General features: G+C 70.8%; 48 protein-coding genes, 1 tRNA gene and 1 pseudogene. 29 read left to right on the plus strand and 21 right to left on the minus strand.

What is annotated here, in order from left to right:
* The first annotated feature begins 10 nt into the window (after window positions 1-10).
* Window positions 11-1,552, plus strand: coding sequence for an IS200/IS605 family accessory protein TnpB-related protein (locus tag ADK57_RS37575; RefSeq protein ID WP_063786072.1), 1,542 nt, complete (start codon window positions 11-13; stop codon window positions 1,550-1,552).
* Window positions 1,553-1,667: 115 nt separating this feature from the next.
* Here the strand turns inward: ADK57_RS37575 and ADK57_RS37580 are convergent, their stop codons facing one another.
* Complete coding sequence (locus ADK57_RS37580) at window positions 1,668-3,410, minus strand: dolichyl-phosphate-mannose--protein mannosyltransferase (RefSeq protein WP_053754173.1); 1,743 nt, start codon at window positions 3,408-3,410, stop codon at window positions 1,668-1,670.
* Window positions 3,411-3,507: 97 nt separating this feature from the next.
* On the opposite strand from ADK57_RS37580, the gene rsmI reads away from it, so the two are divergent.
* The 8 genes from rsmI (at window position 3,508) to ADK57_RS37620 (ending at window position 12,486) form a co-directional block, all read left to right on the plus strand.
* Window positions 3,508-4,380: a 16S rRNA (cytidine(1402)-2'-O)-methyltransferase gene (rsmI, locus tag ADK57_RS37585; protein ID WP_234390531.1), complete on the plus strand. Its 873-nt coding sequence runs from the start codon at window positions 3,508-3,510 to the stop codon at window positions 4,378-4,380.
* Between the two features lie 244 nt (window positions 4,381-4,624).
* Window positions 4,625-5,005, plus strand: a complete 381-nt coding sequence (locus tag ADK57_RS37590; RefSeq protein WP_053754175.1) for a hypothetical protein — start codon at window positions 4,625-4,627, stop codon at window positions 5,003-5,005.
* A 46-nt stretch (window positions 5,006-5,051) separates the two neighbouring features.
* Window positions 5,052-5,933: a TatD family hydrolase gene (locus ADK57_RS37595; RefSeq protein ID WP_053754176.1), complete on the plus strand. Its 882-nt coding sequence runs from the start codon at window positions 5,052-5,054 to the stop codon at window positions 5,931-5,933.
* A gap of 140 nt (window positions 5,934-6,073) precedes the next feature.
* A complete protein-coding gene (locus ADK57_RS37600; RefSeq protein WP_053754177.1) occupies window positions 6,074-7,408 on the plus strand; it encodes a resuscitation-promoting factor in 1,335 nt (444 codons plus the stop codon).
* 186 nt (window positions 7,409-7,594) lie between these two features.
* The gene (gene rsmA, locus ADK57_RS37605) at window positions 7,595-8,482 is read left to right on the plus strand and encodes a 16S rRNA (adenine(1518)-N(6)/adenine(1519)-N(6))-dimethyltransferase RsmA (RefSeq protein WP_053754178.1); all 888 of its coding nucleotides are present in this window, start codon (window positions 7,595-7,597) and stop codon (window positions 8,480-8,482) included.
* On the plus strand, window positions 8,479-9,381 hold the full coding sequence (locus ADK57_RS37610; RefSeq protein ID WP_053754179.1) for a 4-(cytidine 5'-diphospho)-2-C-methyl-D-erythritol kinase: 903 nt from the start codon (window positions 8,479-8,481) through the stop codon (window positions 9,379-9,381). The genes rsmA and ADK57_RS37610 overlap by 4 nt, the downstream gene beginning before the upstream one ends.
* A gap of 213 nt (window positions 9,382-9,594) precedes the next feature.
* A complete protein-coding gene (locus ADK57_RS37615) occupies window positions 9,595-10,374 on the plus strand; it encodes an MHYT domain-containing protein (protein ID WP_053754180.1) in 780 nt (259 codons plus the stop codon).
* A 141-nt stretch (window positions 10,375-10,515) separates the two neighbouring features.
* A complete protein-coding gene (locus tag ADK57_RS37620) occupies window positions 10,516-12,486 on the plus strand; it encodes a nitrate- and nitrite sensing domain-containing protein (RefSeq protein WP_053754181.1) in 1,971 nt (656 codons plus the stop codon).
* A 61-nt stretch (window positions 12,487-12,547) separates the two neighbouring features.
* Here the strand turns inward: ADK57_RS37620 and ADK57_RS37625 are convergent, their stop codons facing one another.
* Window positions 12,548-14,167, minus strand: coding sequence for a S8 family peptidase (locus ADK57_RS37625; RefSeq protein ID WP_053754182.1), 1,620 nt, complete (start codon window positions 14,165-14,167; stop codon window positions 12,548-12,550).
* Between the two features lie 208 nt (window positions 14,168-14,375).
* On the opposite strand from ADK57_RS37625, the gene ADK57_RS37630 reads away from it, so the two are divergent.
* The 4 genes from ADK57_RS37630 (at window position 14,376) to ADK57_RS37645 (ending at window position 21,109) form a co-directional block, all read left to right on the plus strand.
* Window positions 14,376-16,184, plus strand: coding sequence for an ABC-F family ATP-binding cassette domain-containing protein (locus ADK57_RS37630; RefSeq protein WP_053754183.1), 1,809 nt, complete (start codon window positions 14,376-14,378; stop codon window positions 16,182-16,184).
* 194 nt (window positions 16,185-16,378) lie between these two features.
* Complete coding sequence (locus tag ADK57_RS37635; protein WP_053754184.1) at window positions 16,379-18,172, plus strand: PQQ-binding-like beta-propeller repeat protein; 1,794 nt, start codon at window positions 16,379-16,381, stop codon at window positions 18,170-18,172.
* 67 nt (window positions 18,173-18,239) lie between these two features.
* Window positions 18,240-20,132, plus strand: a complete 1,893-nt coding sequence (locus tag ADK57_RS37640) for a PQQ-binding-like beta-propeller repeat protein (RefSeq protein WP_053754185.1) — start codon at window positions 18,240-18,242, stop codon at window positions 20,130-20,132.
* Between the two features lie 278 nt (window positions 20,133-20,410).
* Window positions 20,411-21,109 (plus strand): helix-turn-helix transcriptional regulator, encoded by a 699-nt coding sequence (locus ADK57_RS37645; protein ID WP_078973556.1) that lies wholly within the window; start codon window positions 20,411-20,413, stop codon window positions 21,107-21,109.
* A gap of 52 nt (window positions 21,110-21,161) precedes the next feature.
* Here the strand turns inward: ADK57_RS37645 and ADK57_RS37650 are convergent.
* Window positions 21,162-21,498 (minus strand): annotated as a pseudogene (locus ADK57_RS37650) (hypothetical protein); the annotation flags it as partial.
* Window positions 21,499-21,728: 230 nt separating this feature from the next.
* On the opposite strand from ADK57_RS37650, the gene galT reads away from it, so the two are divergent.
* The 3 genes from galT to galK are packed head-to-tail and all read left to right on the plus strand — an operon-like array spanning window position 21,729 to window position 24,993.
* Window positions 21,729-22,814 (plus strand): galactose-1-phosphate uridylyltransferase, encoded by a 1,086-nt coding sequence (gene galT / locus ADK57_RS37655; RefSeq protein WP_053754188.1) that lies wholly within the window; start codon window positions 21,729-21,731, stop codon window positions 22,812-22,814.
* The gene (gene galE, locus ADK57_RS37660) at window positions 22,811-23,773 is read left to right on the plus strand and encodes a UDP-glucose 4-epimerase GalE (RefSeq protein ID WP_053754189.1); all 963 of its coding nucleotides are present in this window, start codon (window positions 22,811-22,813) and stop codon (window positions 23,771-23,773) included. Before galT ends, galE begins: the two co-directional genes overlap by 4 nt.
* Before the next feature lie 56 nt (window positions 23,774-23,829).
* Window positions 23,830-24,993 (plus strand): galactokinase, encoded by a 1,164-nt coding sequence (galK, locus tag ADK57_RS37665; RefSeq protein WP_053754190.1) that lies wholly within the window; start codon window positions 23,830-23,832, stop codon window positions 24,991-24,993.
* On the opposite strand, the gene ADK57_RS37670 is transcribed toward galK, so the two are convergent.
* The gene (locus tag ADK57_RS37670; RefSeq protein WP_053754191.1) at window positions 24,986-25,441 is read right to left on the minus strand and encodes a GNAT family N-acetyltransferase; all 456 of its coding nucleotides are present in this window, start codon (window positions 25,439-25,441) and stop codon (window positions 24,986-24,988) included. The genes galK and ADK57_RS37670 overlap by 8 nt on opposite strands.
* Before the next feature lie 260 nt (window positions 25,442-25,701).
* Between ADK57_RS37670 and ADK57_RS37675 the strand changes: the two genes are divergently transcribed.
* Window positions 25,702-26,469: a LuxR C-terminal-related transcriptional regulator gene (locus tag ADK57_RS37675; protein ID WP_053754192.1), complete on the plus strand. Its 768-nt coding sequence runs from the start codon at window positions 25,702-25,704 to the stop codon at window positions 26,467-26,469.
* On the opposite strand, the gene ADK57_RS37680 is transcribed toward ADK57_RS37675, so the two are convergent.
* Window positions 26,428-26,925 (minus strand): MarR family winged helix-turn-helix transcriptional regulator, encoded by a 498-nt coding sequence (locus ADK57_RS37680; protein ID WP_053754193.1) that lies wholly within the window; start codon window positions 26,923-26,925, stop codon window positions 26,428-26,430. The genes ADK57_RS37675 and ADK57_RS37680 overlap by 42 nt on opposite strands.
* A gap of 120 nt (window positions 26,926-27,045) precedes the next feature.
* Between ADK57_RS37680 and ADK57_RS37685 the strand changes: the two genes are divergently transcribed.
* Entirely contained in the window at window positions 27,046-27,876 is an 831-nt protein-coding gene (locus ADK57_RS37685; protein WP_053754194.1) for a trans-aconitate 2-methyltransferase, read from the plus strand.
* Entirely contained in the window at window positions 27,876-28,259 is a 384-nt protein-coding gene (locus tag ADK57_RS37690; protein WP_053754195.1) for a VOC family protein, read from the plus strand. The genes ADK57_RS37685 and ADK57_RS37690 overlap by 1 nt, the downstream gene beginning before the upstream one ends.
* Here the strand turns inward: ADK57_RS37690 and ADK57_RS37695 are convergent.
* The 4 genes from ADK57_RS37695 to ADK57_RS37710 are packed head-to-tail and all read right to left on the minus strand — an operon-like array spanning window position 28,234 to window position 30,456.
* On the minus strand, window positions 28,234-28,482 hold the full coding sequence (locus ADK57_RS37695) for a type II toxin-antitoxin system RelE family toxin (RefSeq protein WP_053754196.1): 249 nt from the start codon (window positions 28,480-28,482) through the stop codon (window positions 28,234-28,236). The two genes, ADK57_RS37690 and ADK57_RS37695, sit on opposite strands and share 26 nt — an antisense overlap.
* Window positions 28,479-28,730 carry a type II toxin-antitoxin system Phd/YefM family antitoxin gene (locus ADK57_RS37700; protein WP_053754197.1) on the minus strand — a complete coding sequence of 84 codons (252 nt, stop codon included), beginning with the start codon at window positions 28,728-28,730 and terminating at the stop codon, window positions 28,479-28,481. The genes ADK57_RS37695 and ADK57_RS37700 overlap by 4 nt, the downstream gene beginning before the upstream one ends.
* Before the next feature lie 41 nt (window positions 28,731-28,771).
* The gene (locus ADK57_RS37705; protein WP_053754198.1) at window positions 28,772-29,449 is read right to left on the minus strand and encodes a TetR/AcrR family transcriptional regulator; all 678 of its coding nucleotides are present in this window, start codon (window positions 29,447-29,449) and stop codon (window positions 28,772-28,774) included.
* Window positions 29,446-30,456, minus strand: coding sequence for an acyl-CoA desaturase (locus tag ADK57_RS37710; protein WP_053754199.1), 1,011 nt, complete (start codon window positions 30,454-30,456; stop codon window positions 29,446-29,448). The genes ADK57_RS37705 and ADK57_RS37710 overlap by 4 nt, the downstream gene beginning before the upstream one ends.
* Before the next feature lie 289 nt (window positions 30,457-30,745).
* Here ADK57_RS37710 and ppc point away from each other — a divergent pair, with 289 nt between their 5' ends.
* Window positions 30,746-33,487, plus strand: coding sequence for a phosphoenolpyruvate carboxylase (gene ppc / locus ADK57_RS37715; protein ID WP_053754200.1), 2,742 nt, complete (start codon window positions 30,746-30,748; stop codon window positions 33,485-33,487).
* A 67-nt stretch (window positions 33,488-33,554) separates the two neighbouring features.
* Here ppc and ADK57_RS37720 read toward each other — a convergent pair whose 3' ends face one another.
* From ADK57_RS37720 to ADK57_RS37755, 8 genes are all read right to left on the minus strand, one after another.
* On the minus strand, window positions 33,555-34,241 hold the full coding sequence (locus ADK57_RS37720) for an LPXTG cell wall anchor domain-containing protein (protein ID WP_053754201.1): 687 nt from the start codon (window positions 34,239-34,241) through the stop codon (window positions 33,555-33,557).
* 136 nt (window positions 34,242-34,377) lie between these two features.
* On the minus strand, window positions 34,378-34,881 hold the full coding sequence (locus tag ADK57_RS37725; protein ID WP_053754202.1) for a hypothetical protein: 504 nt from the start codon (window positions 34,879-34,881) through the stop codon (window positions 34,378-34,380).
* A gap of 192 nt (window positions 34,882-35,073) precedes the next feature.
* On the minus strand, window positions 35,074-35,676 hold the full coding sequence (pth, locus tag ADK57_RS37730; protein ID WP_053754203.1) for an aminoacyl-tRNA hydrolase: 603 nt from the start codon (window positions 35,674-35,676) through the stop codon (window positions 35,074-35,076).
* A gap of 69 nt (window positions 35,677-35,745) precedes the next feature.
* On the minus strand, window positions 35,746-36,339 hold the full coding sequence (locus tag ADK57_RS37735; protein ID WP_053754204.1) for a 50S ribosomal protein L25/general stress protein Ctc: 594 nt from the start codon (window positions 36,337-36,339) through the stop codon (window positions 35,746-35,748).
* Between the two features lie 221 nt (window positions 36,340-36,560).
* Entirely contained in the window at window positions 36,561-37,541 is a 981-nt protein-coding gene (locus ADK57_RS37740) for a ribose-phosphate diphosphokinase (protein WP_053754205.1), read from the minus strand.
* A 136-nt stretch (window positions 37,542-37,677) separates the two neighbouring features.
* Entirely contained in the window at window positions 37,678-39,126 is a 1,449-nt protein-coding gene (gene glmU, locus ADK57_RS37745; protein WP_078973559.1) for a bifunctional UDP-N-acetylglucosamine diphosphorylase/glucosamine-1-phosphate N-acetyltransferase GlmU, read from the minus strand.
* Window positions 39,127-39,245: 119 nt separating this feature from the next.
* Window positions 39,246-39,316 (minus strand) — tRNA-Gln (locus ADK57_RS37750).
* Between the two features lie 12 nt (window positions 39,317-39,328).
* Entirely contained in the window at window positions 39,329-40,201 is an 873-nt protein-coding gene (locus tag ADK57_RS37755) for a hypothetical protein (protein WP_053754207.1), read from the minus strand.
* 167 nt (window positions 40,202-40,368) lie between these two features.
* Between ADK57_RS37755 and ADK57_RS37760 the strand changes: the two genes are divergently transcribed.
* On the plus strand, window positions 40,369-41,694 hold the full coding sequence (locus ADK57_RS37760) for a sensor histidine kinase (protein ID WP_053754208.1): 1,326 nt from the start codon (window positions 40,369-40,371) through the stop codon (window positions 41,692-41,694).
* 19 nt (window positions 41,695-41,713) lie between these two features.
* Here ADK57_RS37760 and ADK57_RS37765 read toward each other — a convergent pair whose 3' ends face one another.
* Together ADK57_RS37765 and ADK57_RS37770 are read right to left on the minus strand one after the other, a co-directional pair.
* On the minus strand, window positions 41,714-42,208 hold the full coding sequence (locus ADK57_RS37765) for an SUKH-3 domain-containing protein (RefSeq protein WP_053754209.1): 495 nt from the start codon (window positions 42,206-42,208) through the stop codon (window positions 41,714-41,716).
* A gap of 145 nt (window positions 42,209-42,353) precedes the next feature.
* On the minus strand, window positions 42,354-42,950 hold the full coding sequence (locus tag ADK57_RS37770; RefSeq protein ID WP_053754210.1) for a YwqJ-related putative deaminase: 597 nt from the start codon (window positions 42,948-42,950) through the stop codon (window positions 42,354-42,356).
* A gap of 297 nt (window positions 42,951-43,247) precedes the next feature.
* On the opposite strand from ADK57_RS37770, the gene ADK57_RS37775 reads away from it, so the two are divergent.
* From ADK57_RS37775 to ADK57_RS37785, 3 genes are all read left to right on the plus strand, one after another.
* Window positions 43,248-44,237: an SMI1/KNR4 family protein gene (locus ADK57_RS37775; RefSeq protein ID WP_078973557.1), complete on the plus strand. Its 990-nt coding sequence runs from the start codon at window positions 43,248-43,250 to the stop codon at window positions 44,235-44,237.
* 8 nt (window positions 44,238-44,245) lie between these two features.
* On the plus strand, window positions 44,246-47,095 hold the full coding sequence (locus ADK57_RS48320; protein ID WP_078973558.1) for an SUKH-4 family immunity protein: 2,850 nt from the start codon (window positions 44,246-44,248) through the stop codon (window positions 47,093-47,095).
* A gap of 266 nt (window positions 47,096-47,361) precedes the next feature.
* Window positions 47,362-48,249 carry a cellulose-binding protein gene (locus ADK57_RS37785; RefSeq protein WP_053754212.1) on the plus strand — a complete coding sequence of 296 codons (888 nt, stop codon included), beginning with the start codon at window positions 47,362-47,364 and terminating at the stop codon, window positions 48,247-48,249.
* 52 nt (window positions 48,250-48,301) lie between these two features.
* Here ADK57_RS37785 and ADK57_RS37790 read toward each other — a convergent pair whose 3' ends face one another.
* Together ADK57_RS37790 and ADK57_RS37795 are read right to left on the minus strand one after the other, a co-directional pair.
* Window positions 48,302-49,912, minus strand: a complete 1,611-nt coding sequence (locus ADK57_RS37790; protein WP_053754213.1) for a cation acetate symporter — start codon at window positions 49,910-49,912, stop codon at window positions 48,302-48,304.
* A complete protein-coding gene (locus tag ADK57_RS37795; RefSeq protein ID WP_053754214.1) occupies window positions 49,909-50,391 on the minus strand; it encodes a DUF485 domain-containing protein in 483 nt (160 codons plus the stop codon). The genes ADK57_RS37790 and ADK57_RS37795 overlap by 4 nt, the downstream gene beginning before the upstream one ends.
* A gap of 265 nt (window positions 50,392-50,656) precedes the next feature.
* Here ADK57_RS37795 and ADK57_RS37800 point away from each other — a divergent pair, with 265 nt between their 5' ends.
* The 5 genes from ADK57_RS37800 to ADK57_RS37820 form a co-directional block, all read left to right on the plus strand.
* A complete protein-coding gene (locus ADK57_RS37800; protein ID WP_053754215.1) occupies window positions 50,657-51,358 on the plus strand; it encodes an NAD(P)-dependent oxidoreductase in 702 nt (233 codons plus the stop codon).
* 75 nt (window positions 51,359-51,433) lie between these two features.
* Entirely contained in the window at window positions 51,434-52,360 is a 927-nt protein-coding gene (locus tag ADK57_RS37805) for a TIR domain-containing protein (protein ID WP_053754216.1), read from the plus strand.
* A gap of 57 nt (window positions 52,361-52,417) precedes the next feature.
* Complete coding sequence (locus ADK57_RS37810) at window positions 52,418-53,983, plus strand: effector-associated domain 2-containing protein (RefSeq protein WP_053754217.1); 1,566 nt, start codon at window positions 52,418-52,420, stop codon at window positions 53,981-53,983.
* On the plus strand, window positions 53,980-55,029 hold the full coding sequence (locus ADK57_RS37815) for an AAA family ATPase (protein ID WP_053754218.1): 1,050 nt from the start codon (window positions 53,980-53,982) through the stop codon (window positions 55,027-55,029). Before ADK57_RS37810 ends, ADK57_RS37815 begins: the two co-directional genes overlap by 4 nt.
* A gap of 100 nt (window positions 55,030-55,129) precedes the next feature.
* A partial coding sequence (locus ADK57_RS37820; protein WP_053754219.1) for a hypothetical protein occupies window positions 55,130-55,329 on the plus strand: 200 nt, incomplete at its 3' end.

Consider the following 55,329-nt stretch of genomic DNA (forward strand, 5'->3'; position numbering starts at 1 on the left):
GGTTGCGGATGTGGCGGTACTGGCTGAGGTCGGCGGGTTTCTGGGTTCGCTGGCTGCTGGTGATCTCGCGGTGCGTTCGCGCCAGGGGCTGGGGCATGATGCCGGTTCGTGGGCGGTGCGTAAGCGGGAGCTGACCGCATCCTCTTCGGCCCGCTGGGCGGGCAGTATCACCAAGGCCACGCATGACCAGTGGGCGCTGGCCCGGCGCGGGCAGGCCGCCCACCTGGAGCGGCTGCGCAGGCAGATCGCCGCCATCGAGGCCCGGCTGGCGCGCCCGCTGGGGGCGAAGGGGGACCGGCGGGCCGGGCTGGTACGCGGCTACGGGAGCCGGGCGGAGTGGCATGCCAAGTCCCGCCGCCTGCACGCGCTGAAAGCGCGGCTGGTACGGGTGGAGTCGGACTTCGCTGCGGGCCGTGTGCGGGTGGTGCGCGGCGGCAAAGGCCTCGCGCACGCCCGTCACCACCTCGACCAGGCGGGGCTGGAGGAGGCGGGCTGGCGGGAGCGGTGGCGGGCGGCGCGGATGTTCCTGTCCGCGGACGGGGAGTCCGGCAAACGCTTCGGCAACGAGACCATCCGCGTCACCGACACCGGACACGTCTCGGTCAAACTCCCCGCGCCGCTCGCTCATCTGGCCAACGCCCCGCACGGCCGGTACGTCCTCGACGCCACCGTCCAGTTCAAGCACCGGGGTGCGGAGTGGCTGGACCGGGTGGCGGCGAACCGGGCGGTGGCCTACCGCATCCACCACGACGTGGTGCGGGGCCGCTGGTATGTCACCGCGTCCTGGCAGCGGGCCGCCGCCCCGGTGCTGCCGCTGGATGCGGCACGGGTGCGGGGTGTGGTGGGGGTGGACATGAACGATGACCACCTCGCCGCCTGGCACCTCGACCAGCACGGCAACCCGGTCGGCGAACCCCGGCGCTTCTTCTACGAGCTGACCGGCAGCGCAGCGCACCGGGACGCGCAGATCCGCCACGCCCTGACCCGGCTGCTGCACCACACCCGCAACAGCGGCGCGGCGGCGATCGCCATCGAGGATTTGGACTTCACCGACAGCACATGCCGGGAGAAGCACGGCCGCAACAAGCAATTCCGGCGTCTGATCTCCCGCTTCCCCACCGCGAAACTGAAGGCACGGCTGGTGTCGATGGCCGCCGAACACGGCATCGCGATCGTCGAGGTCGACCCCGCCTACACCAGCCGCTGGGGCGCCCAGCACTGGCAAAAACCCCTCACTACTCCCACCCGCACCACCACCCGCCACGACGCGGCCGCCGTGGCGATCGGACGGCGCGCCCTCGGGCACCCGATCCGGCGACGGACGACACCGCCCCCACCGCACCGGAGCGATGCGGTGGGGCATCGGACCGTCCAGGCCCGACCGGACACCCGACGGCGTGAGGAACCCCGCCCCCACCCGCCAGGACCACGCACCAGATGCGTGCCGCCCGGCAGTGGAGCGAACGCGGGCGACCAGCGTGCCCAACACCGTTCGGGACACGCGGCTGAGCATGACTCCTGGCAACAGGACTCACTCCCGCTCAGTCCTTAGGAACGGTACGCCCGCTACCCGGAGGGAGCCCAAGCACGTCGGCGACGAGTGGGACGTCTACTGGGAGACCCACACCGTCGACGAGAACGGCAGGATCACCGAGGTCTCCGGCTGACTAGACCCAGGTGTCCAGCCACATCCGCGAGCGCCACTCGTCTATCGGGATGGCGGTGCCGGTGAAGATGGGCCAGAAATAGACGAAGTTCCAGGCGATCAGCAGGACCAGGACGCCCGCGCCCGTGGCGCCCGCCACCCGGCGGGTGTCGCCGGAGCCGGGCGGGCCGATGATCGCGCCGAGGAGCATGGCGACGGCCAGGCAGAGGAACGGGACGAAGACGATCGTGTAGAAGAAGAAGATCGTGCGGTCCTGGTAGAGGAACCAGGGGAGGTAACCGGCCGCGATGCCGCAGGCGATCGCGCCGGCCCGCCAGTCGCGGCGGAAGAACCAGCGCCACAGGACGTACAGGATCGCGAAGCAGCCCACCCACCACAGCAGCGGGGTGCCGATGGCCAGCACCTCGCGGGCGCACTTCTCGCCGGCGTCGGTGGGGCAGCCGTCCTTGCCGGGTGCGGGGGACTCGTAGAAGTACGAGACCGGGCGGCCGGTGACGATCCAGCTCCACGGGTTGGACTGGTACGTGTGCGGCGAGGAGAGGTTGATGTTGAACTTGTAGACCTCGTGCTCGTAGTGCCACAGGCTGCGCCACCAGTCGGGGAAGAGCCAGGTCCAGCTGCCTCCCTTGCCGTCGGTGGCGGCCCAGTTGCGGTAGTAGCCGCCGGTGCCGTTCGAGGGGGAGAGGATCCAACCGGTCCAGGACAGGATGTACGTGGCGATCGCGACCGGCACGGTGGCCAGGAACGCGAAGCCGAGGTCGTGCCTGAGCACCGCCACGTACGGGCGGCCCGCGCCCGCGACCTTGCGGGAGCCGGCGTCCCACAGCACGGCCAGCACGCAGAAGAAGACGAGGACGTAGAGGCCGTTCCACTTCGTGCCGATCGCCAGGCCCATCATCAGGCCCGCCAGCCAGCGCCAGGGACGCCACCCGAAGCGGGTGGTCTCCGCGATGTGCGCGTCGGGGCGGACCCGGCCGTCTGCGTCGGCCGGGAGCGCGGCGGCGAGTTTCTCGCGGGCCCGGTCGCGGTCGATCAGCAGGCAGCCGAACGCGGCCAGCACGAAGAACATCAGCACGCCGTCGAGCAGCGAGGTGCGGGCCATCACGAACGCCAGGCCGTCCACCGCCATCAGCGCTCCGGCCAGGCAACCCAGGAACGTCGAGCGGAACAGCCGGCGGCCGATCCGGCACAGCATCAGGATCGCCAGGGTGCCGAGCAGGGCGGTCATGAACCGCCAGCCGAAGGGGTTGAACCCGAAGATCAGCTCCCCGAGCCCGATGACGTACTTGCCGACCGGCGGGTGCACCACGTACGCCGCGTCCGTCGGGATGGGGACGTTCCCGTTGTTCGAGAGGATCAGGTCGTTGACGTTCTTGTCCCAGTTGACCTCGTAGCCGTGGTGGACGAGCGCCCACGCGTCCTTGGCGTAGTACGTCTCGTCGAATATCACCGCCTTCGGGCTGCCCAGGTGCCAGAACCGCAGCACGCCCGCGAACAGCGTCACCAGGAGCGGACCGCCCCAGGCGGACCAGCGGGTGATCCTCCCGGCGAACTCCTTGGACACTCCGAGGACCTGCCACAGCCGCGGGCTGGGCTCGACGTACGGCGGCACCAGCCGGTCGCGGACGTCGCTTCTGGGGCCCGCCGCATAACCGAAGCGGCGCAGCCGCTGCTGCCACGACGGCCGCTGGTCCTGGAGGGCCTGCTCCTGCCGGGTGTCCATGGAGGACGCGGTACTGGTCACCGCGCCATCGTAGGGAACCGCGCTGTGTGAGTCCCGTGCTTGGGTGCCAGAGGTGCGGATGCGTTCGGATCCGGTGGCCCCTGGGAGGATGGCATACGTGACATCTACGCCCGGAACCCTGGTCCTTGCCGGTACTCCCATCGGTGACGTCTCCGACGCCCCGCCCCGGCTCGCCGAGGAGCTGGCCGGCGCCGACGTCGTCGCCGCGGAGGACACGCGGCGGCTGCGCCGGCTGACGCAGGCACTCGGCGTGACGCCCAAGGGCAGGATCGTCTCGTACTTCGAGGGCAACGAGGCCGCGCGTACCCCGGAGCTGGTCGAGGAGCTGCTGGGCGGCGCGCGTGTGTTGCTCGTCACGGACGCCGGGATGCCGTCCGTGTCCGACCCCGGCTACCGGCTCGTGGCCGCCGCCGTCGAGAAGGACGTCCGGGTCACCGCCGTACCCGGCCCGTCGGCCGTGCTCACCGCGCTGGCGCTGTCCGGGCTGCCCGTCGACCGCTTCTGCTTCGAGGGGTTCCTGCCCCGGAAGGCGGGCGAACGGCTGTCCCGGCTGCGCGAGGTGGCCGAGGAGCGCCGCACTCTCGTCTACTTCGAGGCCCCGCACCGGCTCGACGACACCCTCGCCGCGATGGCCGAGGTGTTCGGCGCCGACCGGCGGGCCGCCGTCTGCCGGGAGCTGACCAAGACGTACGAGGAGGTCAGGCGCGGCGGGCTGGGCGAGCTGGCCGAGTGGGCGGCGGAGGGGGTACGCGGGGAGATCACCGTCGTCGTGGAGGGGGCGCCGGAGCGCGGTCCCGAGGAGCTCGACGCCGCGGAGCTCGTGCGGCGGGTGCGGGTGCGCGAGGAGGCGGGGGAGCCGCGCAAGGAGGCGATCGCCGCGGTGGCCGCCGAGGCCGGACTGCCCAAGCGGCAGGTGTTCGACGCGGTGGTCGCGGCGAAGAACGCCGCGTCCGGGAAGGGACCTTCATGAGGGGCGCACAAAAGGGCGCACAGGGCTCCTGAGCAGGGCGTATCTCCTCTGAGCGTGCGCCCCATGAGTACGCAAAGAGCCTTCCTGGAAGGCAAAGCCCTGAGCGGGTCAACAGGGCGGTTTGGCAAGGAACGCCCAAATCGGATCCAACACTCGACAGGCTTGATGCGTTCACGCTGGTGGAGGCGTCCACTGGGTTGAGGGGCTGATCCGCCCCTCGATCCAGCGGACTACAGGAGCTGGCATGAGTGAGATCGCCGTCGTCCACGAGTCGTATTCCTTCGCCTGCATGCGCTGCGGACACGGGTGGGAGCAGTCGTACGAGATAGAGCACCACGTGGACGCCGACGGCCGGGAGTTCGTGCTCTACGTGGCGAACGGCCGGGTCGTGCCCTCCCCGCTCTCCAGGCCCACGTGCACGAACTGCGAGAACCACGTCGTACGGATCATGCGGCCGGGCCGGGTCGCGTCGGCCCGCGACGCGGCACACCGGCAGCACCGCACGCCGCCCGCCCATCCGGTGGAGGCACCCGCGGCCGGGGCCGAGGGGGAGGAGGAGCACGGGCAGCACCACCACTGGCACCTGTCCGATCTCCTGCACCCGTTCCAGCGCAAGGCGAGCTGAGCCGATCGCCGGCCGAGGAGGCATGCCCCTTTCGTAGGATCGGGGCATGCCTTCGAACGCCGCCGACAAGAACGCCGCCCCGCCGCTCCCGGAACCCCTCCGGGTGCCGGTCGCCGACTCCCACACCCACCTCGACATGCAGTCGGGGACCGTGGAGGAAGGGCTCGCGAAAGCCGCGTCGGTGGGCGTGACCACGGTCGTGCAGGTCGGCTGCGACGTGGCCGGCTCGCGGTGGGCCGCAGAGACGGCCGAGCGGTACGACGCCGTCCACGCGACCGTCGCGCTGCACCCCAACGAGGCCCCGCGGATCGTCCACGGCGACCCGGACGGCTGGTCCCGGCAGGGCGCGCGCACGCCGGGCGGGGACGGCGGCCTCGACGAGGCGCTCGCCGAGATCGACCGGCTGGCCGCGCTGCCCCAGGTCAAGGGCGTCGGCGAGACGGGCCTCGACTACTTCCGCACCGGCCCCGAGGGCAAGGATGCGCAGGAGCGGTCCTTCCGCGCCCACATCGAGATCGCCAAGCGGCACGGCAAGGCCCTGGTCATCCACGACCGCGACGCCCACGCCGACGTCCTGCGCGTGCTGAAGGAGGAGGGCGCCCCCGAGCGCACCGTCTTCCACTGCTACTCCGGGGACGCCGAGATGGCGGAGATCTGCGCCCGCGCCGGGTACTTCATGTCCTTCGCCGGCAACGTCACCTTCAAGAACGCCCAGGACCTGCGCGACGCCGTGGCCGTGGCCCCCCTGGAGCTGCTCCTGGTGGAGACGGACGCCCCTTTCCTCACACCCGTGCCGTACCGCGGACGGCCCAACGCCCCGTATCTCATTCCGGTCACGGTGCGCGCGATGGCCGCCGTGCGAGGCATCGACGAGGACGCCCTGGCGTCGGCACTCGCCGCCAACACCGCACGCGCGTTCGGCTACTGACCCGCTGCCGATCCGTTACCGATCCGCCCGAACGCAACTCTGGGTAGTCGCGTCGCTTTGGAGAGTGACGACCGCTCCGCTAGGTTCTGGGGGCCCGATCCGGACCCCTCTGGACCCCTCGGCCCCTGGAGCGTGTCGGCGTGAGCAACTCGCAGCACCAGACGTACGAGACGTACGGCCCGAGCGAGCCGTACACCGACGTGCACAGCGCGCAGACGCTGGCCTACGGCGTGTACGCGGCGCCGACGTCGTACGACGACACGTACCGGCCCGCCTACGAGGCGCCCGAGCCCGAACTGCCGTGGCGGAGCAGGCCCGAGCCTGTCGCGGAACCCGGAGTGAACGGGCGGGCCGCGCGTCGGCGCAGGGCCCGGGGCCGCTCGGACGGCACCGTGCGCCGGCTGCTCCCGCAGGCGCTGGTCGTCGCGTTCCTCGCGGGCGGCACCACCGCGTTCGTCGCCAAGGACAAGGCGATCGAGCTCAGCGTCGACGGCAAGCCGCGCACCCTGCACACCTTCGCGGACGACGTCACCGAACTGCTCGCCGAGGAGGGTGTGCGGGTGGGTGCGCACGACATGGTGGCGCCCGCCCCCGGCGAGGCGCTGGCCAGCGGCGACGAGGTCGCGGTGCGCTACGGGCGTCCCGTCCGGCTCAACCTCGACGGCCGGCGGCGCGAGGTGTGGACCACGGCGCGCACGGTGCACGAGGCGCTTCAGCAGCTGGGCGTGCGTGCGGAGGGCGCGTACATGTCCGTTTCGCGCTCCCGGCCCATCGGGCGCGCGGGACTCGCACTGGACGTGCGGACCGAGCGCGCGGTGACGGTCATGGCGGACGGCCGGGCGCGGACGATCCGTACGAACGCGGCGACCGTGGGCGAGGTCGTCGAGGAGGCCGGGATTACTTTGCGCGGGCAGGACGCCACGTCCGTCGCGCCGGACAGCTTCCCGCGCGACGGGCAGACCGTCACCGTGCTGCGGATCACCGGCACCAGGGAGGTCCACGAGGAGCAGGTCCCCTTCGAGGTGGAGCGGTCCGCGGATCCCTCCCTGTTCCGGGGCACGGAGATCGTCGAGCGCGCCGGACAGCCGGGGCTGCGACGGATCACCTACTCCCTGCGGACCGTCAACGGCGTCCGGCAGAAGCCGCGGCGGACCCGGACCGAGCTGGTGCGGGAGCCGCGCGCACAGGTGGTCAAGGTGGGCACGAAGCCGCCGCCGACGTCCGTGCAGGGGGCCGACGACCTCGACTGGCAGGGGCTTGCGGCCTGCGAGTCCGGGGGGCGGCCGGACGCGGTCGATCCCTCGGGGACGTACGGCGGGCTGTACCAGTTCGACACCCGGACCTGGCAGAGCCTCGGCGGGAAGGGGCGCCCGCAGGACGCGTCGGCGGCGGAGCAGACGTTCCGGGCGAAGAAGCTGTATCTGCGGCGGGGGGCGAGTCCTTGGCCGCACTGTGGGAGTCGGTTGCACGGGTGAACTTGCTCAGCTGCGGGCAGTCGTGCCGCTGGGGCGATGGGAGTCCCCCCGCTCGAAGCGAAGTCGAGAGTGGGGGAGGGTGGGCGCAGCGGCACCCGCAGCGCCGGGCTGCGCAACCCACCTCCCTCAGCCCCGGCGCCGGGCACCTGGACAGTTGCGTCAACCGCAGCCCCGTACCCTTGTCGCGTGACCAGCCCCACCCCAGACGCCCTCCTCGGCCCCGCCGACGTCCGTGAACTCGCGGCAGCGCTCGGTGTGCGTCCCACCAAGCAGCGCGGTCAGAACTTCGTGATCGACGCGAACACGGTCCGCCGTATCGTCCGCACCGCGGATGTCCGCCCCGACGACACGGTGGTCGAGGTGGGACCGGGACTCGGCTCGCTCACGCTCGCGCTGCTGGAGGCCGCCGACCGGGTCGTCGCCGTCGAGATCGACGACGTACTCGCCGGGGCGCTGCCCGCGACCGTCGCGGCGCGGATGCCGGACCGGGCCGACCGGTTCGCGCTGGTGCACTCCGACGCGATGCACGTGACCGAGCTGCCGGGCCCCGCCCCGACCGCGCTGGTCGCGAACCTGCCGTACAACGTGGCCGTACCGGTCCTGCTGCACATGCTCGAGACCTTCCCGAGCATCGAGCGGACCCTCGTGATGGTCCAGGCGGAGGTCGCCGACCGGCTCGCCGCCCCGCCCGGCTCGAAGGTGTACGGCGTCCCGTCGGTCAAGGCCAACTGGTACGCCGAGGTCAAGCGGGCCGGTGCCATCGGCCGCAAGGTCTTCTGGCCCGCGCCGAACGTCGACAGCGGGCTGGTCTCGCTGGTGCGGCGGGCCGAGCCGCTCAAGACCACCGCGTCGAGGCGCGAGGTGTTCGCCGTCGTGGACGCCGCGTTCGCCCAGCGGAGGAAGACCCTGCGGGCCGCGCTCGCCGGATGGGCCGGGTCGGCGGCCGCGGCCGAGGTCGCCCTCGTCGCGGCGGGCGTCTCGCCGCAGGCGCGCGGGGAGGCCCTGACGGTGGAGGAGTTCGCGAGGATCGCCGAGAACCGCGTCGCCGCCGAGACCGAGGAGCCCGGCAAGTGAGCGTCACCGTCCGGGTCCCCGCCAAGGTCAACGTCCAGCTCGCGGTCGGCGCCGCCCGTCCCGACGGCTTTCACGACCTGGCCAACGTGTTCCTCGCGGTCGGCCTCCACGACGAGGTGACGGTGGCCCCGGCCGACGAACTGCGCGTCACCTGCGCGGGGCCGGACGCCGGCCAAGTGCCCCTGGACCGCACGAACCTGGCGGCGCGTGCGGCGATCCTGCTCGCCGAGCGCCGCGGCCTCGATGCCGCCGTGCACATCCACATCGCCAAGGACATCCCGGTGGCGGGCGGCATGGCGGGCGGGAGCGCGGACGGCGCGGGGGCCCTCGTCGCATGCGACGCGCTGTGGGGCACCGACGCCTCCCGCCAGGAACTCCTCGACATCTGCGCCGAGTTGGGCAGTGACGTGCCGTTCAGCCTGGTCGGCGGGGCGGCGCTCGGCACCGGGCGCGGGGAGAAGCTCCGGCTCCTGGAGGTGGGCGGGACCTTCCACTGGGTGTTCGCGATGGCGGAGCGCGGGCTGTCGACCCCGGCCGTCTTCCGCGAGTTCGACCGGCTTACGGAGGGCCTCGACGTCCCCGAGCCGGTCGCCTCCCGGCCACTGCTCGACGCCCTCGCCAAGGGCGACCCCGACGCACTCGCCGCCGCCGTCTCCAACGACCTCCAGCCCGCCGCCCTCTCCCTCTTCCCGGAACTCGCCGACACCCTCGAGGCCGGGCGGGCCGCCGGTGCGCTCGCCACCCTCGTCTCGGGTTCGGGCCCGACCACGGCGTTCCTCGCGCGGGACGCCGAGTCGGCGGCGAAGGTGGCGCAGGCGCTGCGGACGTCCGGCACCTGCCGGAGCGTACGGACGACTTCGGGGCCGGCGCCGGGGGCGACGGTCGTGGCCGGATCCTGACGGTCGGCCGAGATCTGCCCGACTCGCACGCGGCCTTCACCCGACCCGCTCAGAACGCACAAACATGCAGGTCAGGTGTTACCCATGTCACGGCAATTCATTGTTCGGCAATCGCCCTCATGTTCCTTTTCATGCCCTCTGTGTCAGAGGGTTGGCTGGCATTATCAGCCAACCCCGGTCCCTCTATTACCGGTGGTACGAGAGGAAACTCCCATGGGGCACATGGATCACTTCAGCGCCGGATGGGTCACCCCCGTCCTGTCCTATGCGATGGCCTGCGTCGGCTCGGCGCTCGGACTGCGCTGCACCGTCAGGGCACTTGAGGCGGACGGAGCCTCCAAGCGGAACTGGCTGCTGCTGGGCTCCGTCGCCATCGGCTCCGGCATCTGGACCATGCACTTCGTCGCCATGCTGGGCTTCAGCGTCGAGGGCACGCCGATCCGCTACGACGTCCCGCTCACCGCCCTGAGTCTGCTCATGTCCATCGGCGTGGTCGCGGCCGGCGTCTTCACCGCCGGGTACGGGCGTTCGCGTGTGACGTCGGTCGGGTTCGGCGGCCTCGGCACCGGGCTCGGCGTCGCCGCCATGCACTACACCGGCATGGCCGCGCTCAACCTGCACGGCCAGGTCGGCTACGACCCCATGCTCGTCATCGCCTCCGTCGCGATCGCCGTGGTCGCCGCGACCGCCGCGCTCACCCTGACCCTCATCGTGCGCGGGCCCGTGCTCGCCACCGCCGCCGCGCTCGTCATGGGCCTCGCGGTCAGCAGCATGCACTACACCGCGATGTACGCCGTGAGCATCTCCCTCGCGCCGAGCAGCGCGGCCCTGCCCGGCGCCACCGCCACCGAGTTCATCTTCCCGCTGGCCGTGGTGCTCGGCTCGTTCCTCTTCCTGGCCGCCGCGTATGTCGCCCTGTCCCCGACCGGCAAGCGCGACGAGTCGGCCGCCGCCGCGGAACTCCTGCGTCAGGTCGAACTCAGCACGGCCTGAGGTCCGATGGGCCGAGTGCCGTGACCTGAGCGCACAGCCCACGCGGCCGCACCGACGCCGGCCGGTCGTCCCCCGGCCCCGGCCGCCGTCGCCGTCGCCGTCGTCGTCGTACGCACGAACTCCCCCGAACGAGGTCCACCCATGCGCGTCCCCCGTACGTCCGCCCGGCTGCGTCCCAGATCGGTCCGGGCGAAGATCGTCTCCCTGCTCATGCTGCCCATCGTGTCCCTGATGGCGCTGTGGGGCTTCGCCGCCGTGACGACCGCGTCCAGCATCGGCGACACCGAGCGTGCCAAGGACGTCAACGCCGAACTCCTCGCCCCCGTCGGCGACTTCGTCACCGCGGTGCAGGCCGAGCGGACCGCCGCCCTGCGGTACGCGGCCGAGCCCGACGCCTACGCCACGGCCCGCAAGGCGACCGACGAGGCCGCCACCGCCCTGCTGGCCGGCATCAACGCCTCCAGCTCGGACGCCGCGCTCCTCGACGCGAGCCTGCCGGGGCGCACCGACCGGATGGAGGCCGACGCGGCCGCCCTCCCGGCCCTGCGGACCGAGGTGACCGCGAAGGGGACGGCGGCCACGACGACGTACACCGAGTACTCGGCGCTCGTCGAGCACGGCTTCTCGGTCGCCGGTGCGCTCACCGGCGACCAGGGCACCGACGCCGCCTCCGAGGCCCGCGTGGTGCTCGAACTGGGCCGGGCGCGCGAGGCGGTGGCCCGCGAGCAGGCGCTGCTGGGCGCCGCCGAGGCGAGCGGGACGCTGACCGAGGGGCAGTACGCGCTGTTCGTCGGCGCCGTCGCCACCCAGCGCGAGCTGCTGGCGCCGGCGGTCGCCGACCTGAAGCCCGCGCACCGGGCGGCGTACCGGAAGATCCTCGAAGGCGACGGTTACGCGCGGCTCGGGGCGGTCGAGAACCGGGTGCGGGACGCCGGTCCCGGCGCGCCGGCCGTCTCGCGGACGGCGCTGGCGGGCTGGAACGACGCCTCCGCGAGCGTGCTCGGGGGGCTGGCCTCCGCCGAGGCGGCGGCCGGTACGGGGGCGATCGCCAAGGCCGACCCGTTCGGCTGGGACACGCTGGGTGCGTCCGGGGTGGCCGTGGTCCTCGGTCTGGTCGGTGTGCTGCTGTCCCTGCTGGTCTCCGTCCTCGTCGGGCGCGGGCTCATCGTCGAACTCCTCGACCTGCGCAACGACGCCCTGGAGGTGGCCGGCCGCCGGCTGCCGCAGGCCATGCGCAAGCTGCACGCCGGACAGGGCGTCGACATCGACGTGGAGGCGCCGATGCGGCGGCTCGCCGGCGACGAACTCGCCCAGGTCGGCACCGCGTTGACCGCCGTCCAGCGGGCCGCGCTGAAGGCCGCGTCCGAGCGGGCCGAGCTGCTCAGCGGGATCTCCGGGGTGTACGTCAGTCTCGCCCGCCGGAGCCAGGTGCTGCTGCACCGGCAGCTGGACCTGCTCGACGCGATGCAGCGGCGGGTGCAGGACCGGACGGAGCTGCAGGACCTGTACCGCGTCGACTACCTCGCCACCCGGATGCGCCGCCACTCCGAGAGCCTGCTGATTCTGTCCGGCATCGCGCCCGGCCGTGGCTGGCGGGACCCGATCCCGCTGGCGGACGTGCTGCGGGCCGCGGTCGCCGAGATCGAGAGCACGCCCCGGGTGCAGATCTGGGCCGTGCCGCGGGTCTCCGTGGTGGGCGGTTCCGTCGCCGACGTGATCCATCTGCTCGCCGAACTGGTGGAGAACGCGACGGCCTTCTCGCCGCCCAGCACCAAGGTGCATCTGCGGGCCGCCCGGATGCGGGACGGCGTGCTCATCGAGATCGAGGACAGCGGCTTCGGCATGAACGAGGACGCCCTCGCCGACGCCAACCGCAAGATCGAGTCGGAGAAGGTCGACCTCCTCGACGCCAAGCAGATCGGCCTGTTCGTGGTCAACCGTCTGCGGGAGCGGCAGGGCCTGCGCGTGGAGCTGCGGCAGTCCCCGAACGGCGGGGTCACCGCGGCGGTGCTGATTCCCGAGGCGCTGACGCGGGACGACATGCCGGGCGCCTCCGGGGGACGCGCTCTGGCCCCCGCGTCCGCGTTGATCCCGCGGCAGCGGGGGCTGTAGCGGGAACGCCCCGGGGACGGGGGCCCCGGGGCGCGTGTGCCGCTGTTCCGGAGCCGTCGGCTCAGAAGGTCAGCTTCCAGCTGTTGATGTATCCGGTGTCCGCGCTGTAGACGTCCTGGACCTTGAGCTGCCAGGTCCCGTTGACCGTGGTCTCGCTCGACGCGTCGACGGTGTACGTGGCGTCGACGTTGTCCGTGGAGTCGGAGGAGCTGCTGCTCTTGAGGCGGTACGTCGAGCCGTCGGGCGCGACCAGGTCGATCACCAGGTCGCCGCGGTAGGTGTGGACGATGTTGACGTACACGGACAGGTCGCTGGGCGCGCTGCCGGTGATGCCGCTGACGGTGACCGGCGAGTACACGGCCGAGCCCGCGTCCGGGACGGACACGTCGGTCGTGGCCTCGAAGCTGCTGCCGGTGTCGCCGCCACCGCCGTCGTCGTCGCCGTCACCGCTGGGGGTCACCTGGAGCAGCAGGTTGGGGCTGCCGGTGCCCACGCCGGTGAGCGTGGAGGCGGACGCCGCCGAGGTCAGTGCCGTGGTGACCTGGGCGGGCGTGGCGCTCGGGTTCTCGCCCAGGTAGACCGCGGCGGCACCGGCCACGTGCGGGGACGCCATCGACGTACCGGAGAGTGTCGAGGTGGCGGTGTTGGAGGTGTTGTACGTCGAGGTGATGCTCGACCCCGGCGCGAAGATGTCCAGCACGGATCCGTAGTTGGAGAAGGACGACCGGGCGTCGGCGCTGGTGCTCGCGCCCACGGTGATCGCGGACGCGACGCGGGCGGGCGAGTAGCTCGACGCGTTGGCGTTGTCGTTGCCGGCCGCGACCGCGTAGGTGACGCCCGCGGCGATCGAGTTGGCGACGGCGGTGTCGAGGGTGGTGTCCGCGCCGCCGCCGAGGGACATGTTGGCGACCGCCGGGAACTGGGCGTTCTCGGTCACCCAGTCGATGCCCGCGACCACGCCGGCGGTGGTGCCGGATCCGTCGTCGTCGAGGACACGCACGGCGACGATGTTCGCCGCCTTGGCGACCCCGTAGGTGCTGCTCGCCACGGTTCCGGCGACGTGCGTGCCATGTCCGTTGCCGTCGTCGGCGGTGGAGTCGTCGTCGACGGCGTCGTAGCCGTACGAGGCGCGTCCGCCGAAGGCGGTGTGGGTGATCCGGACGCCGGTGTCGATGATGTAGGCCGTGACGCCGCTGCCCGCGCTGTCCGGGTAGGTGTACGCGGAGTCGAGCGGCAGGTCCGCCTGGTCGATGCGGTCCAGGCCCCAGGTCGGGCCGGTCTGGGTGTCGTTGATGTGGACGGTCTTGTTCTGCACGACCGAGGCGACGGCCGGGTCGGCGGCGAGCCGCTTGGCCTCGGTCTCGCTCATCTCGGTCGCGTAGCCGTTGAGGGCGGTCTTGTAGGTGCGCTCGACCTCGGCGCCGTACCGGGTGGCGAGCGCCTTGCCCTTGGCGGAGGCGGCGCGGAAGCCCGCGCTGTCCTTCAGCGTGACGATGTAGCTGTCCTTGACGGCACCCTCGGCGTCGGCGCCCTGGATCACGCCCACGGCGGGCGCCGCGGCCGCGGGGGCGGCGGTCGCGGCGGTGACGGTGAACAGTGCGGCGGCGGATACGAGGGCGGCGAGGGCGCCGCGTCTGCGGCGGTCGGCTGATCCGGGTGTGGGGGAGTGCTGCACGAACATGGGGGTGTTACCCCTCTCGGGAAACGTGCACGGACGGGGCTGTGGGGGGTGGCCTGTCCTGTGCGCATACCGTGGCGGTTTTGATGAGTCCACGTCAATAGAGGGGAATCCCTACGTCCGGGTAAGGGGGTGGGGGAGACGGGGGCGAAGGGACGACCGCCCGCGCGACTACTCTGGAAGGTCGATCGTCCCCCTTGTCAGGAGAGAAATGGCCGTCAACCTGGTCAATGTCGAGAACGTCAGCAAGGTGTACGGCACTCGTGCCCTCCTCGACGGCGTGTCGCTCGGCGTCTCCGAAGGGGACCGCATCGGGGTCGTCGGCCGGAACGGTGACGGAAAGACGACCCTGATCCGGATGCTCGCCAAGCTGGAGGACGCCGACACCGGGCGGGTCACGCACTCCGGGGGGCTCAGGACCGGGGTACTGACCCAGCACGACTCCCTCGACCCGGCCGCCACCGTCCGGCACGAGGTCATCCGGGACATGGCCGACCACGAGTGGGCCGGCAACGCCAAGATCAGGGACGTACTCACCGGGCTGTTCGGCGGGCTCGACCTGCCCGGCTTCCCGCAGGGCCTCGACACCGTCATCGCCCCGCTCTCCGGCGGTGAGCGGCGCCGCATCGCGCTCGCCAAGCTGCTCATCGAGGAGCAGGACCTGATCGTCCTGGACGAGCCCACCAACCACCTCGACGTCGAGGGCATCGCCTGGCTCGCCCAGCACCTGCGCGAGCGGCGTTCCGCGCTCGTCTGCGTGACCCACGACCGGTGGTTCCTGGACCAGGTCTGCACCCGGATGTGGGACGTGCAGCGCGGCGACGTCTTCGAGTACGAGGGCGGCTACTCCGACTACGTCTTCGCGCGCGCGGAGCGTGAGCGCATCGCCGCCACGGAGGAGACCAAGCGGCAGAACCTGGTCCGCAAGGAACTCGCGTGGCTGCGCCGCGGCGCCCCCGCCCGCACGTCCAAGCCGCGCTTCCGCGTCGAGGCGGCCAACGAGCTCATCGCGGACGTACCGCCGCCCCGCGACAGCAGCGAGCTGATGAAGTTCGCCTCCTCGCGGCTCGGCAAGTCCGTCTTCGACCTGGAGGACGTGACCGTCCAGGCCGGTCCCAAGGTGCTGCTCAAGCACGTGACCTGGCAGCTCGGCCCGGGCGACCGGATCGGTCTCGTCGGGGTGAACGGCGCGGGGAAGACCTCGCTGCTGCGGGCCATGGCCGAGGCGGCGTGGACCCAGGGCGAGGCGCAGCCGGCCGGCGGACGGGTCGCGGTCGGCAAGACCGTCAAGCTCGCCTATCTCTCCCAGGAGGTCGCCGAACTCGACCCGAGCTGGCGGGTGCTGCAGGCCGTGCAGCAGGTGCGCGAGCGCGTCGACCTCGGCAAGGGGCGCGAGATGACCGCCGGGCAGCTCTGCGAGACGTTCGGCTTCAACAAGGAGAAGCAGTGGACGCCCGTCGGGGACCTGTCCGGCGGTGAGCGGCGCAGGCTCCAGCTGCTGCGGCTGCTGATGGACGAGCCCAACGTCCTCTTCCTCGACGAGCCCACCAACGACCTCGACATCGAGACGCTGACCCAGCTGGAGGACGTGCTCGACGGCTGGCCCGGCTCGATGATCGTCATCTCCCACGACCGGTTCTTCGTCGAGCGCACCACCGACCGGGTCTTCGCCCTCCTCGGCGACGCCACCCTGCGGATGCTGCCGCGCGGCATCGACGAGTACCTGGAGCGGCGCCGCCGCATGGAGGAGGCCGCGGCCGCGTCGGCCCCCGCGACCGTCGCCGACAGGGCCGTACCGGAGAAGAGCGCGGCCGACCAGCGCGCCGCCAAGAAGGAACTCCAGAAGATCGAGCGGCAGTTGGACAAGATCTCCGAGAAGGAGACCAAACTGCACGCGCAGATCGCCGACAACGCCACGGACTTCGAGAAGGTGGCCAAACTCGACGCCGAGCTGCGCGACTTGGCCGGGGAGCGCGACGACCTGGAACTGCGATGGCTGGAACTCGCCGACGACGCGTGAAGGGCGCGTGAAGGCGCATAACGAGGGCATCACGGGCCGGTCCTCCCTTGGGAACAGGGGCAGAACCGGCCCGGTGCGTTGTCGGTCCCGAGTGATAGAAATGGCCGTCTTAGATCTTTCTGAGTGCGACTCTGGGTCCATCACGTACCTCAGGGCGTGGCTAAAAATCAGTGACTGAACGGGGGAACGCGCTGATGGCTCAGCCGCCCAACCAGCCGCCGCAGGGTGGCTTCGGAGCACCGCAGGACCAGCCACCACAACAGCAGGGCGAGGGCTTCGGGGCCCCGCCGCCACCGCCGCAGGCTCCACCGCAGCCTGGGTACGGCTATCCGCAGCAGCCCTCGCCGCCGTCGGGTCCGTACGCCCCGCCGCAGTCCGGCCCCTACGGCCAGCCGCAGCAGCCCGGGCCGTACGGTCAGCCGGGGCCGTACGGTCAGCCGCAGCAGCCCGGGCCGTACGGTCAGCCGCAGCAGTCGGGCCCGTACGCACAGCCGCAGGGTTACGGCTATCCGCAGCAGCCCCAGTTCCCGGGCGCGCCCGGCACCCCGCCGCCCGGCTCGGGGAACCGTTTCAAGGGCAAGCCCGCCGTCATCATCGGTGCCGCCGTGGCCGCGCTGCTCGTCATCGGCGGGACCGTGTTCGCGGTCGCCGGCGGCGGTGACGACGACAAGAAGCCGACCGCCGGGAAGAGCGACGACTCCAAGCCCACCGCCTCCGACTCCCCGGTCAACCCCGGCGACGGCAGCGGCGCCGGCGGCGCGGACCCGGAGAACCTCAACGAAGGCCGGAAGGCCGGCGAGGCCAAGGTGCTCTGGTACAAGGAGGCGCCCGACGCGCCCGGTGACGGAGCCGACGCCCCCGGCATGTGGATCACCGGCAAGACCGCGGTGAAGGCGGCGTACAAGCAGCTCGTCGCCTACAACATCGATGGTGGCGCCCCCACTTGGGACACGATCACCTTCGAGCAGAAGATCTGCGCGGTCACCCCGCAGAAGACGTCCGACGACAAGATCGTCGTCGCGTACATGAACGGCACCAGCGACCGCGCCGACTGCAACCAGCTCCAGGAGATCGACCTCAACACCGGTGCGAAGGGCTGGACGGGCGAGGTCGAGGACGGCGCGCTGTTCGACAGCACCGCCTCGATCGAGCTGTCCATCACCGGCAAGACGCTGATGGTGGGCCGCTCGCAGTCCGGCACGGCGTACGACGTGACGACCGGCAAGAAGCTGTTCGACAAGAAGAAGTACGGCAGCGCCTGCTTCCCGACCGCCTTCGCGGGCGGCGCCCGGCTGATCGTCGTCGCCTCCTGCGACGCCGCCAAGACGACCGAGCACGACGAGATGCAGGAGCTGGACCCCACGACCGGCAGGGTCAAGTGGACCCAGAAGTTCGACAAGGGCTGGACCGTCGAGCACACGTACTCCCTCGACCCGCTGGTCGTCTACAGCACCAACGACGACAAGAACGCGTGGAACATCTCCACCATCACCGCCTCCGGCAGGTTCCGCTCGCAGGTCGCCTTCGACGAGGACTTCGCCCCCGAGTGCGGCTGGGGATTCCTCGGCGGTGACCTCCAGGCCTGCCAGGGCGTGGCCGCCGACGCGAACACGCTCTACCTGCCCACCGAGGCGTCCAGCGGGGCGAACGAGATCGTCGCCGTCAACCTGGCCGACGGCAAGGAGAAGTGGCGCGTGAAGTCCCCGGCGGACGAGTCGATGCTGCCGCTGAAGACCGAGGGCGGCAAGCTCGTCGCGTATGTGGAGCCGTCGTACGACGCGGGCGGCCGGATCGTGTCGATCGCGACCACCGGCAGCAAGCACACGCCGACGACGCTGCTGCAGATGCCGGAGGGCACCGTGGACATCGAGAGCGGCTTCTACTCGAAGGACATCGACTGGGTCGACGGGCGCTTCTACATCTCCACCACACGGCTGGCCGGAGACACCGACAAGAAGGAGAAGTTGATGCTCGCCTACGGCAAGTGACCCTTCCCCTTCAGCTGTTCGTCGTCCCCGCCGTCCCCGCCGACTCCGCTCCCGAGGTACTCACGTCATGACTCAACCGCCCCCTCCGCCGCCCAACCAGCCCCCGCAGCAGGGCGGTTTCGGCCCGCCGCAGGACCAGCCCCCGCAGGCGCCGCCGGCACCGCAGAACCCCGAGGCCCCGCAGACGCCCCCACCGCCTCCGCCGGGCCAGCAGCAGCCGGGCTACGGCTACCCGCAGCCGCCCCAGCCGCCGCAGACCCCTCCGGGTTACGGCTATCCGCAGGCGGCGCCACCCCAGGCCCCGCAGGCGCCCCCCGGCTACGGCTACCCCGCCCAGCAGCCCAATCCCTACGGCCAGCAGCCGAACCCGTACGGCCAACAGCCGAACCCGTACGGCCAGCAGCCCGGTTACGGCTACCCGCAGGCGACCATGCCGCTGCAGCCGCAGCCCGGTCAGGCGGCCGGCGGCGGGCGGAAGTTCAACGCGCAGCTGACCATCATCGTCGCGGCCGTCGTGGCGATCGCCCTGATCATCGGCGGCGGCGTCTGGTACGCCACCACCTCCGGTGACGAGGGCGGCAAGAAGGACGACACCGCGAGCTCCAGCGGCGGCACCGGCGGCACCGACGACAAGGAAGGCGACACCGGCGGCAGCGACACCGGCGGCGGCACCACCGGCACCTCCACCACCCCGGTGGAGAAGGTGCCCGGCAACCCAGCCTCCAAGGTCCTCTTCCAGGTCCCGGCGCCCGAGGTCGGCAAGGACAGCACGATCTCCACGGCCGGTTCCTGGCTCACCGACAAGGTGTACGCCAAGAGCGGCGTCGCCGAGATCGCCGGCTACGACCCCGACAAGGGCACCAAGCTGTGGACGATCAAGCTCCCCGGCCCGGTGTGCCAGGGCAGCAACCACGTCACCACCGACGGCACGACGGCGATCATCTACCAGCCGGAGATGCCGACCAAGGCCGAGCCCTCGCACGGCTGCAGTCAGGTCGCGGCGATCGACCTCGACGCCGGGAAGAAGCTGTGGACGAAGACCGCCAACTCCGGTGACCAGGCGATCAGCTTCAACAACGTCACCGTCAGCGAGAACACCGTCGCCCTCGGCAGCTCCAGCGGCGGCGCCGCCTTCGACCTCACCTCCGGCAAGCAGCTGTGGGCCCCGAAGCCGACCGACACCTGCTACGACGCCGGGTACGGCGGCGGTGCGAAGCTGGTCGCGGTGCGCCGGTGCGGCTCGTACGACGCGCCCGAGCTGCACATCCAGACCATCGACCCGAAGTCCGGGAAGGTGATCTCCGACTACAAGATGGCGACGGGCATCAGCTACGCCAGTGTGGTGTCGACCGACCCGCTGGTCGTCGCCGCCGACATCGGCGAGGCCGCGAAGGACGGCAGCGGCATCTCGGACTTCTTCTCCATCGACAACAAGACCGGCAAGCTGCGCACCCGCATCTCGGCACCGAGCGACCAGTACGCGGCCAGCTGCGACGGCATCACCAAGATCGAGGAGTGCCACCAGCTCGCGGTCGGCAACGGCAAGCTCTATGTGGCGACCGAGGAGCACGACGGCGCCGCCGAGTTCTCGGACACCAACGAGATCGTCGCCATCGACCTCGCCACCGGCAAGCAGACCGGCCAGCGGGCCGACGCGGGCGACGACTACACGATCATGCCGCTGCGGATGGACGGCACCAACATCATCGCGTACAAGCGTCCGCCGTACGACAAGGGCGGTCAGATCGTCAGCATCGACGGCGGCTCCTTCAAGGAGACCAAGCTGCTGGAGAACCCGGCCACGGAGTCGGTGCGGGACGTGGAGACCAGCATGTCGCCGGACTACTCCGAGATCCTCTACTCGCAGGGGCACCTGTTCATGTCGGACATCTTCGCCAGTTCTCTGGGGGGCTCGTCCGACGAGAAGGAGTACCTGGTGATCGCGTTCGGCGCGAGCTGAACCGCTCCACCGGCCTTGTCGACACGGCCCCGCCCCTGTTCAGGGGCGGGGCCGTGCGCGTACCGCTCATCACCCTCGAATGCGAGGAAAACCAGAAATTCCGTCGATCCGGGGCACTTCTCTCCCGGTAGGGGAAGCGCAACGTCGAACAAGCGTGTAGCTTCCGGGGGCATGAAGGGCGGGGGAGCCGGGAGGGGGCTTCTGTCCGTGCGGACCAGTGGGCATCCATAGTGGGGCATCCACACGCGGATCCATTGGGGGGACTGGGGGGTTGCTCGATGGGAGTGCGGCTCATGGTGGTCGACGACCACCGACTGCTCGCCGAGGCGTTGGCCTCGGCGCTGAAACTGAGGGGGCACCGAGTGCTTGCCGCGGCGGCGCCCGCCGCGGGCGCGGCGGAACTGGTGATCAGCCGGGCACCGGAGGTGTGCCTGCTGGGGACGGCGACACCGGCGGAGCCGGGGATGTTCGACCCGGTGGTGCGGATCAAGCGGGAGCGTCCGCAGGTTGCGGTACTGGTGCTGGGCCCGGTGCCCAGCCCGCGCGGGATCGCGGCGGCCTTCGCCGCGGGGGCCTCCGGCTACGTACGGCATGACGAGCGGATCGAGGGGGTCGAGCGCGCGATCATGAAGGCCCGGGCGGGAGAGGCGGCGGTGGCGCCGCAGCTGCTGCAGGGCGCGTTCAGCGAACTGCTCAACCCGGTGGCCCAGCCCGACGACGAGGGACAGCGCCTGCTGCAGATGCTGACCCCCAGGGAGGTCGAGGTCCTGGTCCGGGTCGCCGACGGCGAGGACACCCGCCTGATCGCGGCCGGCATGGGCATCGCCCCGTCCACGGCCCGCACCCATGTCCAACGGGTCCTGATGAAGCTGGGCGTGGGTTCGAGGCTGGAGGCGGCGGCACTGGCGGCACGGACGGGGTTGCTGGACCGGGCGGGTCCGATACCGCACTCGCCACCGGAGCCGGGAGCCGGGTGACTTTCGGACGACTCGGGACGGGGCGTGGTGTCGATCACGCCCCGTCTTCATGGAGTGACTGCAGGATGCGGTAACAGGACTTGAACCGTGGCGCACCGGTCTTCGCGCCCTTGCGCCGGCCCTTGAGAGAGGCGAAGAAGTTCTTGTAGGCGACCTCGGCGTCGCGCAGGGACTGCTGGAGCACCACGACGGAGACCTCGCCCAGCCAGGACCGCTCCACGGTCTGCTTGGCCCGGGTGATCAGCTTCTTGGACAGCTCACCGGCCGTCGGGAACGCCTCGCCCGCCGTGCGGGCCTCCTCTCGGTGCGCGCACCCCGTCGTTGAACACGACATGCGCGCACCCGAACGCCTTGGGGCGGAAGCTGTCCCGGAGCTGCTGCGAATGAATCCCGGTAGTCGAAGGACAGGGCGAGGGAGCCGGACAGACCGTCCCGGCCGCCGAAGTATTCGCTTCGTTGCGTGAACTGATCCAGAGCGGAACTTGCGCCTCCGCCTTCAGTGATTGAATGCGCCTGTTGATGCTTTTTGTTTGATTGTGATGTTGACCGGTGTGGTGAGTTGTGTTTCCATGTGTTTGGTTCTGTTTGATGATTGAGTGGCTCGAATAGGGAGTCCGCAGTGAAGAAGACCTCGACCCGGCTGGCCGACGGTCGCGAGTTGATCTACTACGACCTGCGTGACGACACCGTGCGGGACGCGGTCGACCGCCGTCCGCTGGACCCGACCGTCACCACGTCCGAGGTCCGCCGGGACGTGCTGCTCGGCGACGCGGTCGCCATCGCCTCGCACCGCCAGGGCCGCACCTACCACCCGCCGGCCGACGAGTGCCCCCTGTGCCCGTCGCAGGGCGACCGGCTGAGCGAGATACCGGACTCGTCGTACGACGCGGTGGTCTTCGAGAACCGTTTCCCCTCGCTGGCCGGCGACTCGGGCCGCTGCGAGGTGGTCTGCTTCACCTCCGACCACAACGCGTCCTTCGCCGACCTGACCGAGGAGCAGGCACGGCTCGTCCTGGACGCGTGGACCGACCGGACGTCGGAGCTGTCGCATCTGCCCTCCGTGGAGCAGGTGTTCTGTTTCGAGAACCGTGGCGCGGAGATCGGTGTGACCCTGGGACACCCGCACGGGCAGATCTACGCCTACCCCTTCACCACGCCGCGCACCGCGCTGATGCTGCGTTCTGTCGCAGCGCACAAGGAGGCGACCGGGGGTGAGAACCTCTTCGACGCCGTCCTGGCGCGCGAACTCGCCGAAGAGCGGGTCGTCCTGGAGGGGGAGCACTGGGTCGCCTTCGTGCCGTACGCGGCGCACTGGCCGTACGAGGTGCACCTGTACCCGAAGCGCCGCGTGCCGGACCTGCTCGGCCTCGACGAGGAGGCGCGCACAGAGTTCCCCAAGGTCTATCTGGAACTCTTGAGGCGCTTCGACCGGATCTTCGACGGGCCGGGTGGAGAGAAGGAAGGGGCGGGGGAGCCTCCGACGCCGTACATCGCCGCCTGGCACCAGGCGCCGTTCGGTGCGCTGGAGGAGTTCGAGGGCGTCAGCCGTGACGACTTCGCGCTGCACCTCGAGCTTTTCACCATTCGCCGTACTTCCGGCAAGCTGAAGTTCCTCGCGGGCTCCGAGTCGGGCATGAACGTGTTCATCAACGACATCCGGCCGGAGGCCGCGGCCGAGCGACTGCGAGAGGTAGCTAGTTCATGAGCGGCAAGTATCTGGTCACGGGCGGTGCGGGGTACGTCGGCAGCGTGGTCGCCCGGCATCTGCTGGAGGCGGGTCACGAGGTCGTCGTCCTCGACAACCTCTCCACCGGCTTCCGCGAAGGCGTCCCGGCCGGGGCCACCTTCGTCGAGGGCGACATCCGCGACGCCGCCAAGTGGCTCGACTCCACCTTCGACGCCGTCCTGCACTTCGCCGCCTCCTCCCAGGTCGGCGAGTCGGTCGTGAAGCCCGAGAAGTACTGGGACAACAACGTCGGCGGCACCATGGCCCTGCTCGGCGCCATGCGCGAGGCGGGCGTGCGCCGGCTCGTCTTCTCCTCGACGGCCGCCACCTACGGCGAGCCGACCCAGGTCCCGATCGTCGAGTCGGCGCCGACCCAGCCCACCAACCCGTACGGCGCCACGAAGCTCGCGGTCGACCACATGATCACGAGTGAGGCGGCGGCTCACGGACTGGCCGCGGTCTCCCTGCGCTACTTCAACGTGGCGGGCGCGTACGGCGAGTCCGGCGAGCGCCACGACCCCGAGTCGCACCTGATCCCGCTCGTCCTCCAGGTCGCGCAGGGCCGGCGGGACGCGATCTCCGTCTACGGCGACGACTACCCGACGCCGGACGGCACCTGCGTCCGCGACTACATCCACGTGGCGGACCTGGCCGAGGCCCACCTCCTCGCGGTGAAGGCGGCCACCCCCGGCGAGCACCTCATCTGCAACCTCGGCAACGGCAACGGCTTCTCCGTCCGTGAGGTCATCGAGACGGTCCGGCAGGTCACCGGCCACCCGATCCCCGAGGTCGTGGCCCCCCGCCGCGGCGGCGACCCGGCGGTCCTGGTGGCGTCGGCCGCCGCCGCCCGCGAGAAGCTGGGCTGGAACCCGTCCCGCGCGGATCTCGCGGGGATCGTCGCGGACGCGTGGGACTTCGCGCAGCGGCGCGGAAACTAGCGACAACGCAGCCACCGGCTGCAACCAGTACGTACGGAAAGGTCAGGGGTCAGGGCATGAGCGAGGCTGTCGCAGTGGCTGTCGCCGAGCGGTTCGAGGAGCTGTACGGGGACCGGCCGGAAGGGGTGTGGGCGGCGCCGGGCCGGGTCAACCTCATCGGCGAACACACCGACTACAACGACGGCTTCGTCATGCCGTTCGCCCTCCCGCACGTCACCGTCGCCGCGGTGTCCCGGCGCGAGGACGGCGTACTGCGCCTGCACTCTGCCGACATCGAGGGCGGCGTCATGGAACTGCGCGTCGACGACCTGGCCCCGGAGTCCGACCGGAACTGGACGGCGTACCCGGCGGGCGTGGTCTGGGCCCTGCGCGAGGCGGGCCACCCGGTCACCGGCGCGGACGTCCACCTGACCTCGACGGTGCCGTCCGGCGCGGGCCTGTCCTCGTCGGCGGCCCTTGAGGTCGTGGTGGCGCTCGCCCTGAACGACCTCTTCGAACTCGGCCTCAAGGGCTGGCAGCTGGCCCGCCTGTGCCAGCGCGCCGAGAACGTCTACGTCGGCGCCCCCACCGGCATCATGGACCAGACCGCGTCCGCCTGCTGCGAGGCCGGCCACGCCCTGTTCCTCGACACCCGCGACCTCTCCCAGAAGCAGATCCCCTTCGACCTGGCCGCCGAGGGCATGCGCCTGCTGGTCGTCGACACCCAGGTCAAGCACGCCCACAGCGACGGTGAGTACGGCAAGCGCCGGGCCGGCTGCGAGAAGGGCGCCGACCTGCTGGGCGTGAACGCCCTCCGGGACGTGCCGTACGCCGAACTCGACGCGGCGCTGGAGCGGCTGGGCGACGAGGAGGAGGTCCGCCGCCTGGTGCGTCACGTCGTCACCGAGGACGAGCGGGTCGAGCGGGTCGTGTCCCTGCTGGAGTCGGGCGACACCCGCGCGATCGGCCCGGTCCTGATCGAGGGGCATGCGTCGTTGCGGGACGACTTCCGCATCTCCTGCCCCGAGCTGGACCTGGTGGTCGACACCGCCCTCATGGCCGGTGCGCTGGGCGCCCGTATGACCGGCGGCGGCTTCGGCGGCTCGGCGATCGTCCTCGCGGAGGCGGCCGACGTCGACACCATCACCAAGGCCGTCCAGGAGGCCTTCGCGGCGGCCAACTTCACCGCGCCCCGGGTGTTCGAGGCCGTACCGGCGGCGGGCGCGCGCAGGCTCAGCTGAGCCGCTTCGTCAGCGTGTACTCCGTGATCCCCGGCGGATAGTCGGGGATCACGCACACCACCTCGTACCCCTGCTTCCGGTAGAACCTCGGCGCCTGGAAGTCCCAGGTCTCCAGGCGTACGGCCGCACACCCCCGTTCGCGACGGGCCGTCCGCTCCGCCTGCGCGAGCAGGCCGGCGCCCAGGCCCGCGCCGCGGTGGCGTTCGTCGACCCAGAGGTACGTCACATGGAGCCAGGTCGCCCAGGTGTGGCCGACGAGGCCGCCGGCCAGGCGGTCGGCCTCGTCCAGGATCCAGACGTGCAGCGGGTGTTCGCGTTCGCCGGGGGTGCCGCGCAGGGCGCGCAGGACGGGGGAGGCCGCCGTGTTCGTCTCCCGCAGCCGGGTCCGGAGAAGATCGCGCCGTTCCTTGTCGACTTCTGTCTCCATACGAAACATGCGGCTCACCATAAACGCGTCGGACTGCCAGTTCTGCAAATTGCCTTCCGCTCCTGCCCCCCGGCCGTACTCTGATGAACAGCACCGGTGGGGGCCGGTGTGATCAGGGGGCGAGACAGTCGGGTACGACGCCCGAAGTGGGGGTAACAGGTTCTGCACGGCGGCGGCCGTGCGGTGACGGATGCCCCTGGGCGTCGTATCCGCGTACAAGTCGTCGTTCTCCGGACCTTGAGGTGTCCCCTGCTCTTCAGGAGCTTGGGGAAGGGGGTTTCGTGGTTCGCATCCGAGTCCTGGTCGTCGACGACCATCGCATCTTCGCCGAGTCACTCGCCGCGGCGCTGGCAGCCGAGCCCGACGTGGAGGTCTCCGCGGCCGGCAGCGGTCCCGCCGCGCTGCGCAGTCTGGAGCGCGCGGCCGCCGAGGGGCGCCGCTACGACGTGCTGCTGGTCGACGCCGACCTGGGCGGCAATGTGCCCGGCGTCCGGCCCGCGGTGCCGGTCCAGGAGGTGGGCGAGGACGGCCTCGTCGACGGGATCTCGCTGGTCGTCGGGGTGCGTTCGTCGCAGCCCGCCGTCCGGATCGTCGTGCTCGCCGAGAAGGACGACCCGCGCCGCGCCGCGCTCGCCCTGCAGGCCGGCGCCTCCGGGTGGGTCGCCAAGGACTGCTCGCTGTCCCGGCTGCTGACGGTCATACGAGGAGTCCTGCGCGAGGAGACGCACCTGCCGCCCGCCCTGCTCACCGGCGTCCTGCGGGAGTTGACCGCCGCGCGCAAGCACCGCACCGAGAGCGAACAGCTGGTGGAGTCCCTCACGCCGAGGGAGCGGGAAGTGCTGCGCTGCATGGTCGCCGGGCTCGGGCGGAAAGCCGTCGCGGAGAGGCTCTTCCTCTCCCCGCACACCGTCCGCACTCATATGCAGAACGTCCTCGGCAAGCTCGGGGTGCACTCCACGCTGGCCGCCGTCGCGCTGGCGCGGCGGGCGGGGGTCGGCCCCGTCGACCTAGCCGGGGATGTTGTCGAACGGGGCGGTCAACTGGCGTAGCAGTCCGGCAAGTTCGCTCCGCTGGGCGCGGGACAGCTCCGCGAGGATGGCCCGCTCCTGGTCGAGCAGTCCGGCCAGGGCCTGGTCGGCGCGGTCCTTGCCGTCGTCCGTGAGCCGGACCAGCACGCCGCGCCGGTCGCTCGGGTCGGGCAGCCGCTCCACCAGGCCCTTCTTGGTCAGGCGGTCGATGCGGTTCGTCATCGTGCCCGAGGTGACCAGGGTCTGGGTCAGCAGCTGTCCCGGCGAGAGCTGATACGGCGTTCCCGCGCGCCTCAGTGCCGTCAGTACGTCGAACTCCCAGGGCTCCAGGCTGTGCTCGGCGAAGGCCAGCCGGCGGGCCCGGTCCAGGTGCCGGGCCAGTCTGCTCACCCGGCTGAGTACCTCGAGCGGTTCCACGTCGAGGTCCGGGCGCTCCCGGCGCCATGCTGATACCAGCCGATCGACCTCGTCCTCCATGACGATCAGTGTAGTGGTTGTGTCGATGTGAAGTCTCTTGATGTCAAGTCTCTTGACGTCAAGGTAAATCCTGGGCAGGCTGGGAACCCGTTGAGTACGGTCACGACGAGGAGGCCCGCCATGCCCGCCACCGCCCCCACCTGGGACCCCGCCCAGTATCTGCGCCACGCCGACCACCGTGCCCGCCCCTTCGCCGACCTCCTCGCCCGGGTCCCGGACCTGCCCGCGCGACCGCCCGCGGGGCCACCCCGCATCGCCGACCTCGGCTGCGGGCCCGGCAACGTCACGACCCTGCTCGCCGGCCGCTGGCCCGCCGCGCACATCACCGGGTACGACAACTCGCCGGAGATGCTCGACAAGGCGCACGCGGACCACGCGGGCCCCACTCCCGGCGGCGGCCGCCTCGACTTCGCCCACGCCGACGTTCTGACCTGGGCGCCCCCGGAGCCGTACGACCTGATCGTCAGCAATGCCACCCTCCAGTGGGTGCCGGGGCACGTGGAGCGGTTCGCGCAGTGGGTGGCGGGTCTGGTGCCGGGCGGCACCTTCGCCTTCCAGGTCCCGGGGAACTTCGACGCCCCCAGCCACCGGCTGATGCGCGAACTCGCCCACTCCGCCCGCTGGAAGCACCGCCTCGCCGACACCCTGCGGCACGACGACGCCGTCCTCGCACCCGAGGTCTACCTGGAGCGGCTGGCCGACCTCGGCTGCACGGCGGACGTGTGGGAGACGACGTACGTCCATCTGCTGGAGGGCGAGGATCCGGTGCTCGACTGGGTGAAGGGCACCGGCCTGCGCCCCGTCCTGACCGCGCTCGACGACGACCCGGACGCCCGGGAGGAGTTCGTCGCCGAGTACCGGGCGGTCCTGCGCGAGGCCTATCCGACCGGGCCGCACGGCACGCCCTTCCCCTTCCGCCGCATCTTCGCGGTCGCCCGCAAGGAGGCGTGATGATCACCGCCGTCGACCATGTGCAGCTCGCCGCCCCGCCCGGCTCCGAGGAGCGGTTGCGGGCGTACTACGTCGGCGTCCTCGGTATGACGGAGCTCCCCAAGCCGCCGGTGCTCGCGGCGCGTGGAGGCTGCTGGTTCCAGGCGGGTGCGGTGCAGCTGCACCTGGGCGTCGAGGCGGACTTCCGCCCCGCGAAGAAGGCCCACCCGGGGCTTCGGGTGACGGACATGGATGCGTATGCGACCCGGCTGGAGGCCCGCGGGGCCGCGGTCACCTGGGACGACGACCTGCCGGGTCACCGGCGCTTCTACGCCGAGGACCCGGTGGGCAACCGCCTGGAGTTCCTGGAGCCGGTGGTCAGCCCGTTCGGCCCAGGTGGGTGACGAGGATGTGGATCACTTCGTCGTCGATGACGTACAGGACGCGATAGGCGCCGACGCGGAGGCGGCGGATGTTCACCCCGTACGCGGTGGAGTTCGAGGGGCGCGGCGCTTCCGCGAGTGCGTCAACGGCCTCGTACACGGCGGCCAGACCCACTGGGTCGTCCTTGAGGAACCGCACCGCGGCGTTCGTGGCCGGTGGTTCCCAGATGATGCGGTAGGTCACGGGCGCAGCCCCAGCATGCGTCCGACTTCCTCGTGCGGAATGCCCTCTCCGAGCGTGCCCTCCGCCTTGCGCCTCTGGTAGTCGGCAAGAGCCAGGGCGTCTTCCAGATCCTCTATCACCTGCGGAGAGACCAGGAGCGCCGCCACATGCCCGTGATCGGTGAGTGCAATGGTCTCGCGGCTGTGCGCCGCGCGCCGCACCAGGTCGCCGAGCTGGGAACGGGCCGCGCTGATCGCAATCTCAGTCATGCCCGCATTGTGTCACAAGGTTAATCTACGGAAACGTTTATTTAGCTCTTCCGGCGCCCTATCAAGTGCGGCTTGGCCTCCAGCCCGTCCAGCCCGTGCCACGCGAGATTCACCAGATGGGCGGCGACCTCCGCCTTCTTCGGGCGGCGGACGTCCAGCCACCACTGGCCGGTCAGCGCCACCATGCCGACCAGGGCCTGCGCGTACAGCGGGGCCAGCTTCGGGTCGAAGCCGCGGCTCTTGAACTCGCGGCCCAGGATGTCCTCCACCTGGGTGGCGATGTCCGAGATCAGGGACGCGAAGGAACCCGTCGACTGGGGGATGGGCGAGTCACGGACCAGGATGCGGAAACCGTCCGTGTACTCCTCGATGTAGTCCAGCAACGCGAAAGCCGCCTGCTCGCACAGCTCCCGCGGATGACCGGCCGTCAACGAGCTCGTCACCATTTCCAGCAGGCGCCGCATCTCGCGGTCCACCACCACCGCGTACAGCCCCTCCTTGCCCCCGAAGTGCTCGTAGACCACCGGCTTGGACACCCCGGCCTTCGCCGCGATCTCCTCCACCGACGTGCCCTCGAAACCCTTCGCGGCGAAGAGGGTGCGACCGATCTCCAGCAGCTGCTGGCGACGCTCCGCACCGGTCATCCGGGTGCGACGCGCACGCCGCGGCTTCTCATTGCTCGGGGTGCTGCTGGAGTCGGTCGCCACGCCGTCAATCATGCCGCCTTCGCCGTCTCCCTCTTGCGCCGGGAAGCGTCCTCACCCGTGTTACGGCGGGAATCGATACGCGAGCGTGACGGCCAACGCACGTCATGGGCCCAGCCGAGCATCTCGAACCAGCGGATGAACCGTGCCGAGGAGTCCAACTGGCCCCGCTCCACCCCGTGCCGCGCCGACGTCGGGTCGGCGTGGTGCAGGTTGTGCCAGGACTCGCCGCACGACAGGACCGCCAGCCACCACACGTTGCCCGAGCGGTCGCGCGACTTGAACGGCCGCTTGCCGACCGCGTGGCAGATCGAGTTGATCGACCACGTCACGTGGTGCAGGAGCGCCACCCGGACCAGCGAGCCCCAGAAGAAGCCGGTGAAGGCGCCCCACCAGGACATCGTCACCAGACCGCCGATCACCGCGGGCAGCGCCAGCGAGAGAAGCGTCCACAGGATGAACTGCCGGGAGATCGTCCGGATCGCCTTGTCCTTGATCAGATCCGGCGCGTACTTCTCCTGCGAGGTCTGCTCCTCGTCGAACATCCAGCCGATGTGGGCCCACCACAGGCCCTTCATCAGCGCGGGGACCGTCTCCCCGAAACGCCACGGCGAATGCGGGTCGCCCTCGGCGTCGGAGAACTTGTGGTGCTTACGGTGGTCGGCCACCCAGCGCACCAGCGGCCCCTCGACCGCCATCGACCCCATGATCGCCAGCGCGATCCGCAGGGGCCGTTTCGCCTTGAAGGCGCCGTGGGTGAAGTAGCGGTGGAAACCGATCGTGATGCCGTGGCAGCCCAGGTAGTAGAAGAAGACCAGAAGGCCGAGGTCCAACCAGCTCACACCCCAGCCCCACGCCAGCGGCACGGCCGCCAGCAGCGCGAGGAACGGGACGGTGATGAAGAGCAGCAGCGTGATCTGCTCGATCGAACGCTTCTGCTCGCCACCCAGGGTGGCGGAGGGAGTGGGGGTGTCGTCGGGGGCCTTCGAGGAGCCTTCGATCACATCGGAGCTTGACGTCATGCGCGTCCCCTGTGGGGTCTTGGATTGAGGCAGATGCCGTGCCGGGCGAACCGTGCCGTACTTCCTACGGTTCCGTAACCTACGGCTTCGTAAGTATGGCAGCGCGTCGGCCTGCGGCAAGAGCCCGAGATTCTGCGCGTCCGCGTGGACACCTATCCTTGGATCGGTCGGACAGCGCGGTCCGCTCTGATTTCTTCCCGGATGCCCGGCCCGTATGCGGCAGCAGCCGCCTGTCCGCCGTCCGGGTTCCCCCTCCGGACGAGCTTCAACACTGCAAGGAGCCGCACCTGTGAGCAGTGCCGACGACCTGACGACGAACACCACGTCGACCAGCACCGAGCTGCGCGCCGACATCCGGCGACTGGGCGACCTCCTCGGCGAGACCCTTGTACGCCAGGAGGGTCCCGAGCTGCTCGAACTGGTCGAGAAGGTCCGCCGCCTCACCCGCGAGGACGGCGAAGCCGCCGCCGAGCTGCTGCGGGGCACCGAACTGCAGACCGCGGCCAAGCTGGTCCGCGCCTTCTCCACCTACTTCCACCTGGCCAACGTCACCGAGCAGGTGCACCGCGGCCGCGAACTGCGCGCCAAGCGCGCCGCCGAGGGCAGCCTGCTCGCCCGTACGGCCGACCGCCTCAAGGACGCCGACCCCGAGCACCTGCGCCAGACGGTCGCCAACCTGAACGTCCGCCCGGTGTTCACGGCCCACCCCACCGAGGCCGCCCGCCGCTCGGTCCTCAACAAGCTCCGGCGCATCGCAGCCCTCCTGGAGACCCCGGTCATCGAGGCCGACCGCCGCCGCTACGACACCCGTCTGGCCGAGAACATCGACCTCGTATGGCAGACGGACGAGCTGCGCGTCGTCCGCCCGGAGCCCGCCGACGAGGCCCGCAACGCCATCTACTACCTGGACGAACTGCACGCCGGCGCCGTCGGTGACGTCCTGGAGGACCTGACGGCCGAGCTGGAGCGCGTCGGCGTCAAGCTCCCCGACGCCACCCGCCCCCTCACCTTCGGCACCTGGATCGGCGGCGACCGCGACGGCAACCCGAACGTCACCCCCCAGGTCACCTGGGACGTCCTGATCCTCCAGCACGAGCACGGCATCAACGACGCCCTGGAGATGATCGACGAGCTGCGCGGCTTCCTCTCCAACTCCATCCGCTACACCGGAGCCACCGAGGAGCTCCTGGAGTCCCTCCGCACGGACCTGGAGCGCCTCCCGGAGATCAGCCCCCGCTACAAGCGCCTCAACGCCGAGGAGCCCTACCGCCTCAAGGCCACCTGCATCCGGCAGAAGCTGGAGAACACCAAGCAGCGCCTGGCCAAGGGCATCCCGCACGAGGAGGGCCGCGACTACCTCGGCACGTCCGAGCTGATCGGCGACCTCACCCTGATCCAGACCTCCCTGCGCGAGCACCGCGGCGGCCTGTTCGCCGACGGCCGCATGGACCGTACGATCCGCACGCTCGCCGCGTTCGGCCTCCAGCTCGCCACCATGGACGTACGCGAGCACGCGGACGCCCACCACCACGCCCTCGGCCAGCTCTTCGACCGCCTCGGCGAGGAGTCCTGGCGCTACGCCGACATGCCCCGCGAGTACCGGGGCAAGCTGCTCGCCAAGGAGCTGCGCTCCCGCCGTCCGCTCGGGCCCACCCCGGCGCCCGTGGACGCGGCCGGCGAGAAGACCCTCGGTGTCTTCCAGACCGTGAAGCGGGCCCTGGAGGTCTTCGGGCCCGAGGTCATCGAGTCGTACATCATCTCGATGTGCCAGGGCGCCGACGACGTGTTCGCCGCCGCCGTCCTCGCCCGCGAGGCCGGCCTGCTCGACCTGCACGCCGGCTGGGCGAAGATCGGCATCGTGCCGCTCCTGGAGACCACCGACGAGCTCAAGGCCGCCGACACCATCCTGGAGGACATGCTCTCCGACCCGTCCTACCGGCGCCTGGTCGCGCTGCGGGGCGACGTCCAGGAGGTCATGCTCGGCTACTCCGACTCCTCGAAGTTCGGCGGCATCACGACCTCGCAGTGGGAGATCCACCGCGCGCAGCGCCGGCTGCGTGACGTCGCCCACCGGTACGGCGTCCGGCTCCGGCTGTTCCACGGCCGCGGCGGCACCGTCGGCCGCGGTGGCGGCCCCTCCCACGACGCGATCCTCGCCCAGCCCTGGGGCACCCTGGAGGGCGAGATCAAGGTGACCGAACAGGGCGAGGTCATCTCCGACAAGTACCTCGTGCCGTCCCTGGCCCGGGAGAACCTGGAGCTGACCGTCGCGGCCACCCTCCAGGCCTCCGCCCTGCACACCGCGCCCCGCCAGTCCGACGAGGCGCTGGCCCGCTGGGACGCCGCCATGGACCTGGTGTCCGACGCCGCCCACTCGGCCTACCGCAGGCTCGTCGAGGACCCGGACCTGCCGACGTACTTCCTCGCGTCGACGCCGGTGGACCAGCTCGCCGACCTGCACCTCGGCTCACGGCCCTCCCGCCGCCCCGGCTCGGGCGTCTCCCTCGACGGACTGCGGGCCATCCCGTGGGTGTTCGGCTGGACCCAGTCCCGGCAGATCGTCCCCGGCTGGTTCGGCGTCGGCTCCGGACTCAAGGCCCTGCGCGAGGCGGGCCTGGACACCGTGCTCGACGAGATGCACGAGCAGTGGCACTTCTTCCGCAACTTCGTCTCCAACGTCGAGATGACCCTCGCCAAGACGGACCTGCGGATCGCCGCCCACTACGTCGACACGCTCGTCCCGGACGACCTGAAGCACGTCTTCGACACGATCAGGGCCGAGCACGAACTGACCGTGCGCGAGGTGCTGAAGGTGACCGGCGAGAAGGAACTCCTGGACGCCACACCGGTGCTGAAGCAGACCTTCAGCATCCGCGACGCCTACCTCGACCCGATCTCCTACCTCCAGGTCACCCTGCTCAAGCGCCAGCGCGACGCGGCAGCCGCCGGCGAGCAGCCCGACCCGCTCCTGTCCCGGGCCCTGCTGCTGACGGTCAACGGCGTGGCGGCGGGCCTGCGCAACACCGGCTGACGGTCCTCGTACATACGACGGTGCCCCCGAGCCTCGGAGAAGCTCGGGGGCACCGCCGTATGCGCGATCAGGCCTTACGGCGACGGAACACCAGGTAACCGCCCCCCGCGACCAGCGCGGCCGCGAGGCCGGACAGCAGGCCCACCGGGGCGCCGTTGCCGGTCTCGGCGAGGTCGCCCCCGGTGCCCTGGGCGGACGGGGAGGAGGAAGCCGACGGGTCCGCCGAAATGCCGGCGGACGAGCCCGGGCTCGGCGACGCGGACGGGCTCGCCGACTCGCCCGCCGAGGAGCTCGGCGAGGCCGAACCGGACGGCGTCGAACCGCCGCCCTCCCCGTCGTCCCCGCAGTCCGTCCAGAACACCTTGTGCTTGGCGGCGCCGTTCTCGCCGTCGAAGTTCCAGAACAGCTTGTAGTGCCCGTCGGGCAGCGACAGGTCGTCCGTACGCCCGTGACCGTCGGCGTCCAGGGCGATCTCGCCGGACTTCACCGTCTCGCCCTTGACGTCGGCCGTCGGGGCCCAGGCCTCGATGTGCCAGTCGACCTGCTGGACGGCGTCGAAGCCGAAGGCGTCGAGGTAGAAGGTGCAGACGTGGGGCTCGTTCTTGCGGAGCTCCTCGCCGGTGGTGGCGTCGTGGATCTTCACGGTGCCGTTGTCGCCGCCGGTGGCAAGAGGCGTGGCGTGCGCGAGGGGGGCGGCCAGGAAGGCCGCCGTTGCTACGGCGGACAGGACGCCGGCGCGGCTGAGGATACGCATGGGGCAATTCCATCTTCGAGATGCGAAAGGGAAGATGTGGAGGGGGCGGCTCAGCATCCAGCCGGGAATGACCGCAGGTCAATCACGAACAGGGAACGAATAGTTCGGCCACAGAAGTCGAGATCGCCGAAGTACCTCACACCACCACAAAAACGGCCGTGAGCAGCGCGACCCCCGACCCCGCCAACACCCACGCGACCCGAGTCCGCCGCAGCCCGCCCGCCACCACGACCGAGGCGAGCAGCAGCGCGCCGCCCATCGGCACCCACGCGTACAGGATCCCGGCGGGACCGGAGCGCACCACGTCGTCGCTGCCGGGCTTCACCACCACGGTGTACGTCTGCCCCTTGCGCACGGCGACCGTGTGCTCGATGACCACGTTCCTGCGGGCGGTCGACCCCACCGACGCCGGCGTGTACGGCCCCGTACAGGTGTCCTCGCCGCACCGCGTCACCTCGACCGTGCCACGCTCCCGCCCCTTGGTGAGCATCACGTGCTGTGCCGTCCCCCAGGACCCCCACACACCGGCGATCAGGATCAGCGCCGCGACCGCACCCATCGCCGCGAGCCGCCCGAACCGCAGCGCGGTGACGGAAGCCTGGCGGGAGGTGGCGGTAGTGGCAGGCATGGCCGGGATCATTGGCCATGGCGCTGCGGTCGGTCAACTTCGCCGGGTGTCGGTGACGGACAAGTCGGCAGTTGTACGTACCTTTCCCCGGCCCTTCCCCGCCCTCAGGAGACGTACCTGTCCCCGCCCTCAGGAGTTGTACGTCTCCCCGCCCTCAGGAGACGTACCTGTCCCCGCCCTCAGGAGTTGTACGTCTCCCCGCCCTCAGGAGTTGTACGTGCCCTGCGCCCGCTCCAGCCCCTCGATCACCAGACACTCGACGGCATCGGCGGCCCGGTCCACGAAGTAGTCCAACTCCTTGCGCTCCGCCGACGAGAAGTCCTTCAGCACGAAGTCCGCGACCTGCATACGCCCCGGAGGCCGCCCGATCCCGAACCGCACCCGGTGATAGTCCGCACCCATCACCTTCGTCATCGACTTCAGCCCGTTGTGCCCGTTGTCCCCGCCACCGAGCTTCAGCCGGAGCACCCCGTAGTCGATGTCCAACTCGTCATGGATGGCCACGATGTTCGCCACGGGCACCTTGTAGAAGTCCCTGAGCGCGTTCACCGGCCCGCCCGACAGGTTCATGTACGACATCGGCTTCGCCAGCACCACCCGCCGGTTCGCCGGCCCGGGCGGTCCGATCCGCCCCTCCACGACCTGCGCCTGCGCCTTCCCGGCCCGCTTGAACCTGCCCCCGATCCGCTCCGCGAGCAGATCGGCGACCATGAAGCCGACGTTGTGCCGGTTGGCTGCGTACTCGGGCCCGGGGTTGCCGAGGCCGACGATCAGCCAGGGGGCGCCTGCATCGGTCGTCACGTGCATGTCTCCTTGATACGCGCCAGCCGCCGTTCCCGTGGGGAACAGCGGCTGACGAAACGACGAAGGTGAGGATCAGGCCTCGGCGGACTCTTCGCCCTCGGCCTCGCCCTCGGCGGCCTCCTCGGCCTGCGCGGCCAGCACCTGCAGGACGACGGTGTCACCGTCGACACCCAGCTTGGTGCCCGACGGCAGCGGGATGTCCTTCGCAAGGATCGAGTCACCGGCCGTCAGGCCCTCCACGGAGACCGTGACGGACTCGGGGATGTGCGTGGCCTCGGCCTCGACCGGAAGCGCGTTCAGCACGTGCTCCAGCAGGTTGCCGCCCGGGGCCAGCTCACCCTCGGTGTGCACGTAGATCTCGACGTTGACCTTCTCGCCCCGCGTGACCAGCTGCAGGTCCACGTGCTCAAGGAAGCCCTTGATCGGGTCACGCTGCACGGACTTCGGGATCGCCAGCTCGTTGGACTTGCCGTCGATGTCCAGGGCGATCAGGACGTTCGGCGTACGCAGCGCGAGCAGCAGTTCGTGGCCCGGAAGCGTGAGGTGGATCGGGTCGGAACCGTGGCCGTACAGAACACCCGGAACCTTGCTGTCACGGCGGATGCGACGGGCGGCACCCTTGCCGAACTCGGTACGGGTCGACACGGCGAGCTTGATCTCGGACATGGGATCACTCCTCGTAGAAATAGGTACGGACGTGGTCACCCGGCCACGAACGGCCTGCTACGAAGAGCGCGTCGATAACGGACAGCCGATCCACCGTCGTAGAAAACGGAGAACGGCCTCCCTCGCCGAGCAACTTCAGCAGTCTACTCGGAGGGGGAGGCCGCACCCAAAAGGATCTTTACGCCAGCGATCTCACGGCAGCGATCTCACGCCCGCGATCTCTACTGCTCGTCGAACAGGCTCGTCACCGAACCGTCCTCGAACACCTCACGCACCGCACTCGCGATCGTCGGCGCGATCGACAGCACCTTGATCTTGTCCAGGTCCGCACCCAGCTCACCCGGCGTCGGCAGCGTGTCCGTGAACACGAACTCGCTCACCCGCGAGTTCTTCAGCCGGTCCGCCGCCGGACCCGACAGCACACCGTGCGTCGCCGTCACGATGACGTCCTCCGCACCGTGCGCGAACAGCGCGTCCGCGGCCGCACAGATCGTGCCACCGGTGTCGATCATGTCGTCGACCAGCACACACACCCGGCCCTTGACCTCACCCACGACCTCGTGGACGGTCACCTGGTTCGCCACGTCCTTGTCACGCCGCTTGTGCACGATGGCCAGCGGCGCACCCAGCCGGTCGCACCAGCGGTCGGCGACCCGCACCCGCCCGGCGTCCGGGGACACGACCGTCAACTTGCCCTTGTCGACCTTCTTGCCCACGTAGTCCGCAAGGAGGGGAAGGGCGAACAGGTGGTCCACCGGGCCGTCGAAGAAGCCCTGGATCTGGTCCGTGTGCAGATCCACGGTCAGGATGCGGTGGGCACCCGCCGTCTTCATCAGGTCCGCGATCAGACGCGCCGAAATCGGTTCACGCCCACGGTGCTTCTTGTCCTGCCGCGCGTAACCGTAGAACGGCACGATGACGGTGATGGAGCGAGCCGACGCACGCTTCAGCGCGTCGATCATGATCAACTGCTCCATGATCCACTGGTTGATCGGAGCCGTGTGGCTCTGGATCACAAAGCAGTCCGCACCACGCGCCGACTCCTGATAGCGCACATAGATCTCGCCGTTCGCGAAGTCGAAGGCCTTCGTCGGGACAACCCCGACACCCAGCTGCTGGGCGACCTCCTCGGCAAGCTCGGGGTGGGCGCGGCCGGAGAAGAACATCATCTTCTTCTCGCCGGTCGTCTTGATCCCGGTCACAGCACTGTCTCCTCAGAGGTGTCTCAACTGGGTACCGATAGACCGTCTCAGCTGGCTGCGAGAGGCCGTCTCGGCTGGTGGGGCGTGCGGATGTGCACTTATCACGGTACGCCGTGTTTGACGCACCCGTTTCCGGTCAGCCTTCGCTCTCACCCTGCCGGGACTCCGCCTCGGCCGCCTTCGCAGCCGCGCTCCCCGGACGCTTACGAGCCACCCAACCCTCGATATTCCGCTGCTGACCGCGGGCCACGGCCAACGAACCGGGCGGCACATCCTTCGTGATCACGGACCCCGCGGCGGTGTAAGCACCGTCCCCGACCGTGACAGGCGCCACAAACATGTTGTCCGCACCGGTACGACAGTGCGACCCCACGGTGGAGCGGTGCTTGTCCTGCCCGTCGTAGTTCACGAAGACACTCGCCGCACCGATGTTGGTGTGATCACCGATGGTCGCGTCACCGACATAGGAGAGGTGCGGGACCTTTGTCCCCTCCCCGATGGAGGAGTTCTTGGTCTCGACGTACGTACCGACCTTCGACTTGGGCCCGAGACACGAACCGGGCCGAAGATAGGCGTACGGCCCGACGGTCGCCAGCGGCCCGACGTCCGCCCCGTCCGCCACCGTGTTGTCGACCCGCGCCCCCGCACCCACCCGGGTGTCCGTCAGCCGGCTGTTGGGCCCGACCTCGGCACCCTCCCCGAGATGAGTGGCACCGTGCAGCTGAGTGCCCGGGTGGACGATGGCGTCCTGCTCGAACGTCACCGTGACATCGACCCAGGTCGTGGCCGGATCGACGACGGTCACACCGGCGAGCATCGCGCGGCTCAGCAACCGGTCGTTGAGAATCCGCCGAGCCTCGGACAACTGCACACGATTGTTGATCCCGGCGATCTCACGATGATCACCCGCAACCGAGGCGCCCACGCGATGCCCGGCCTCACGCAGAATCCCCAGGACATCGGTCAGATACTCCTCCCCCTGGGAGTTGTCCGTACGAACCTTCCCGAGCGCGTCCGCCAGAAGCTGCCCGTCGAAGGCGAACACCCCGGAGTTGATCTCCCGAACGGCCCGCTGCGAGTCGGAGGCGTCCTTGTGCTCGACGATCGCCGTGACGGCCCCGGAGACGTGGTCGCGCACGATCCGGCCGTAACCGGTCGCGTCCGGAACCTCGGCGGTCAGCACGGTGACCGCATTGCCGTCGGCGGAGTGAGTGGCGGCGAGCTGCCGCAACGTCTCACCGGTCAGCAGAGGCGTGTCCCCGCACACCACGACCACGGTCCCGTCGACCGACCCGCCCAACTCCTCCAACGCCATCCGAACGGCATGCCCCGTGCCGTTCTGCTGCGCCTGCACCGCGGTACGCACCTCGGCGTCGGTCTCCGCCAGATGCGCGGTGACCTTCTCGCGGGCGTGACCCACGACCACGACGAGGTTCTCGGGCTGCAACTCACGCGCGGCGGCGAGCACATGGCCCACGAGGGACCGGCCACAGATCTCGTGCAGAACCTTGGGTGTGGCCGACTTCATACGGGTGCCCTCACCCGCTGCAAGAACGACGACGGCTGCCGGGCGAATGGCGCTCACGGGGTTGCCCTTCGGCTTTGGATGGGTGGGGGTGGACATCCGCAGGATACCGGGGCGTTTCGTGGGGGACATGAGAGTGGGCCCTGACAGTACTGTCAGGGCCCGGTTTTGAGAGGGGGCTCCCGGGGAAGGAATCGAACCCTCATTCAAGAGACCAAAACTCTTTGTCCTGCCATTAGACGACCCGGGATAATCTGACCCGTTATGTCCGATTCTCTAGATCGGCGACGGGCGCAGCCCCTACTATGCCGTACCAGGCGCCTTCCATGCGACGGTAAAGGTCAGCGCTCTTCGTGACGTAAACGATCAAGTAGCCGCGGTATGCCTCCGAGGTGTTCTTCCGGTTCGTCTTCGGGTTGTGCTTCTTGAGGGTGGCCTTCTGGAAGGCGGAGGTTTCCACGCCCACCAGTCCGGCCCAGAACTCTTCGGCGCCCGTAACGTCGGCCGACTCGTGGATGCTCACCCGAAAGCGCAGGCGCTCGCGCTCCACGCTGAGTACATCGAGCCAGCGCAGGAAGAAGCTGACGACGTTCGGGTCGCTGTTGATGAAGTGCAGCCTCTCGCGGCGGCTGTACGACTTGTCCTTGGCGCCCTCGGCCCAATAGAGCGCCACGCCCGCCAGGAACACCTCCCGGTCGGACAGGTTGCCGACCGCTTGCTCGGCGGCGGCCTTCGTGCGCTGGCGCTCCTCCTCGCGGCGCTGCAGGGTGGCCTCCCAGCCTCGCCTGGCGATAGCCGAAGCCTCATCGGGGGTCCGTCGCCGCTCCGGCTTCGGCAGATCCCGCACCCACAACGAGATCGAACTCTTGGAGCACCCCAGCTCCACCTGGATCTGGTCGTATGTCCAGCCCCGGAGCCGGAGTTCCCTCGCCTTGTCCCGCAGGTCGTCCTTGGCGTTCGGGCGCTTCGTCCATTCAGGAGGCGGCTCGCCCTCCAGGAGGCGGTTGAGGATGTCGTTGTTGTCGACGTGCAGTCGGTCGCGGATCTGGCGTCGGCTGAGGCCGGCTCGCCGCAAGGCGACCGCCCGCTCCCGCAGTCCCTCGAAGTCCGCGTATTTGCCATGTGGATGTGCCATGGGCATACGGTCCGGGTGGAATCCGATCTTCCGGGGTCGAACGGTGAGCGATTCAGCAGTTCGAGGGATATCGGTCGGTTTCGTCGCCGTTCGGTCACGGAGTGTGGTGTAGGCCAGTCACGGAAACTCACCGGAAAAGGGGCACCCGGCGCCCGTAGGCTGGAGGCATGACCACGACGGGGGAAGACCACGCGACGGCCTTGGGAGGGCCGTGGTGGTGGGCCAGGCGGCGCAGCGCGGTGCTGGACGTGAGTCTGGCCGTGGTGTCCGCGGTGGAGTGTGCGGTGGAGGGGTATCCGTTCGCGCGGGACGCGGGGATCCCGGTTGCCGCGGGGATCGTGTTCGGGTTGTTGGCCGGCTCGGTGCTGGTGTTGCGGCGCCGCTGGCCGATCGCTGTCGTGCTGGTGTCGATCGCGATCACGCCCGCCCAGATGGGGTTCCTGATGGGCATCGTCGGTCTGTACACGCTGGCCGCGTCGGAGCTGCCGCGTCGGATCATCGGGTCGCTGGCGGGGATGTCGCTGGTGGGGACGTTGATCGTGACGTTCGTGCGGGTGCGGCAGGACATGGCGCGGGGGGATCTGACGCTGGGGGACTGGTTCGTCCCGTTCGCGGCGATCACCACGTCGCTGGGGCTGACGGCTCCGCCGTTGCTGCTCGGGCTGTATGTGGGGGCTCGGCGGCGGTTGATGGAGAGCCTGCGGGAGCGGGCGGACAGTCTGGAGCGGGAGCTTCAGTTGCTGGCCGAGCGGGCCGAGGAACGGGCGGAGTGGGCGCGGAACGAGGAGCGGACGCGGATCGCGCGTGAGATGCACGATGTCGTGGCGCACCGGGTGAGTCTGATGGTGGTGCATGCCGCGGCGCTTCAGGCCGTTGCGCGGAAGGATCCCGAGAAGGCGGTGAAGAATGCCGCTCTCGTGGGGGACATGGGGCGGCAGGCGTTGACCGAGTTGCGGGAGATGCTCGGGGTGTTGCGGACCGGGGACGGCAGGGCGGCCGCTGCGCGGCGCGATGAGGTGCCGTTGGCGGCTGTGGGGGCGGCCGCGGCGGTGGCTGCTTCAAGGGTTGCCGAGGACGAGGGTGCGGGGGAGGGGCCCGGGCCTTGTCTGTCGGATCTGGATGTGCTGGTGGGGCAGTCGGCGGCCGCGGGGATGGTCGTCGATCTGTCGGTGGAGGGGGATACGCGGTCGTATGCCGCGGACATCGAGCAGACGGCGTTCCGGGTGGTGCAGGAGGCGTTGACGAACGTCCACAAGCATGCGGCGGGGGCGAAGACGTACGTACGGCTCGCGCATCGGGTGTCGGAGATCGCGATGCAGGTGGAGAACGAGCCGCCGCCGGAGGTGACGTCGGCGTCGTCGGCGCGGTTGCCGTCGGGGGGCAACGGGCTGCTGGGGATGCGGGAGCGGGTCGTGGGGCTGGGTGGTGTGTTCGTGTCGGGGCCGACGGATGCGGGGGGTTTTCGGGTGTCGGCGGTGATTCCGGCGTCGTAGGGCGGTCGCTCGTGTGGTCTCAGCCTGCGGTGAGGCGGGTGGGTTCGATGCCGGAGACGAGGGCGGCGAGGGCCTGGTCGAGGTCGGGTCCGAGGTACCAGTCGCCGGTGTGGTCGAGGGCGTAGACGCGGCCTTCGGTGTCGATGGCGAGGATGGCGTGGGTGTCGGTTTCGGCGCCGAGGGGGCAGACCTCGGTGTCGAGGGCGCGGCCGAGGTCGCAGAGGGTGCGGGCCAGGTGGAGGCCGTGCAGGGGGTCGAAGTGGACGGCGGCGGGGGCGATCTGGCGGCCGGGGCCGGTGGGTGCGAGGTGGAGGCCGCCGAACTCGGCCCAGGCCTCGACGGCGGCGGGGAAGACGGCGTGCCGGTGTCCGGCGGGTGAGGCGTGTTCGCGCAGGGCGTCGGCCCAGAGTTCGGCCTGCTTTATGTCCCAGCGTCCGGGTTGCCAGCCGGCGGAGCGCAGGGCGGCGTCGACGGGTACGGGGAAGCGTGTGGTGGAGGTGCGGTCGGGGTGCATCTTCCCTTGGTTCATCAGGTCATCAGGTTCATCGAGATCGTTGAGGTCGCGGCCGTCGGGACTGGGTGCCTCGGTGATGCGTCCTGTTGGTGTGCGTCGTGTTGATGTACGTCGTGTTGATGTACGTGGGGCGTGGGCGATCGATTCAGTCGTCCGTGGTCGTGGAGTCGACGACGCGGACGCCGAAGTGGGCGCTGAGGGCTGTGCAGGCGCGGCAGGGGGAGGCGAAGCCGCCGTGGAGGGGGTCGCCGTCCTCGCGGATGTGCCGGGTGGTGAGTTTGGCCTGCTTGAGGGCCTTGCGGGCCTCGCCGTTGGTCATCGGTCTGCGGGCGGCGCGTTTGGTGCGGGCGGCGTCGATGGCGGCGATGTGGCGGGAGATGAGCATGGCTTCGGCGCAGCGGCCGGTGAAGCGGTCGCGTCTGTCGCTGGGGAGGGTGTCGAGGAAGTCCTGGACGAGGGGGTGCAGGGCGGGTGGCTGGTCGCCGCGGGCGGCGGTGCCGGTGAGGGTGGCGCCGCGTACGGAGAGGGCGGCGGCGACGGTGGGGAGTATGCCGTCGCGGCGGTGGCGCAGGGTGGGGGCGTGTGGGGTTCCGGTGCTGCTCCAGCCGACGCGGGGGTCGCCGGAGGGGCCGGTGTGCGGGCCTGCGTGCGGTGCTGTCTGCCGGGCGGTCCGGGGGTCGCCGGACGCGCCTGGTCGCGATCCTGTGTGTGGTCCCGTCTGCGTCACGTTCATGATCGTCATCCCCTCCCGAGCATCCCCCGGACGACACAGAGTGCCAAACGGCGTGGCTGGTGCGGAAGCTGGGGCGCTGCGACACGCCCGGGTTTGGGCAGGCTGTCACGGCGGGGTGACGGCTGGTCACGGAAGCGGAGGGGTGCTGGCCGGTGCCCGGTGACCTGTCTTGTCGTACCGCATAGGCTGTCCGCACCGCGATCCACGCGGGCGACGCGTGGAGACGGACGAGACAGTCGATACGGGGCGTAGTGACCGAACGTGGTCGTTGCGGGCCGTACCAGAGTGCCGCAGGGGGCAACCGCCATGACGACAGGTCGGCTCGGGCAGCAAGCCGCGCCGCCGAACGCGGCCTACGCCGGGCAGGTCGTGCATTTCCCGGACCCGGTCCGGGCGGCCCGTCACCCGAGAGGTGTGCGGATGGATGAGCACGGCTACCCCGTCTTCTCGCCCTATGCGCGTGCGGTCGCGGAGATCGCCGATCCGCCGGAGGGTTTCGGGGTCGACGAGTTGCGGCTGACGGACTACGTGTCGGCGAACGCGGCTCTGTCGGCTTCGGGGCACGAGTTGTGGGACACGGTGCCCGCGGTGGCGACTCCGCACGGCTGGACGTGGCATCACGCGGCGGGTTCGCGGCGGCTGGAGCTGGTGCCGGTCGACGTGAAGGCGTTGCTGCGGCATCACGGCGGGATCGCGACGGCTGCCGTGGACCAGAACAAGAGGGGCACGCGGCCGCTTCAGGAGACGCGTCCCGCGCACTTCGGGCTGCCGAAGTCGGGTGTGGCGGTGACCGAGTCGCAGGTGCTGGGTGTCGAGGAGGACCTCGGGTACCGGCTGCCGGGTGCGTACCGGTCGTTCCTGAAGGCGGCGGGCGGGTGTGCGCCGGTGGGTGCGGCCCTGGACGCCGAGTTGGGCCTGCTGATCGACCAGCCGTTCTTCACGGTGCGGGACGAGGCGGCGGTCAACGACCTCGTGTACGTCAACAAGTGTCTGCGTGACCATCTGACCAAGGATTACTTGGGAGTGGGTTTCGTCCAGGGCGGGTTGCTGGCCGTGAAGGTGAAGGGTGAGCGGGCCGGTTCGGTGTGGTTCTGCGCGTACGACGATGCGCGGGACGTCGATCCGGCGTGGGCGCCGGCCGAGCGGGTGGAGCGGTTGTTGCTGCCGTGCGGTGACGACTTCGACGCGTTCCTGGCGCGGCTGGCGGGCAATCCGCCGGAGTTGGAGACGGTGGCGAACCTGATGGTGGACGGCGGGTTCGCGCGGTCCGTTCCCGTCTCGTCGGTGGGGGAGTGAGCTGAGCGATGGTGACGTTTGCGCAGGCGCAGGAGCGCGCCGAGGAGTGGATCAACGGGGATGTGCCGTCGTACCAGCATCGTGAGGTGCGGGTGCGGGAGTTCGATCTCGGGTTCGTGGTGTGGGCCGAGGACCGTGCGGACGGGCCGCGTTCGGACGGTGGCGGTCAGCGGCTGGTGATCGCCCGGGACAGCGGGGAGGCCTCGCTGTGGCCCGCGTTGCCGGTGGGCGAGGTGATCCGCCGGTACGAGGAGGAGTACGGCCGCGAGGATGCCGTGGCGGATGCGGCGCCGGCTCCCGCGGCTCGGGTCGATCTGAATCAGACGTCGTTCTTGTTGAGTCCGCCGGAGTGGTTGCAGGAGGCGGCGGACAAGTTGGGTATTCCGGATCGGCGGGGGGCTGCGAGTTCTGCGGGTTCCGGGGGTTCTGGTGCCGGGGCGGCTGCTTCTTCTGCTTCCGCGGGTTCGGGTGCCGGGGCCGGGGGCCGGGTGGCGCTTCCCGAGACGCAGGCCGGGCCGTCCGGTGTGTCGTCGGGGGCGTCGGCTGCTGCTGCGCCGGGGGCACCTGGTGTGCCTGCCGGGGCGACGCCCTGGGCCGGGACCGACACCAACGCGGATTCCGGCGAGGACCGTTCCGTACCGTTGCCCGCGACCGTGTTCGCGCCGCCGCTGAGTGGTGCCGACAGCCAGGACACGCCGCCGGACGCCGAGACGGCGCTGATGTCGGGCGGCAGCGGGCTTCCGCCGACGGCGGTCGACGCGCCGAGCGTGCCGAACGCGCCGGTCGGGCAGGGCGGTACGCCGGCGCCGGCGCCGGGGACTGCGGGTGCGCCTTCGACGTACGGCTATCCGCAAGGCCCGGGCGCGCCGGGTACGCCGCCTCCGGGAGCGACGCCTCCTCCGTCTCCCCCTCCGCCTTCGACGTACGGCTATCCGCAGGGCCCGGGTGCGCCGGGTACGCCGCCTCCGGGTGCGCCCGGGCCGGGTGCGACGCCTCCGCCTCCGCCGGGTGCGCCTTCGTCGTACGGCTATCCGCAGGCGCCGGGCGGTGCCGCGGGGGCTCCTCGGCCTCCCGCCGGGCCCGGTGCTCCGGGCGGGCGGCCGCTCGCGCCGAACGCCGGGGACATCGCCGACGCCGCGACGAGCAAGGCGGCGCCTCCGCCGCGTCGTGCCGGGGCGAACCCGCCGCCTCCGCCGGGTGCTCCGGGAGCGCCGGGCGCGCGTCCGGGAGGCACGCCCGCGCCGAGCGGTCCGAGCGGTCCGGGTGTGCCGGGTACGCCGGCCGGCGGGTACGTGCCGACGCAGATGGTGTCGGCGCTCGGCCCCGACGGTCCTGAGGGGTCCGCTCCGCAGGCACCCCCTCCGGGTGCGCCCGGAGGAACGCCTCCGGGTGAGGTCCACCACGCCGCCACGATGTTTGCCGATCCGGGCCGGATGGGCCCCGGTGCGGGCGGGCCGCAGCCGCCGGGAGCTCCTGGTGCGCCCGGTGCGCCCGGTGCGCCCAAGCCTCCCGGCGCTCCGGGAGTCCCGGGTGCCCCGGGTGCCCCGGGTACGCCCGGTGCTCCTCAGCCGCCGGCCCCTCCGGGCATGCCCGGCGCGCCGCAGCCGCCCGGTGCCCCTGGCGCACCCGGCGCACCCGGCGCGCGAGGTGCCGTGCACCACGCGGAGACCATGCTGGCCGGGCCGCCGGTGGGCACTCCCGGCGCACCCCCGCCGCCGCAGGCCCCCGGCGCTCCGGGCGCTCCGGGTGCTCCGGGCGGTCCGCAGCCGATGCCGCCCGGTGCCGTGCCGCCCGGTGCGATGCCGCCTCCGGGTGCGATGCCGCCGCCCGGGCAGCCCGTGCCGGGGCAGCCGCCGGCGTACGGCTATCCGCAGCAGCAGGGGCAGCCGACGGTCGGGCCCGGGTATCAGGCCGTACTGCGGTACCGCGCGCAGGACGGGTCCGAGCAGCAGCTGATCCGGCGTTCGGCGCCGGGGACGCCGCATCCGGAGTGGCAGATCTTCCACGAGCTGCGGTCGATGAACGTGCCGCCGGACCAGGTGCTGGAGCTGCACACGGAGTTGGAGTCGTGCGAGCTGCCGGGTGCGTACTGTGCGCGGATGATCCGGGAGCAGTGGCCGCAGGCGCGGATCGCGAGCATCGCGCCGTACGGCACGGATCACGCGAGCCGGCAGCAGGGCATGCAGCAACTCCTCGCGCATCAGGGCGAGTTGCACCAGGTCGCCGACGGGCCTGCCCGTCCGGCCCCGGTCCGGGTGCCGGTTCCGCAGGTGCAGCCCGCGCCGCCGATTCCGCCGGAGGGCGTGGCGCAGGAGGTGGCGGGGGCGTTCGGGCCGGGGGTCTTCCGGTTCGAGCAGGCCGCGGTGTCCCGGCAGGGCGTGCCGCCGGTGGTGGCGCACTCGTTGGTGGTCGCCGGGCTGCCGATGGACATGGGGCCGTTCTTCTGGGCGCAGGCCCAGCCGGGGCGGCCGGTGCCGACGCTGGCGGAGCTGGCGGCCGAGCGCGGGGTGCAGCCGGCCGCGGACGCGGGCTCGTACCTCGTGATGGGCAGCGACTTCGGCCGGGCGCTGTGCGTGCAGTACGGCACCGCGAACATCGTGGCGGTGCCTGTGGAGGCGGGGCCGGGCGGTGCGCCCGTACCGCCGCAGTTCGTGAACACGGGGCTGCCCGAGTTCCAGCGGTGCCTGGCGCTGCTGGGCCGGATGTGGCGGCTCCGGTTCGGGCTGAACCAGGAGCAGGCGGGACGCTGGACCGTCGACTTCCAGGCCCAGTTGGCCGCACTCGATCCGGCGGCGCTCGGTTCGCCGGAGAGCTGGTGGTCGGTGCTGCTGGAGCAGATGTGGGACGGGTTGCTGTGAGGCGCCCCAGCTGAAACACCCTGCGTGGAAGGGGCCGGGCCCGGTCGTGTGACCGGGCCCGGCCCTTTCGTGTGCGCTGCGGGAGCTGCGGTGTGCGCCGCGGGCGCTGTGCGACGGGAGCCGGCGCGCGGAGTGTCGCGTTATGAACATTTCCGTCCGATACATCAAGATGTGCGCGAAATCATCATTTCGCGGCTGTTCGTGTCGTTTCGGCGGAGTGTTCGGCGGAGTGTTCGGCAGCGGGTTCGACGGAGAGGGGTTCCAGGATGAGCAGCGCATCGGTCTCACCGCATGGATTCGTGGCCGTACGGGGGCGCGGCTACCGCCCCGAACAGGTCGATGCGTACGCCGGCGCTCTCTCCCGGGACCGCGACGGCGCCTGGGAGCGCGCCGCCTGTCTCACCGTGCTCGCCAAGGAGATGGAGGCGGAGGCGGAGCGGCTGCGGGAGACCGTGGCGGCGCTCGCCCCGCAGACGTACGAGACGCTCGGGGAGCGTGCACGCCGGCTTTTCGAGCTCGGGCAGGAGGAGGCCCACGCCGTACGGGAGGGCGCGCGGCAGGAGGCGCGGCGCCTTGTCGAGGAGGCGCGGGAGCGTGCGGACGGCGTGCGCGAGGCCGCGCAGGCGCACGCCGACGAGGTGCGAGCCGAGGCCGAAGAGCGCGCCCGGCAGCGTCTGCTCGCGGCGCGTGCGGAGGCCGACGAGATCCGCATCGGCGCCCGGCGCGAGGTGAAGGAGGGGCGCGGAGAGGCTCTTGCGGCGTTGCGTGAGGTACGGCAGCGCACCCCCGGCATGCTCGCCGAACAGGCCGATGAGCACGCCGAACGGTGGGCCGAGGCCGAGCGGGAGGCGGAGGAGCGGGCGGCCGCGCTGGACGCGCACAACGCCGAGCGGGTGACGCGGGCCGAGGCCGCGTTGTCCGAGGCGAAGCAGGCTTTCGCCGACGCGGAGGCGTCCGCGCGGCGGCGGCAGGAGGAGGCGCAGGCGCGGGCGGCCGAGCTGGTCGCGGAGGCGCGGGTGCGGGAGGAGCGGATCGCCCGGGAGACGGAACGGGTGCTGCGGGAGCACGGGGAGCGGTGGGACGACGTGCGGGCGCAGATGGATCACGTGCGGAACAGCTTGACGGCGCTCACGGGGCGGGCGGCGATGGAGTGACGTCGCGTGCCGGGGCGCCCGCCCGGCACCGAGCGGGCGGCCCTCGGTGGTGTCAGTTCCCCTTCCGCACGGCCCCCGCCAGGATCCACCCCTCCACCGCTTCGTACTGCCGCCGCTGCTCCTCCGACTTGTTCCTTCCCGACGCCACCGTGCCCAGCCATCCGAAGAGGAAGCCCGCCGGGATCGACACCAGGCCCGTCGTCGTGAACGGGAACCAGTTGAAGTCGGCCTCGGGGAACGCGGAGACGGGCGAGCCGGAGACCAGGTTCGTGCCCGGCATCAGCAGCAGGACCGTCAGCGAGCCGCCGATCAGCGTGCAGAGCAGGCCCGTTCGGGTGTAGCGGCGCCAGAAGAGGCTGTAGACGAGGGCGGGCGCGATGGCGGAGGCGCCCAGGCAGAAGGACAGGGTCACCAGGGGTTGCAGGCTGCGGTGTTGGACCAGCGTGGCCAGCACGATCGCCGCAACACCGACCGCCAGCGCCGACATCCGCGCCAGCATCATCTCGCGGCGCTCGGACATCTCCTGCACTCGGGCCGCGAACACGTCGTGGGCAAGGGAGTTGGCGCAGGCGAGGATCATGCCGGCGACGGAGGCGAGCAGGGTGAGGAAGATCGCCGTGGTGACGGTCGTGAACAGCAGTGTCTCCGCCGTGGAGACGTCCGCGCCGAAGGCGGCCCGGGAGGCCAGCAGGTACGCCGTGTTGCCCTGTGGGTCCGCCTGCGCGATCACCGCCCGGCCGATCAGCGCCGTCGCACCGAACCCGACGACCGTGATGACCAGCACGAACAGCACCACCGAGGACACCGCCCAGGACATCGAACGCCGCACCTGGCGGGCGCTGGAGGCGGTGTACATGCGCATGGTGACGTGCGGCAGACAGCCGCCGCCGAGGACCACGGCCAACTGGGCGCTGATCATGTCGAGGCGGGGATGGGGACTGGCCTCGAACTCCAGCCCCGACTGAAGGAAGGCGGACCCGACCCCGCTCTGCTCCGCCGCCGTGTCGAACAGCGCTCCCGGATCCCAGTCGAACCTGTTCATGATCAGTACGGCGACCACGGCGCCCGATCCGAGCAGCATCACGATCTTCAGGATCTGGATGAGGGCGGTGCCCTTCATGCCGCCGATCGCGGCGTAGCTGATCATCATCGCGCCCAGCCCGATGATGCAGCCGGTCTTCAGTGAATCGCCGGAGAAGCCGAGGATGAACGCCAGCAACTGCCCGGTCCCGGCCAACTGCACCAGCATCAGCGGCAGCAGCGCGGCGATCGTCACCGCACACGCGGCGATCCGCACACCCCGCCCCGGCATCCGGCGCGCCAGCGCGTCGCCCATCGTGAACCGGCCCGCGTTGCGCAGCGGTTCGGCCAGCAGGAACATCAGCAGCATCAGCGACAGCGCCGTACTGAGGGCGAGGACGACACCGTCGTAGCCGCACAGGGCGATGACCCCGCCGGTGCCGAGCACGGTCGCGGCGGAGATGTAGTCCCCCGCGATCGCGAGGCCGTTGCGCATGGGGGACAGGGAGCTGTAACCGGTGTAGAACTCGTCGAGGTCGTCCCGGTCGGGGCCGGTCATCACGCACAGCAGCAGCGTGATGGTGGCGACCGTCGAGAACGCCACCAGCGACATCGCCTGCGCGGAATCGCTGAATCCCGTCATCGCTTCCCCGCCTCCTCCCGCTTGGCGTTCAGTTCGGACTCCCTGCGGATGCGGTCCGCGATCGGATCGACGTAACGGCGGGCCGTGTGCTCGTACAACGCGATCGCCAGCCAGGTGACGGGCAGTTGGACCATCGCGAGCAGCAGCCCGGTGGGCAGCCCGTCGGTGACCGTGCTCGCCATGAACCCCGGCGCGAACGCGGACAGGATCAGGAAGAGCGTGAAGTACCCGAGCGCGGTGAGCGTGGCCGTACGCCGCTGCCAGCGGTAGGCGCTGCGCAGGATCCGCAGGTCGCTGTGGTGGCCGAGGGCGGGGCGAGGCCGGGGGCGGGGGCCGGTCGGTCCGGGGGGGGCGGGTGGCTGCCAGGGGTAGGTGGAGTACGGCGGGGAGGAGTCGTGCGGTTGGTGCTGATACGGGTTATATGGGTGATGCGGGTGATACGGGTGATGCGGGTACGACGGTGACGGGTCGTAGGACATCCCGGTGCTCCTTGCGCGGCTCAGGAGTTGGGGGGGCGAGCGGAGCCACGCACGCTACTCGTAGGTAGACGTGTACGCGAGGGTTTCACCAAACTGATTGGTCGGTATGCGCTTACTTCGCTGACCTCGGGTGTTACCCGCATTAACCCCGATTTTTGAGCGGCGTGTCACACTCGCGGCCGCTCGACTCCTCTTGTTGGCGAGACCTCAAGACCTCAAGACCTCAAGGCCTCAGGCCTCAGGACCCAGAAGAGGAGACAGAGCAATGGACGTTGTCGTTTTCGGAGCGAACGGGCCGACGGGCAGGCTGGTCGTCGAGCGGGCGAGCGCGGAGGGGCACACGGTCACCGCCGTCACCCGCAACCCGGAGGCCTTTCCGGTGCGGGGCCCGCGACTGCGGGTGGTCGAGGCCGATGTGCACGATCCCGCCGCGGTCGAGCGTGCGGTGGCCGGCCAGGACGCCGTGATCTCCGCGCTCGGCGTTCCCTACGGCAAGGACCCGGTGACCGTGTACTCCGGCGGCGCCACCCACATCACCCAGGCCATGACCAAGCACGGCGTACGACGCCTCGTCGCCGTGAGCTCCACCGTCCTCTTCGGAACACCGGCGCCCGGCGAGAACCTCCTGTTCCGCAAGGTGCTGGAGCCGGCCGTCATGCGGTTCATGGGACGCACGGTGTACGAGGACATGCGCCGCATGGAGGCCGTCGTCCGCGACACCGGCCTCGACTGGACGGTCCTCCGCCCCGGCGGCCTCTTCGACACGGACACGGTCAGCGACTACCGGGTCGGCACGGCGCGCCTGCCCGGCCGGTACACGGCACGGGTCGATCTCGCGTGCGAGCTCGTACGACAGGCTGTGGACGACCGTCACGTGCGTGCCTTCGTCGACATACGCACGACCGAGAACACCCCGACGTTCCTCCAGCTCATCCGGAAGGAGGCGGTTGGCGACAAGCAACGCTGAAACGGGGTTTCCGGCGGCCCGGGTGGGCCATCATGTACGAACTCGTGGTGGTACGCACAGCAAGGGGGAGGCCACATGAGTGAGGCGCCGTCGCCGGTGCGGGTGTTCATCTCGTACGCCCACGACGATCAGAAGCATGTCGACCGGGTCAGGGATTTCTGGATCTTCCTGCGCTCCTGCGGGATCGACGCCGAACTGGACCTGCCCGCGAACGAACGCCGCCAGGACTGGTCCCTGTGGATGCTGCGCGGCATCCGTGACAGCCGGTACGCGCTCGTCGTCGCCTCGCCGCAGTACAAGCGGCGCGCGGAGGGCGACGCGGTGGCGGGCGAGGGCATGGGCGTGCAGTGGGAGGCCGGGCTGCTGCGAAGACTCGTCTACGAGGATCCGGCCGCGGCTCTGGGCCGGATCGTCCCCGTCGTGCTGCCCGACGGCTCCGCCGATGACCTGCCCGCCTGGCTGGGCGGCGCATCCACCTCGCACTACACGGTCGGGGAGTTCACCGTCCCCGGGGCGGAGCCGTTGCTGCGGCTGCTGACCGGACAGCCGTACGAGACCGTGCCGGAGCTGGGAGCCGTGCCCGTTCTGGCGCCCCGGGAACAGGCCTTACGGGAGCCGTTGACGCTGCCCGACCCGGTCGTATCGACGGCACCGGTCCCGCCTCCGCAACCGCCCCCCGCGACCTTCGTGTTCCCGGAGCAGAAGGCTCTCGTCGATGCCCTCATGGCCTGCGCGGGGATCCACGAGCTGGCCGTCCGGCACGAGCTCGTCTTGCTGATGGGCGAGCACCTCGGTCTGGGGCACGCGTTCCCCGTACCCGAGAGCCCGGTCACCCGCACACACCTGCGAGCCCTCGTTCGCGGCATCAGCCGGACCTTGACCCGCGACGCAGCCCTGAAGGCCCTGTACGTGGCCCTCGAGGAGATGGTCCCGGACGACGTCGGCACGGCGGGCGTACGGGCGGTGCTGACCGGGGCCGGACTCGACCTGGGGGAGGAGTGAATGGTCCGTTGGCGCCCGTGGCGCGGTGAGGGCGCTTCGCCGCGGGGCGGGGCTCCGATGCGTGGGAAGGCGTGGCGGGAGGAGCGGCTGCTCGCGGCGATCCTGGCCGACATCCCGGGGCTCCAGGCGCGACAGGGCCGTCTTGACCTGGTCTACGACGTCGGCCCACCGCTCCGGGGTGCGGTACGGGAATTCGATCGGCCCTTCGACCATCTCCGCGAGGTCGTCCGCACCGGCCGTCGCACCGGCACGCTGGCCGCGCTGCGGGACGTGCTGCTGGATGTCGAGCAGGAGGACGCCGACGCTCACTGGTTCGCCCTCGCGGTCACGGTCCTGACCGCGCCGGCCGGCCCGCTGTCGCCCGAGTACATGCTGCGTCTCGTCGGCGAAATGCGTGGTCTGCCCCCGGAGTTCGGCGTGAGCACCGTGGCGCGATACGCGACCGAACGCCGTGGAGCCGGCCGTCCGCTGGACGCCGACTCGCTCCCCGTCGCGCTGCTGCGGCTCTACGACGCACGGGAGGACGCCACGGTCGCCGCGGGCCCGCGCACGCTGATGCTGCGCTTCCTCGAACTTCTTGCCGAGGAGGCCGGCGCGCACGAGCAGGGGGGCCGGCTCGCCCGTCTGCTGGCTCGAGCCCCTGGCCGTCGTGGCGTCACCACGGGGCCGGTTGCGGATTCCCCGGGGCAGGCGGATGCCGAGCGACAGGTCATCATCCAGATACGGGTCGAGGAGGTGGGCCCTCCGGTCGACGAGCATGAGCCGTTCACCGGGCGCAGCTACTTCCTGCGCGGCTTCCACTACGAAGGCGGAGGCGGCGACGGACCCGCGTTCCACTGCGCGACGGATCCCACCGAGGTCTTCCAGGGCGACGAACTGGAGCGTCGGGGCCGTGAGTTCCTGCTCGCCTGGCGGGAGCAGGCGGATGTCGGCGTGGGCGCGGACAAGCGGTACGAGTTTCTCCTGCCGGACTCGCTACTCGGTTACCCGGCCGAACTGTGGCCGGGCGGCCCGTCCGGCGTTCCGCTGAGCTACGGCTCCCGGGTCGTCGTACGGTCCCTGAAGCGCTACGACGACAGCACGATCCACGACCAGTGGGCTCGCCGTTGGGAAGCGCTCGACCGCGACTGCCCGCCCGGCGACGCACTTGAGCGCATCGGCTGGATGAGCTCCGGCGACGCGAACTCCTGTGACAGGCAGTGGAGTTGCCCCCCGGGAAGGTTTCCGCCCCTGCACCTGACCGACGTCGCGGACGTCGAGGACTGGCTGCGGGACCACAAGGACCTGTCCTGTCTTGGCCTGGCCGCCCCGTACGAGCTGCACGACCCCCTCGTCCGAGAGGCCGTCCGTGACGCACTGATGTACGACGGCATCCCCGTCATGGTCTGGCGGCGCGACGCGGGCGACCCCGGGCTGCTGCTGGACGCGCTCCGCGGCGACTGTCCACCCGCCCTGCTGGCCGAACTGCCTGACAGCGTCCTCGGGGCTCGGAAGTACCGGCGCCGAGACCCGCTGAGCGTGGGCAGTCACATCACCCTGCTCTGGGACGACCCGACGTGCGTCTTCAGGAACCAGAACAGCCAGATGCCCGGCACCCTCGGGGCCGGCGGAGGAGCGGCATGACGCAGACGCAGGACTGGTGGGTCTACCGGGGCACCGGCACCCCGCACGACGGCATCCGCCGGCTGCCCGGGGCACCGCCCTGGCGAGCCTTCCGGCAGGCCGGCGCGGTCCCCGCCGAACTGCCCGAACCGCCGGACGCCCCCGACGACGACGCCGTTCAGCGCCACCTCGGCCGGGCCGGCCAGGGCGCCGCGTACCAGGCCGGTGAACGGGAGATCCACCTCGTCAACCTTGCCTTGCACCTGCGCCGGCCACTCCTGCTCACGGGCAAGCCCGGCACGGGCAAGTCCACGCTCGCCTACGCGGTCGCGCACGAGCTGCAGCTGGGACCGGTGTTGAGGTGGGCGGTCACCAGCCGTTCCACGCTCAAGGACGGCTTGTACGAGTACGACGCCGTGGGCCGCCTCTACGACGCCGGGCTGCGCAACGCCGGCCTGCGCGGCGACCTCGGGGGGCCCGCACCCGAACCGCCCGACATCGGCAAGTACATGTGGCTCGGCCCGCTCGGCACCGCGCTGCTGCCCTGGAACCGGCCTCGCGTCCTGCTGATCGACGAGATCGACAAGAGCGACATGGACTTCCCCAACGACCTGCTGAACGTCTTCGAGGAGGGCGAGTTCGTCATCCCCGAACTGGCCCGGCTCGGCAGGAAGCCCCAGAAGGTGATGACCGCCGACCGCCGACGGGTGGAGGTCAGCGGAGGTGAGGTGGCCTGTGCGGAGTTCCCGTTCGTGGTGCTGACCAGCAACGAGGAGCGGGAGTTCCCCATGGCGTTCCTGCGGCGCTGCATCCGGCTGGAGATCGGGACGCCCGACCCGGCACGCCTGGCGGGCATCGTCGCGGCCCACCTGGGCGAGCCGGACACCGCGGACGGGGCGCGGGCCGAGCTGATCGCCGAGTTCCTCACCAGGCAACGGGAGATGGGCGCGCTGGCGAACGACCAGCTGCTCAACGCGCTCCTCATGGCGGAACGGGGGCTGTGGGACGGAGAGAAGGGGCGGGCGTTGCTGCGCGATCACTTGCTGCGGCCGTTGGATCGGGGCTGAGGGGGCGATGGCAGGGGGCGGCTGGTTTCGGTCACCGAGGCGTGGGCGTGCGCCGGGCTCCCAGGCTTCGTCGACAGCCGGGCCGCACGACGACCCGGGCGTGAGGCAGACCGCGCCGGACGACATCCTGCGGGAGGAACTCGCCCGCCTGCTGGACGCGGGCGGCCGCCCGGACGCGAGCGACGCCCTCGACGTCCTGTGGGTCGCCCGCCTCAGCGGCCTGGAGCCGCTGGACTGGTCACAGATCGGCGACGGCACCGACCCGACGGCAGGCCTGCCCGCTGCGGACCTGCCGGCGAC

Source organism: Streptomyces sp. MMG1533 (genome assembly GCF_001279775.1).
In the GTDB taxonomy this organism is placed as follows: domain Bacteria; phylum Actinomycetota; class Actinomycetes; order Streptomycetales; family Streptomycetaceae; genus Streptomyces.

What these genes read in the sequence shown, in the direction of transcription:
- ADK57_RS48320 (WP_078973558.1), top strand. Translation starts at nt 44,246, where the DNA reads ATGGTGACGTTTGCGCAGGCGCAGGAGCGCGCCGAGGAGTGGATCAAC.
- pth (WP_053754203.1), bottom strand. Translation starts at nt 35,676, where the DNA reads ATGCACGTGACGACCGATGCAGGCGCCCCCTGGCTGATCGTCGGCCTC.
- ADK57_RS37690 (WP_053754195.1), top strand. Translation starts at nt 27,876, where the DNA reads ATGATCACCGCCGTCGACCATGTGCAGCTCGCCGCCCCGCCCGGCTCC.
- ADK57_RS37700 (WP_053754197.1), bottom strand. Translation starts at nt 28,730, where the DNA reads ATGACTGAGATTGCGATCAGCGCGGCCCGTTCCCAGCTCGGCGACCTG.
- ADK57_RS37705 (WP_053754198.1), bottom strand. Translation starts at nt 29,449, where the DNA reads ATGATTGACGGCGTGGCGACCGACTCCAGCAGCACCCCGAGCAATGAG.
- ADK57_RS37635 (WP_053754184.1), top strand. Translation starts at nt 16,379, where the DNA reads ATGGCTCAGCCGCCCAACCAGCCGCCGCAGGGTGGCTTCGGAGCACCG.
- ADK57_RS37645 (WP_078973556.1), top strand. Translation starts at nt 20,411, where the DNA reads ATGGGAGTGCGGCTCATGGTGGTCGACGACCACCGACTGCTCGCCGAG.
- ADK57_RS37800 (WP_053754215.1), top strand. Translation starts at nt 50,657, where the DNA reads ATGGACGTTGTCGTTTTCGGAGCGAACGGGCCGACGGGCAGGCTGGTC.
- ADK57_RS37815 (WP_053754218.1), top strand. Translation starts at nt 53,980, where the DNA reads ATGACGCAGACGCAGGACTGGTGGGTCTACCGGGGCACCGGCACCCCG.
- ADK57_RS37775 (WP_078973557.1), top strand. Translation starts at nt 43,248, where the DNA reads ATGACGACAGGTCGGCTCGGGCAGCAAGCCGCGCCGCCGAACGCGGCC.
- ADK57_RS37725 (WP_053754202.1), bottom strand. Translation starts at nt 34,881, where the DNA reads ATGATCCCGGCCATGCCTGCCACTACCGCCACCTCCCGCCAGGCTTCC.
- galK (WP_053754190.1), top strand. Translation starts at nt 23,830, where the DNA reads ATGAGCGAGGCTGTCGCAGTGGCTGTCGCCGAGCGGTTCGAGGAGCTG.
- ADK57_RS37720 (WP_053754201.1), bottom strand. Translation starts at nt 34,241, where the DNA reads ATGCGTATCCTCAGCCGCGCCGGCGTCCTGTCCGCCGTAGCAACGGCG.
- ADK57_RS37640 (WP_053754185.1), top strand. Translation starts at nt 18,240, where the DNA reads ATGACTCAACCGCCCCCTCCGCCGCCCAACCAGCCCCCGCAGCAGGGC.
- ADK57_RS37805 (WP_053754216.1), top strand. Translation starts at nt 51,434, where the DNA reads ATGAGTGAGGCGCCGTCGCCGGTGCGGGTGTTCATCTCGTACGCCCAC.
- ADK57_RS37785 (WP_053754212.1), top strand. Translation starts at nt 47,362, where the DNA reads ATGAGCAGCGCATCGGTCTCACCGCATGGATTCGTGGCCGTACGGGGG.
- ADK57_RS37795 (WP_053754214.1), bottom strand. Translation starts at nt 50,391, where the DNA reads ATGTCCTACGACCCGTCACCGTCGTACCCGCATCACCCGTATCACCCG.
- ADK57_RS37680 (WP_053754193.1), bottom strand. Translation starts at nt 26,925, where the DNA reads ATGGAGGACGAGGTCGATCGGCTGGTATCAGCATGGCGCCGGGAGCGC.
- ADK57_RS37735 (WP_053754204.1), bottom strand. Translation starts at nt 36,339, where the DNA reads ATGTCCGAGATCAAGCTCGCCGTGTCGACCCGTACCGAGTTCGGCAAG.
- ADK57_RS37765 (WP_053754209.1), bottom strand. Translation starts at nt 42,208, where the DNA reads ATGCACCCCGACCGCACCTCCACCACACGCTTCCCCGTACCCGTCGAC.
- ADK57_RS37595 (WP_053754176.1), top strand. Translation starts at nt 5,052, where the DNA reads ATGCCTTCGAACGCCGCCGACAAGAACGCCGCCCCGCCGCTCCCGGAA.
- ADK57_RS37620 (WP_053754181.1), top strand. Translation starts at nt 10,516, where the DNA reads ATGCGCGTCCCCCGTACGTCCGCCCGGCTGCGTCCCAGATCGGTCCGG.
- ADK57_RS37770 (WP_053754210.1), bottom strand. Translation starts at nt 42,950, where the DNA reads ATGACGATCATGAACGTGACGCAGACGGGACCACACACAGGATCGCGA.
- ADK57_RS37760 (WP_053754208.1), top strand. Translation starts at nt 40,369, where the DNA reads ATGACCACGACGGGGGAAGACCACGCGACGGCCTTGGGAGGGCCGTGG.
- ADK57_RS37630 (WP_053754183.1), top strand. Translation starts at nt 14,376, where the DNA reads ATGGCCGTCAACCTGGTCAATGTCGAGAACGTCAGCAAGGTGTACGGC.
- ADK57_RS37790 (WP_053754213.1), bottom strand. Translation starts at nt 49,912, where the DNA reads ATGACGGGATTCAGCGATTCCGCGCAGGCGATGTCGCTGGTGGCGTTC.
- ADK57_RS37615 (WP_053754180.1), top strand. Translation starts at nt 9,595, where the DNA reads ATGGGGCACATGGATCACTTCAGCGCCGGATGGGTCACCCCCGTCCTG.
- galE (WP_053754189.1), top strand. Translation starts at nt 22,811, where the DNA reads ATGAGCGGCAAGTATCTGGTCACGGGCGGTGCGGGGTACGTCGGCAGC.
- ADK57_RS37810 (WP_053754217.1), top strand. Translation starts at nt 52,418, where the DNA reads ATGCGTGGGAAGGCGTGGCGGGAGGAGCGGCTGCTCGCGGCGATCCTG.
- ADK57_RS37670 (WP_053754191.1), bottom strand. Translation starts at nt 25,441, where the DNA reads ATGGTGAGCCGCATGTTTCGTATGGAGACAGAAGTCGACAAGGAACGG.
- ADK57_RS37710 (WP_053754199.1), bottom strand. Translation starts at nt 30,456, where the DNA reads ATGACGTCAAGCTCCGATGTGATCGAAGGCTCCTCGAAGGCCCCCGAC.
- ADK57_RS37755 (WP_053754207.1), bottom strand. Translation starts at nt 40,201, where the DNA reads ATGGCACATCCACATGGCAAATACGCGGACTTCGAGGGACTGCGGGAG.
- ADK57_RS37625 (WP_053754182.1), bottom strand. Translation starts at nt 14,167, where the DNA reads ATGTTCGTGCAGCACTCCCCCACACCCGGATCAGCCGACCGCCGCAGA.
- ADK57_RS37590 (WP_053754175.1), top strand. Translation starts at nt 4,625, where the DNA reads ATGAGTGAGATCGCCGTCGTCCACGAGTCGTATTCCTTCGCCTGCATG.
- ADK57_RS37685 (WP_053754194.1), top strand. Translation starts at nt 27,046, where the DNA reads ATGCCCGCCACCGCCCCCACCTGGGACCCCGCCCAGTATCTGCGCCAC.